The 57671-nt window shown below is 60.9% G+C and carries 44 protein-coding genes, 4 tRNA genes and 9 pseudogenes (1 of these 57 cut by a window edge); 48 read left to right on the top strand and 9 right to left on the bottom strand.

From position 1 onward, the window contains the following. Window positions 1-275: 275 nt before the first annotated feature. A protein-coding gene (locus IPP03_00535) for an IS5 family transposase (GenBank protein MBL0351265.1) occupies window positions 276-1062 on the bottom strand; the annotation gives its coding sequence in 2 pieces (ribosomal slippage) (window positions 276-654 and window positions 653-1062; 789 coding nt in all). 126 nt (window positions 1063-1188) lie between these two features. Here IPP03_00535 and IPP03_00540 point away from each other — a divergent pair. The 7 genes and pseudogenes from IPP03_00540 (at window position 1189) to IPP03_00570 (ending at window position 11697) form a co-directional block, all read left to right on the top strand. After that, window positions 1189-2687, top strand: a pseudogene (locus IPP03_00540) (IS3 family transposase). 385 nt (window positions 2688-3072) lie between these two features. Beyond that, window positions 3073-3429: a transposase zinc-binding domain-containing protein gene (locus tag IPP03_00545; protein ID MBL0351266.1), complete on the top strand. Its 357-nt coding sequence runs from the start codon at window positions 3073-3075 to the stop codon at window positions 3427-3429. Between the two features lie 3 nt (window positions 3430-3432). Next, on the top strand, window positions 3433-3693 hold the full coding sequence (locus IPP03_00550) for a hypothetical protein (protein ID MBL0351267.1): 261 nt from the start codon (window positions 3433-3435) through the stop codon (window positions 3691-3693). 50 nt (window positions 3694-3743) lie between these two features. Further along, window positions 3744-5007, top strand: a pseudogene (locus IPP03_00555) (IS701 family transposase). A 717-nt stretch (window positions 5008-5724) separates the two neighbouring features. Then, window positions 5725-7275: an SIR2 family protein gene (locus IPP03_00560; GenBank protein ID MBL0351268.1), complete on the top strand. Its 1551-nt coding sequence runs from the start codon at window positions 5725-5727 to the stop codon at window positions 7273-7275. Then, a complete protein-coding gene (locus tag IPP03_00565; protein MBL0351269.1) occupies window positions 7272-10724 on the top strand; it encodes a WD40 repeat domain-containing protein in 3453 nt (1150 codons plus the stop codon). The genes IPP03_00560 and IPP03_00565 overlap by 4 nt, the downstream gene beginning before the upstream one ends. A 42-nt stretch (window positions 10725-10766) precedes the next feature. Beyond that, window positions 10767-11697, top strand: a pseudogene (locus IPP03_00570) (DUF3616 domain-containing protein). Between the two features lie 112 nt (window positions 11698-11809). Here IPP03_00570 and IPP03_00575 read toward each other — a convergent pair. After that, the gene (locus IPP03_00575; GenBank protein MBL0351270.1) at window positions 11810-13018 is read right to left on the bottom strand and encodes an aspartate/tyrosine/aromatic aminotransferase; all 1209 of its coding nucleotides are present in this window, start codon (window positions 13016-13018) and stop codon (window positions 11810-11812) included. 75 nt (window positions 13019-13093) lie between these two features. Here IPP03_00575 and uvrB point away from each other — a divergent pair, with 75 nt between their 5' ends. Continuing rightward, on the top strand, window positions 13094-15166 hold the full coding sequence (gene uvrB / locus IPP03_00580; GenBank protein ID MBL0351271.1) for an excinuclease ABC subunit UvrB: 2073 nt from the start codon (window positions 13094-13096) through the stop codon (window positions 15164-15166). After that, on the top strand, window positions 15163-15645 hold the full coding sequence (locus IPP03_00585; protein MBL0351272.1) for a low molecular weight phosphotyrosine protein phosphatase: 483 nt from the start codon (window positions 15163-15165) through the stop codon (window positions 15643-15645). The genes uvrB and IPP03_00585 overlap by 4 nt, the downstream gene beginning before the upstream one ends. A 65-nt stretch (window positions 15646-15710) precedes the next feature. Here IPP03_00585 and IPP03_00590 read toward each other — a convergent pair whose 3' ends face one another. Beyond that, complete coding sequence (locus tag IPP03_00590; GenBank protein ID MBL0351273.1) at window positions 15711-18383, bottom strand: Rne/Rng family ribonuclease; 2673 nt, start codon at window positions 18381-18383, stop codon at window positions 15711-15713. 397 nt (window positions 18384-18780) lie between these two features. Here IPP03_00590 and IPP03_00595 point away from each other — a divergent pair, with 397 nt between their 5' ends. Together IPP03_00595 and IPP03_00600 are read left to right on the top strand one after the other, a co-directional pair. Next, entirely contained in the window at window positions 18781-19797 is a 1017-nt protein-coding gene (locus IPP03_00595) for an RluA family pseudouridine synthase (GenBank protein MBL0351274.1), read from the top strand. After that, window positions 19794-20444, top strand: coding sequence for an HAD-IA family hydrolase (locus IPP03_00600; protein MBL0351275.1), 651 nt, complete (start codon window positions 19794-19796; stop codon window positions 20442-20444). Before IPP03_00595 ends, IPP03_00600 begins: the two co-directional genes overlap by 4 nt. A gap of 187 nt (window positions 20445-20631) precedes the next feature. Here IPP03_00600 and IPP03_00605 read toward each other — a convergent pair whose 3' ends face one another. Then, a complete protein-coding gene (locus IPP03_00605; GenBank protein ID MBL0351276.1) occupies window positions 20632-20778 on the bottom strand; it encodes a hypothetical protein in 147 nt (48 codons plus the stop codon). Between IPP03_00605 and IPP03_00610 the strand changes: the two genes are divergently transcribed. Further along, window positions 20777-21739: a S49 family peptidase gene (locus IPP03_00610; protein ID MBL0351277.1), complete on the top strand. Its 963-nt coding sequence runs from the start codon at window positions 20777-20779 to the stop codon at window positions 21737-21739. The genes IPP03_00605 and IPP03_00610 overlap by 2 nt on opposite strands. Before the next feature lie 6 nt (window positions 21740-21745). On the opposite strand, the gene IPP03_00615 is transcribed toward IPP03_00610, so the two are convergent. Both IPP03_00615 and maf read right to left on the bottom strand, forming a co-directional pair. Continuing rightward, window positions 21746-22453 carry an SAM-dependent methyltransferase gene (locus IPP03_00615; protein ID MBL0351278.1) on the bottom strand — a complete coding sequence of 236 codons (708 nt, stop codon included), beginning with the start codon at window positions 22451-22453 and terminating at the stop codon, window positions 21746-21748. Then, the gene (gene maf, locus IPP03_00620) at window positions 22453-23034 is read right to left on the bottom strand and encodes a septum formation inhibitor Maf (GenBank protein ID MBL0351279.1); all 582 of its coding nucleotides are present in this window, start codon (window positions 23032-23034) and stop codon (window positions 22453-22455) included. The genes IPP03_00615 and maf overlap by 1 nt, the downstream gene beginning before the upstream one ends. A gap of 123 nt (window positions 23035-23157) precedes the next feature. On the opposite strand from maf, the gene IPP03_00625 reads away from it, so the two are divergent. The 9 genes from IPP03_00625 (at window position 23158) to IPP03_00665 (ending at window position 29666) form a co-directional block, all read left to right on the top strand. Continuing rightward, window positions 23158-23634 (top strand): DUF177 domain-containing protein, encoded by a 477-nt coding sequence (locus tag IPP03_00625; GenBank protein ID MBL0351280.1) that lies wholly within the window; start codon window positions 23158-23160, stop codon window positions 23632-23634. Between the two features lie 18 nt (window positions 23635-23652). Next, window positions 23653-23832, top strand: a complete 180-nt coding sequence (gene rpmF, locus IPP03_00630; GenBank protein ID MBL0351281.1) for a 50S ribosomal protein L32 — start codon at window positions 23653-23655, stop codon at window positions 23830-23832. 54 nt (window positions 23833-23886) lie between these two features. Continuing rightward, window positions 23887-24918 carry a phosphate acyltransferase PlsX gene (gene plsX / locus IPP03_00635; protein ID MBL0351282.1) on the top strand — a complete coding sequence of 344 codons (1032 nt, stop codon included), beginning with the start codon at window positions 23887-23889 and terminating at the stop codon, window positions 24916-24918. Further along, complete coding sequence (locus IPP03_00640; GenBank protein MBL0351283.1) at window positions 24919-25881, top strand: ketoacyl-ACP synthase III; 963 nt, start codon at window positions 24919-24921, stop codon at window positions 25879-25881. A 17-nt stretch (window positions 25882-25898) separates the two neighbouring features. Beyond that, on the top strand, window positions 25899-26825 hold the full coding sequence (gene fabD, locus IPP03_00645; GenBank protein MBL0351284.1) for an ACP S-malonyltransferase: 927 nt from the start codon (window positions 25899-25901) through the stop codon (window positions 26823-26825). Between the two features lie 6 nt (window positions 26826-26831). Beyond that, window positions 26832-27572, top strand: a complete 741-nt coding sequence (fabG, locus tag IPP03_00650) for a 3-oxoacyl-ACP reductase FabG (protein MBL0351285.1) — start codon at window positions 26832-26834, stop codon at window positions 27570-27572. Window positions 27573-27646: 74 nt separating this feature from the next. Next, a complete protein-coding gene (acpP, locus tag IPP03_00655; protein ID MBL0351286.1) occupies window positions 27647-27883 on the top strand; it encodes an acyl carrier protein in 237 nt (78 codons plus the stop codon). A gap of 72 nt (window positions 27884-27955) precedes the next feature. Beyond that, window positions 27956-29197 carry a beta-ketoacyl-ACP synthase II gene (gene fabF, locus IPP03_00660; protein ID MBL0351287.1) on the top strand — a complete coding sequence of 414 codons (1242 nt, stop codon included), beginning with the start codon at window positions 27956-27958 and terminating at the stop codon, window positions 29195-29197. Window positions 29198-29231: 34 nt separating this feature from the next. After that, window positions 29232-29666 (top strand): hypothetical protein, encoded by a 435-nt coding sequence (locus IPP03_00665; GenBank protein MBL0351288.1) that lies wholly within the window; start codon window positions 29232-29234, stop codon window positions 29664-29666. Here IPP03_00665 and nadB read toward each other — a convergent pair. Further along, window positions 29641-31218, bottom strand: coding sequence for an L-aspartate oxidase (gene nadB, locus IPP03_00670; GenBank protein ID MBL0351289.1), 1578 nt, complete (start codon window positions 31216-31218; stop codon window positions 29641-29643). The genes IPP03_00665 and nadB overlap by 26 nt on opposite strands. 173 nt (window positions 31219-31391) lie before the next feature. Here nadB and rpoE point away from each other — a divergent pair, with 173 nt between their 5' ends. The 14 genes and pseudogenes from rpoE (at window position 31392) to nagZ (ending at window position 42458) form a co-directional block, all read left to right on the top strand. Beyond that, window positions 31392-31991 carry an RNA polymerase sigma factor RpoE gene (rpoE, locus tag IPP03_00675; protein MBL0351290.1) on the top strand — a complete coding sequence of 200 codons (600 nt, stop codon included), beginning with the start codon at window positions 31392-31394 and terminating at the stop codon, window positions 31989-31991. 3 nt (window positions 31992-31994) lie between these two features. Beyond that, window positions 31995-32435 carry a SoxR reducing system RseC family protein gene (locus IPP03_00680; GenBank protein ID MBL0351291.1) on the top strand — a complete coding sequence of 147 codons (441 nt, stop codon included), beginning with the start codon at window positions 31995-31997 and terminating at the stop codon, window positions 32433-32435. Window positions 32436-32457: 22 nt separating this feature from the next. Beyond that, window positions 32458-33876: a DegQ family serine endoprotease gene (locus IPP03_00685; GenBank protein ID MBL0351292.1), complete on the top strand. Its 1419-nt coding sequence runs from the start codon at window positions 32458-32460 to the stop codon at window positions 33874-33876. Beyond that, window positions 33866-34111: a glutaredoxin family protein gene (locus IPP03_00690; GenBank protein ID MBL0351293.1), complete on the top strand. Its 246-nt coding sequence runs from the start codon at window positions 33866-33868 to the stop codon at window positions 34109-34111. The genes IPP03_00685 and IPP03_00690 overlap by 11 nt, the downstream gene beginning before the upstream one ends. A gap of 60 nt (window positions 34112-34171) precedes the next feature. After that, window positions 34172-35960 (top strand): annotated as a pseudogene (lepA, locus tag IPP03_00695) (elongation factor 4). Window positions 35961-36052: 92 nt separating this feature from the next. After that, a pseudogene (locus IPP03_00700) lies at window positions 36053-36859 on the top strand (AAA family ATPase). Between the two features lie 42 nt (window positions 36860-36901). After that, on the top strand, window positions 36902-37675 hold the full coding sequence (gene lepB, locus IPP03_00705) for a signal peptidase I (GenBank protein MBL0351294.1): 774 nt from the start codon (window positions 36902-36904) through the stop codon (window positions 37673-37675). Window positions 37676-37683: 8 nt separating this feature from the next. Continuing rightward, the gene (locus IPP03_00710; protein ID MBL0351295.1) at window positions 37684-38034 is read left to right on the top strand and encodes a DUF4845 domain-containing protein; all 351 of its coding nucleotides are present in this window, start codon (window positions 37684-37686) and stop codon (window positions 38032-38034) included. Window positions 38035-38044: 10 nt separating this feature from the next. Then, entirely contained in the window at window positions 38045-38713 is a 669-nt protein-coding gene (gene rnc / locus IPP03_00715; protein ID MBL0351296.1) for a ribonuclease III, read from the top strand. Beyond that, window positions 38710-39594 (top strand): GTPase Era, encoded by an 885-nt coding sequence (gene era / locus IPP03_00720; GenBank protein ID MBL0351297.1) that lies wholly within the window; start codon window positions 38710-38712, stop codon window positions 39592-39594. The genes rnc and era overlap by 4 nt, the downstream gene beginning before the upstream one ends. Then, the gene (gene recO / locus IPP03_00725; GenBank protein MBL0351298.1) at window positions 39591-40319 is read left to right on the top strand and encodes a DNA repair protein RecO; all 729 of its coding nucleotides are present in this window, start codon (window positions 39591-39593) and stop codon (window positions 40317-40319) included. The genes era and recO overlap by 4 nt, the downstream gene beginning before the upstream one ends. Next, complete coding sequence (locus tag IPP03_00730) at window positions 40316-41071, top strand: pyridoxine 5'-phosphate synthase (protein ID MBL0351299.1); 756 nt, start codon at window positions 40316-40318, stop codon at window positions 41069-41071. Before recO ends, IPP03_00730 begins: the two co-directional genes overlap by 4 nt. Beyond that, window positions 41068-41445 carry a holo-ACP synthase gene (locus IPP03_00735; protein ID MBL0351300.1) on the top strand — a complete coding sequence of 126 codons (378 nt, stop codon included), beginning with the start codon at window positions 41068-41070 and terminating at the stop codon, window positions 41443-41445. Before IPP03_00730 ends, IPP03_00735 begins: the two co-directional genes overlap by 4 nt. Next, on the top strand, window positions 41442-42458 hold the full coding sequence (nagZ, locus tag IPP03_00740) for a beta-N-acetylhexosaminidase (protein ID MBL0351301.1): 1017 nt from the start codon (window positions 41442-41444) through the stop codon (window positions 42456-42458). The genes IPP03_00735 and nagZ overlap by 4 nt, the downstream gene beginning before the upstream one ends. A gap of 94 nt (window positions 42459-42552) precedes the next feature. Here nagZ and efp read toward each other — a convergent pair whose 3' ends face one another. Beyond that, window positions 42553-43110 carry an elongation factor P gene (gene efp, locus IPP03_00745; GenBank protein ID MBL0351302.1) on the bottom strand — a complete coding sequence of 186 codons (558 nt, stop codon included), beginning with the start codon at window positions 43108-43110 and terminating at the stop codon, window positions 42553-42555. 37 nt (window positions 43111-43147) lie between these two features. Then, window positions 43148-44239 carry an elongation factor P maturation arginine rhamnosyltransferase EarP gene (gene earP, locus IPP03_00750; GenBank protein MBL0351303.1) on the bottom strand — a complete coding sequence of 364 codons (1092 nt, stop codon included), beginning with the start codon at window positions 44237-44239 and terminating at the stop codon, window positions 43148-43150. A gap of 15 nt (window positions 44240-44254) precedes the next feature. Here earP and IPP03_00755 point away from each other — a divergent pair, with 15 nt between their 5' ends. The 13 genes and pseudogenes from IPP03_00755 to IPP03_00815 form a co-directional block, all read left to right on the top strand. Then, window positions 44255-44902, top strand: coding sequence for a uracil-DNA glycosylase (locus IPP03_00755; GenBank protein ID MBL0351304.1), 648 nt, complete (start codon window positions 44255-44257; stop codon window positions 44900-44902). Window positions 44903-44914: 12 nt separating this feature from the next. Beyond that, window positions 44915-46725 (top strand): annotated as a pseudogene (gene uvrC, locus IPP03_00760) (excinuclease ABC subunit UvrC). A gap of 4 nt (window positions 46726-46729) precedes the next feature. Then, complete coding sequence (pgsA, locus tag IPP03_00765) at window positions 46730-47308, top strand: CDP-diacylglycerol--glycerol-3-phosphate 3-phosphatidyltransferase (GenBank protein MBL0351305.1); 579 nt, start codon at window positions 46730-46732, stop codon at window positions 47306-47308. An 82-nt stretch (window positions 47309-47390) separates the two neighbouring features. Then, window positions 47391-47466, top strand: a tRNA-Gly gene (locus IPP03_00770). A gap of 60 nt (window positions 47467-47526) precedes the next feature. Further along, window positions 47527-47600, top strand: a tRNA-Cys gene (locus IPP03_00775). Between the two features lie 7 nt (window positions 47601-47607). Then, window positions 47608-47683 (top strand) — tRNA-Gly (locus IPP03_00780). A 77-nt stretch (window positions 47684-47760) separates the two neighbouring features. Further along, window positions 47761-47846: transfer RNA gene (locus IPP03_00785), tRNA-Leu, on the top strand. Window positions 47847-48108: 262 nt separating this feature from the next. Beyond that, window positions 48109-51839, top strand: a pseudogene (locus tag IPP03_00790) (DUF3883 domain-containing protein). Continuing rightward, window positions 51836-52042, top strand: a complete 207-nt coding sequence (locus tag IPP03_00795; GenBank protein MBL0351306.1) for a DUF2281 domain-containing protein — start codon at window positions 51836-51838, stop codon at window positions 52040-52042. Before IPP03_00790 ends, IPP03_00795 begins: the two are co-directional and overlap by 4 nt. A 100-nt stretch (window positions 52043-52142) precedes the next feature. Beyond that, window positions 52143-55035 (top strand): annotated as a pseudogene (locus tag IPP03_00800) (DUF1156 domain-containing protein). A gap of 30 nt (window positions 55036-55065) precedes the next feature. Next, window positions 55066-55248 (top strand): hypothetical protein, encoded by a 183-nt coding sequence (locus tag IPP03_00805; GenBank protein MBL0351307.1) that lies wholly within the window; start codon window positions 55066-55068, stop codon window positions 55246-55248. Then, a complete protein-coding gene (locus IPP03_00810; protein ID MBL0351308.1) occupies window positions 55245-55862 on the top strand; it encodes a zeta toxin family protein in 618 nt (205 codons plus the stop codon). The genes IPP03_00805 and IPP03_00810 overlap by 4 nt, the downstream gene beginning before the upstream one ends. Window positions 55863-55876: 14 nt before the next feature. Beyond that, a pseudogene (locus IPP03_00815) lies at window positions 55877-57671 on the top strand (DUF499 domain-containing protein) (it continues 1545 nt past the right edge of the window).

The following is a 57671-nucleotide window of genomic DNA, read 5'->3' on the forward strand; positions in this document are numbered from 1 at the left end:
GTCAGGCTTCTATCGTAATACCTGTTTGGTTCCGGCTCGTCCGGCTTAGGTTTAACGTATAAATGTCTGTCGCGATCTATTGCGATCTATCGTTGGGATACACCTCAATCTGATGGTAAAAAGTTCGCGTTGAGTGCCCGGCAGAAATTCACCGTCAGGTCGATTCCCAGGTCGACGCACCGGTGCGTCGCGCTACTTGAAACTGTGCTGACCAAGGAAACGTAAGAACAGGGGACGAGACAAGTTGCCTGTCGTTGATATATAGAACTTAGAGCTTATCCGTAAATAATATTCACTTTCAGTTTGATTTTTCTGAACGCCATGATTGATGCGGCCAGGTGGTTGAGCGCCAAGAAACTGCGCTCAAGCTTCTCGTATCGCACCAACTTGAGTTCGCCGGCCTCTTGCCCACGCCCTTTGACATGGGGGATGTAGCCGTGCTTCGTGATGATCGCCAATGCGGGCGCGCCGGTGTAGCCGGCGTCAGCGCAAAGGTGTTTGCTTCGCCGCTTGGGTGGCGACGCTCGCTTGACGACAATGGCCTCAAGCACAGCCGCCAACTGAGAGACGTCGTGCCGATTGGCGCCGGTCACGACGAGCGACAACGGGACGCCACGACCGTCCACCAGCAAATGACGCTTGCTCCCATTTTTTTCCCCGGTCCGTTGGATTGGGTCCAACGCTTGATTGCGCCATCGGGGCCTTCATCATCGCGCCGTCAAGGCTTTGCCAGCGCCAGGCGATACCTTCAAGGTCGTCGTATTCGGCAAGCCCGCGCTTCCATAGGGCTTCAAACACCCCGGCCTTCTCCCACGCCAGAAATCGGGCATGAATCGCACTGGAACTGCCAAAGCGCTCCGCCGGGAGTGCCTTCCACTGGCAACCTGTGCGCAGCACATAAATAATCGCCTCGAAGACCAGCCTCGGTTCTTTGGGCTTGCGCCCCCCGCCAGCCTTGCGGACGTAACTCCGATCCGCCAGTCGCTGGCGTATCGGAATCAGTGGCTCAACGCGCTTCCAGAATTCCTCGGTCACTTCCCATGACTTCACTTTTGCCATCATCTCCCCCCCCTGCGTCAGGATAGTTGTCTCTTTGATCTGATTTAGACTTCAGACCAGGACAGCAGGGGCGAGGAAGAGGACGACGTGAGATATCCGAAGGAACTGAAGCAGAAAGTATTGTCGCGAATGATGGCGCCGGGGAATGAGACGGTGTCGGTGTTGGCGCGGGCGTTCAACGTAACAGAAGCGACACTGTATGCGTGGCGGCGGGTTGCCCTGGAAGCCGGGGTTGCGGTGCCGGGTGACGGGCGCAACGCCGAGCAGTGGGCCGGGCCTGCAAAGTTTGCGGTGGTGCTGGAAACGGCACCGCTAGCGGAAGCGGAGTTGGGCGAATACTGCCGTGCGCGGGGTTTGTTTGTGGCGCAGGTACGGGAGTGGCGGGAGGTGTGCGAGTCTGCCTTTATGCCGCCTGCAGGCGGCATAAAGGCAGACTCGGCGAAGGCAGACCGGCTGCGCATTCGTGAGTTGGAGCGTGATCTGGGTCGCAAGGACCGGGCCTTGGCGGAAACGGCGGCGCTATTGATTCTGAGAAAAAAAGCCGCGGCGATCTGGGGGGAAGAGGACGAATGATCGGCACCCAAGATCGCCGCGACGCGGTAACGCTGATCGACGAAGCGGTAGCGAGTGGCGCTCGGCTGTTTCGGGCCTGTGCCGAACTGAATCTGAGCTCCCGCACCTACCGGCGCTGGACAGAAGTCCAGGGTGAGGTGAAGGCTGACCAGCGCCCTGACGCCGCCCGTCCGACGCCGGCCAATGCGCTGAGCAAGGACGAGCGGCAGCACTTGGTGGCGGTGTCCTGCCAGCCCGAGTTTGCCAGCCTGCCGCCCTCGCAGATCGTGCCCATGCTGGCGGACCAAGGCCTCTACCTGGCCAGCGAATCCACCTTCTACCGGGTCCTCAAGGCCCATGACCTCCAACATCACCGAGGCCGCGCCGCCGCGCCAAGTCATAGCGAACCCAAGCGCCATCAGGCCAGTGCCGCGAACCAGGTATGGGTGTGGGATATCACCTGGTTGCCGGGGCCGCTTGCGGGCACCTACTTCTACCTCTACCTGATGCTCGACCTGTTCTCGCGCAAGGTAGTGGGTTGGGAAGTGTATGAGGAAGAGACCGCCGAACGGGCGTCTGGGGTCATCCGTAAAGCCAGTCTGGCTAAAGGCCGGGGGATGACACCGCTGGTGCTGCACGCTGACAACGGCAGTCCCATGAAGGGTGCCACAATGCTGACAACCTTGCAGAAGCTCGGCATCGCACCGTCCTTCAGCCGTCCCGGCGTATCCGATGATAATGCCCAGGCGGAAGCCTTCTTCCGCACCCTCAAGTACCGACCCGGCTATCCAGGCAAGGGATTCAAGACCCTTGATGAAGTGCGCCACTGGGTGATGAAATTCGTGCGCTGGTACAACACCACGCACCGGCACTCGGCACTCAAATTCGTCACCCCGGCCCAACGACACCAGGGCACCGATATTGCCGTCCTGCAAGCGCGCGAAGCGCTCTACGCTGAGGCCAAAGCCGCCAAGCCGGAGCGCTGGCGCGGCCCTATCCGAAACTGGGATCGCCCCGCAATCGTGTACCTCAACCCAATACGACAACAGGATAACAAACTAAAAAAGGCCGCTTAAGTAACGTGACAACTATCTTGACAAACAACGTCCCCCAAACGCAATTCTCGCGCATGGGCAGTGATTATCCACTATTTACGGACAAGTTCTAAATCATCAACAGCAGCATGTCCGCCCATCGATCTACCCGTGGCGACCGTCGGCAACGGCTGACCTTGGCGACTATTCCTTCTCAGCCAGAAAAGGACCGTCACTGGGCTCAGCGCGAACGTCGGGAACCCCGCAGTGACCAGCCGTTCGCCCAGCGTGGTTGGCCGGCTGGACCCGGCCAGGATCAGTCATCGACAGCCAGCGGAAGTGCTTCTCTGAACGGCAGGTCTCGGATCACGAAGCCGCCCTTTGCAACCTGCAGTCGTGATTGTCTCGATAGCTGGATGGGCATAAAGTGTTGCGTCTCGATCACCCGATCCGGACTGCCGTGCCTGCCACCTCCGCCTGCGCCCGGAAGGAAGTACCCTTGGGGTGCGCCTCACCGCGCAGTGCGGTCTACCGCCGTCGCCGCCCCGAAGGCACGCTGCGCTATCGCACCGTACAGACGCATCTTGCCACCTGGCTGGCGCTTCAGGATGACGGCACCGGGGAGACTGCACCGGCGGTAACCGAGAGGGAATTTTGCCGTTACCTCGACTGCGGCATCCACGCTCACGGTTTCGCCCGTGCCCGTTGCGCCGACTGCGGGTACGACTTTCTGGTTGCATACTCCGGCACGGGGCGTGGCGTCTGTCCGTCCTCCAACACCTGACGCATGGTCGAGACCGCCGCGTATCTGGCCGATCACGTCATCCTGCGCCTGCCGGTGCGCCAGTGGGTATTTGCCGTACCCAAGTGGCTGCGCTATTACCTGGAGCGTGACCCTGCCATCCAGAACGCGGCGCTGCGCATCCTCCTGAATGCGATCCAGAAAACCCTGCGGCGGTGCAGTTCAGGCGCCAGTGCCGCGTCGCATATCGGCGTGGTGGATTTCATCCACCGCTTTGGCGCGCCGCTAATTTCACTGTGTCATTAACCCCAACTTACGCCGATAATCCAGACCTCTTCCTTGGCGAGGGTAGCGTCATGAGAATCGACGAAGAATTGGAGCGGTATCTTGAGCAGTTGGCGGGTGTGCTGGGTCACGCTGATCGGCGCGCTGTTTTGCTGGATTACTGCCGAGGTTTGATGCTGCCGATCAAACGCAAGAGCGTGGAGCCGCTGGCGGCGCACCTTGATCCGCTGCACATGCAAGCCAAGTACCAGTCGCTGCATCATTTCGTGGCCAAGTCGGCCTGGTCGGATGGCGCCGTGCTGCGGGAAGTCCGGGCCGTTGTTGAGCCGGCACTGGAACTGGATCGCGGGTGCTACTGGATCATTGACGATACCGGCCTGCCCAAACAAGGTACGCACTCGGTCGGGGTGACGCGACAATACTGCGGCCAGTTGGGGCAAGACCGAGAATTGCCAGGTCGCGGTCAGCCTGTCCCTGGCCGGCGACAGCGGGAGCCTGCCGATCCAGTGGCGCATTTACTTGCCGAAGGAATGGGTGGAGGATCAGCCCCGCCGTGCCACGGTGGGCATACCGGAAGGGATCAGGTTCAAGAGCAAGCTTGAGATTGCCTTGGCGCAGGTGAAACAAGCCCGGGACGATGGTGTGCCAGCCGGGATCGTGCTGGCCGATCCGGCGTATGGCGACAGCGCGGCCTTCCGGGACAAACTGCTTGAGATGGGTTTGCGCTACGCGGTGGGCATCCGGTCGAGCACCCACGTATGGGCACCGGGCGTGGCGCCCTTGCCACCCGAGCCCACGGTTGGCGCCAGACATCCGAGCAAGAACCTGCGCCGGGCACCGGGTCATGCGCCGGCGTCGGTCAAGGCACTGGCGCTGGCGTTACCGCTTGATGCCTACCTGAGGGTCGCCTAGCGCAAAGGCAGCCATGAAACGCTCTCTTCGCGCTTTGCCGCCGTGCGTATCCGTAGCGCTCACCGCGATTATTGGCGCAGTACCCAACGTCCGGAGGAGTGGTTGTTGATCGAGTGGCCGGAAGGCGATGCCGAACCGCTGAAGTACTTCCTCTCGATCCTGCACGTCGATACTGCGATTGAACGCTTGGTGCATGTCACCAAGATGCGCTGGCGCATCGAACGCGACTACCGGGAATTGAAACAGGAGTTCGGCCTGGGTCACAATGAAGGGCGAAACTGGCGCGGGCTGCATCACCATGCAACCTTGTGCATTGCCGCTTATGCCTTCCTGCTTCATCATCGCCTCAGCCATGGCAGTAAAAAAAACCCCGCTCGACCACAAACGCCTGCATTACCCGAAGATTACCGACCTCGTGGCAGCGGGAAGGGCCCAGCGCCATGTGCCAGATTCGATCGCTACGCTTCGCGTTCTCATCGCCACACGCATCGCCAAGCAGCTTCGACAATACCCGTGCTGCGGAGCAGTTAGGCGTGATTTATGACACAGTTAAATTAACGCTGTTTGGCCGATGAGAGCCCAGTACCCTGACGCTGGGCGGCCGCCCGACGCGCTACTTTGGCTTCAGGCCGACGACCGTACAGGCTGTTTCCAGCCGCGATTACCAGCGGCGACGGCCATACCCGTAGTCATATCCGTAGCCGTATCCGCGTGGAGGCGGAGCATAGTACGGGCCAGGACCCCTGTAATAGGGCGCCGGACCGACAGTCACGATCCCGATGCTGGGGCCGGTGTAGGCAATCTGGGGTGGTATCACCGTGCACGCGGTCAAGCTTGAAAGCGCGATGAGTGAGGCGGCAATTTTCAGAAGCCTTGACATGACGTTTCCTGGTTGATGTTCATGAACTGAATAACGCCTCCGCCAGGCCGCCTGCCGACAGCAATTCTGTATGGAGATGTTTCCGGATGTAAGCCGGGCGATTCCGCCGCACCAGGCATGTTTGGGCGGTTCGGAGTTCGCTTTGACTGGGCCTGCCGGGCTTTTCCGGTATCGTGCGGATTGTGGCGATCCTCCTTTGTAAATCTCACGCTTCGGTGCTACAGTCAATTTGGGCCACAGGGCATGGAGATCAACCGCAAATGCACCTCCGCTGTTTCATTTCCTCGCCGGGAGACGTTGCCAGGGAAAGAACCTTGGCGCAGGAAGTGGTCGAGCAGGAGATCCCGAAGGATCCTCTTCTGCGCGGACAGGTGACATGCGAAGCGGTGCGTTGGGACGACTCGGCGGCACCGGCGGCCATGCCGGCAACCCTGACGCCCCAGGAAGCGGTGAATCGGGGGCTGCCCAAGCCGTCGCAATGCGATGTGGTCATCGTCATCCTGTGGTCGCGCATGGGAACCCAGCTGCCGGATACGTTCCGCAGGAAGGATGGTTCGGCCTATCTCTCGGGTAGCGAGTGGGAGTACGAGGATGCCCTGCAAGGCAATCCACCGGCACCGCCACCGCATGTTCTCGTCTATCGATGCACCAGTGCGGTTTCCATCGATCCAGACCAGCCAGACGCGGCCGCCAGGCTCGAACAGCGCGGGCGCGTGCGGCAGTTCTTCAACCGTTTCAGGAATCCGGACGGATCGCTGCGCGGAGGATTCGCCGAGTACGACTCGCCCGAAGCCTTTCGCGACCATCTGCGCAACGATCTGCGCGCCTATGTTCAGCAGCGGCTTGCCGATCAGGCACAGGAGCAAACGCGTTCATCCGAAAAAGCGCCGCCGCCGTTTGGCGAAATCGCCCGCGCTCTCTGGAAGGGGCGCGTGGTGCTTTTCATCGGCGATCGGGCGACGTCGACGGAGCGCTCCCCCGACGCGGTTCCCGGCAGTGCGCAGGCGCGCTACCTTCCGAGTGGTGTTGAACTGTCGCACGTTCTCGCGGAAGACATGGCGTTGCACGCGGACGATGACGATCTTGCGCAGGTTTCGTCCTACTACGAGACTTTCCAGGGTCGCCCGGCGCTGCGGGAGCGCTTGCGCCAGATCCTGGTCCCGCAGGCGGATGCTGGAATCTGCGTTCCTCCGCTGTACGGTCTTCTCGCGGAGGTGCCTGTTCCGCTTCTGATTCTGAGCACCGGCTTTGACACCCAGATCGAACAGGCATTCCGCGCGGTCGGGAAGCCTTACGATCTGGTAATCTATCCCGCCGACCGCAAGGATCTCGCCAGCGCCGTTCTCTGGTGGCCTCACGGCGACACTCAGCCGCGGACCCCGTCTCCGAACGAGCTGGACATCGATCTGGCGACGACGACGGTGATCTTCAAGATGCACGGCTCGGTACGCCCGGAAAATGACGAGTGGGATGGGTTCGTGATCACCGAGGACGACCACGTGGAGTTCCTCTCGCGGGTGGCGGCCAAGTCGGCGATTCCATCGCTGTTCTTTGCATATCTCCGTGACCGCAGCCTGCTCTTCGTTGGCTGCCGCCTGCACGACTGGAACCTGCGTGTTGCCATACGCAGTCTGAGTCGGTACTTCGCCCGGCGCACGACGGCGGAAGCGGATGAAGAAATTCCGTCGTGGGCTGTCGATGAACAGATATCGGAACTCGAAGTAAAACTCTGGCAGCGGCGCGGGGTGTATCCCTTCCAGATCGTGATCGACAAGTTCGTCGCAAAATTGCGGGAGAGGGCGCCAAAATGACCGCAGCGCGCGACCTTGAGACTTGTCCGTACGTCGGTCTCCAGCCATTTCTCGAGGAGCACCGCGAATATTTCTTCGGGCGTCAAAAGGATCAACGCATCATCATCGCCAACGTACTGGCCTCGCCGCTAACAGTTTTCTATGGATCCAGCGGCGTCGGCAAGAGTTCGGTGCTAATGGCGGGCGTGGTTCCGCAACTTCATCGCGACCGGCCCCGGATTCCCGTCGTCGTTTTCCGTGAGTGGGTCGGAGAAGACTTCCAGCAACGGCTGGCCCGGGCCTGCATCGCGGCGGTGAGGAATTGCGTCGGGGACGCGAATCTGCCGGCGGAAGACTTGCCGCTGGATGAACTGTTGCGCGCCTGTTGCGAGTGCGCGCGCGAAACCGTTCTGGTCATCCTCGATCAGTTCGAGGAGTACTTTCTTTACCACGAGAAAGGGAACGCGCCGACCTCCTTCGAGGCGCAGCTTGCACGCGCGATCAACCGGGAGGACGTGGATGTCGGCTTCCTCATCGCGATGCGCGAAGACAGTCTGGCCAAACTAGACCGCTTTCAGGAGCGTATCCCCAACCTGCTGAGCAACCGCTTGCGCCTCAAACACCTCGACGCCGACGGCGCGGCGGAGGCCATCCGTTGCCCACTGGAAGTCTGGAACCGCAAAAACGCCTCCATGCTACCGGTTTCCGCCGAGGACGCCCTGGTGTCGGCGTTGATCGAACAGGTCCGAGCCGGGCGCGTCTCAGTGGGCCACCAGTCCGGCGGCGCGCCATTGAGGAATGAGGACGGGCTAGTCGAGGCGCCCTTCCTGCAACTGGTGCTGACCCGCTTGTGGTCGCAGGAGATGGCGGGGCAGTCCCGGGTGCTGCGCCGGGTGACGTTCGATCGCCTCGGCGGGGCGCAGGAGATCGTGCGCAGCCATCTGGGGGCAGTGATGTCGCAGCTAGACGAGACGAGCCAGGCCGTATGCGCAACCTTCTTCGATCGCCTCGTCACGCCGAGCGGAGGCAAGGTCGCCTGCGCTCGCGACGACCTTTTGGGCTGGGCCGGCCCGCTCAGGGAGTACGTTCCACAGGTTCTGCACGCCTTGTCGGAACAGCGCATCCTGCGCACGACGGCGTCGGCGATCGACCAGCCGGAGGCAACGTATTACGAGATCTATCATGACGTGCTCGCCGCGGCGCTGGTCGAATGGCGGCACCGTTACGTCGAGAAACAGGAGCGCGAAGCCGCCAGCAGGCAACAGCAGGAGGAGGCTCGCCGCCGCAGGCAGCGGCGCCTGCTAATCGTTGCCTCGGCTTTTGCGCTGATTACGGTTCCTGGCTGGCTGTATTCCTTCATCCAGCATCACCGTGCCGAGGCAAACGCGAGCGCCGCCCGAGTCGCCGTGATCGCGCAGACGGACCCGGTGCGAGCCCTGGATGTCGCCATCGCGGCGGCCGACGAGACGCGCCAATTCCTTCTGCCCGCAACCCCCGAGGCCGAGGATGCGCTGCGTCAGGCGATACGTGCCACGGGCTATGAGCCGAGGACGGCAGATTTCGGCGACTGGGTATGGGGTGTGGGTTTCAGCCCGAACGGCGACAAGGTTGCGGTCGGCACCAGGGGCCGCAAGGCGACAGTCTGGAGCTTGAACCTCGACTGGCCGGACGCGTCGGCACCAAGTCTGAGTTTCGATCAGGATGTGCGAACAGTCTCCTTTCTCGGCAACGATGGCCGATTGCTGGTGACCGCGGGCAAGGTCGCCTACGTCTGGGATCTCGCCCGGCCGGAGATTGCGACGGCATTCGAACACGGAAGCCTCATCTACGACGCGGTCGCCATCAGCGCCGATGGCAAGCGCCTTGCCACGGCGGGCCAAGGCGTGGACGGAAAGGAGCGCCTGATCAAGGTGTGGGATCTGCAGTCGCCGACTAGCCAACCACTGGCCGTGATCGACCTGAGCGGGGCGTGGGTGATGGGTCTGGCCTTCAGCCCTGACGGATGTTGCCTGGCGACGGTCAGTGTAGAAAAAGGTGCGGCTGACAGAACCCATACGGAAATTTGGGGCATCGCCACCCGGAAGCGTCTGCTAAGCCTGCCGAATCGACAACCGGGCGACGCCGTGCAGTTCACGCCGGACGGCAAGAAGATTGTCGTCGCCGGTCGGGACAACCGCATTCGTATCTTCGAGCCGGCGAAGGGCGAACTGGACGAGATCCTCGCTGCAGATGCTCCTTCCGGACGGGAGCGACTTGATGTCCCGTGGGACATCGATGTTCTTGCGGGCCACACCGATCGCGTTCGCGACATCGCCATCAGCCCCGACGGATCGCGCATCGCGAGCGCCAGCGGCGACCAGACGGTGAGAATCTGGGACAGCGCCACCGGTGAGAGTCTGCTGGTGCTCAAGGGGCACCGCGGCTGGGTCGAGGCGGTGGCATTCAGCGCTGACGGTCGACGCGTGGCGAGCGGCGGACGGGACAACTTGGTCAAGGTGTGGGACATCAGCCGCCACACGTCGCCGCTGCATGGCGTCGCCTTCAGCCCCGACGGCAGGGTGTTGGCGACGGCGGCGGCCGATGGCATCGTCAAGATCTGGGATGTTTCCGGCGACCTACCGGCGCTGCGCTTTACCCTGGCCGGGCACAAGGGCGAGGTTTATCGCGTCGCATTTGACCCAACCGGCAGGCGCCTGGCCACGGCGAGCTTCGATAACACAGCTCGCCTGTGGGATGTCGCGACGGGACAGCCCATGGAGTTTGTCGCCAAGCATGACGACCAGTTGCGGGATGTCGCCTTCAGCCCGGATGGTTCGTATCTGGCCACGGCCAGCGCCGATGGCCACGCGCGTCTCTACCGATGGAACGAACCCGGTGCTGAATCAAATCCTGTGCTCCTTCCCAAGGTGCGCGCGCAAAAGTATTCACAGATTATGGCTGTCGCGTTTCATCCGGGTGACGCAACGCTGGTCACTGTAAGCAGCGAGGGATTGCTCAAGCGCTGGAGCCGCGCTGGCGAGGAACTCGGGCAAATCTCATTGAACGGGGTTCGCCTCGGCGACGTCGCCATCAGCACTGACGGAAGCAGGCTGGCGGCCCTGGCGCCGAGAGCGTTGTACATGTGGGCTTACGCGGATCTGGCCAAGTCGACGGCGGATTCGCAGAAATTGATCGGGTTGCCGCGAAACACGTACTGCTATTCAGTCGCGTTCAGCGCTGACGGCAAGCAGGTCGCGGTGGCCTGCGAGGATTCGGCGGTGCGCCTGTACGACGCGCAATCCGGCGAACTGGTCAAGACGATGACCATACACAACGGGCCCGTTGGCGAGATTGCCTTCAGCCCGGATGGCAAACGGATTGCGACCGCAAGCGCCGATCGGACATTCGCCGTTCTGCCCGGCGCGGGCGAAGACGTCTATCGACTGGCCACGCGTATCCGGCAGTGTTCGCCAACCGGCGGCGGCGACTGAACGCGCCGCAGGCGCCGGCAATCTTGATTGGAGACGGCTGTAGTGGCACAGAATGACATACCCAGCTTTCAACCCCTGACCGGCGTCTACGAGTCATCCGGCATCCAGCAGCTCGCCGACGGCCGCTTCATCGTCATCGAAGACGAAGAGAAGCATGCGCTCTGCGCTCAGCTTGCTGAGCATCGATGCCGACCGCATCAGGTGCACGGCCCTGGAGGCACCATTCTGGTCGTGGGGCGATGGCGACTTCTGGAAGCTTGACGACCTCGAGGGTGTTACCGCCGACCGGACCGGCAACATCTACGCCATCACCTCGCATTCCCGAGACAGCAATGGCGACGAGCGGAAATCCAGGGAAAGACTGGTGCGCTTTCGCATCGAGGGCGAAAGCGTCGTCGATCCCAGGGTGATCGGCAGCCTGAAGGTTGCCCTGGCGGCAGCGCACCCGGAACTTGCCGCCTCCGCCGGGATACGCCAAGTCAAGAGCGAAGGTGGGTTGAACATTGAGGCGCTGGAGATGAGCGCCGACCAGAGGCGCCTGCTGATCGGATTTCGCAGTCCGCTGCTCGGAGAGTGGGCGATCATCGCCAGCATCGAGAATCCCGACGCCATCTTCGACGGCGATGAGCAGCCGCGGATCGGCGCTACTTTGACGACACTCGATCTCGGGAGCAACGGCATTCGCGGCATGGCTTGGGTGACCTCTTTGGCCGGCTATTTGCTGATCGGTGGACCGATGGCCCGTGAACAGCTCGAATTCGATCTATGGTTCTGGGCTGGCGGCGATGAAAATCGACCGCGCCGGGTCAGCGTTGCGGGACTGTCCGGCTTCGAGCACGCCGAAGGGATCAGCGAAGCGGTGATCGACGGTCGCCAGTGTATCATCGTCGTCAGCAACGATGGTAGCCGGGAGGAGGGTCGTTTCGCCCGTTTCCTGATTATCGAACCGGAGCAGCTGAGAATCGAGGATTGAGCCACGAACGCCAGGTGAGCAGAGGAGTTCCACCTCCAAGTGAGTGCTCAGCCGGGCGCACGAAAAAAGGCGAGGGAGCCACCTCGCCTGGGTTGCTTGCTGTCCGCCCGGATCAGTCGTTGGTCACCGTGGCGATAGCCTTGGCAACATAATCGACGTTCTTCGAGTTCAGTGCAGCCAGACAGATGCGGCCTGTCGACACGGCATAGATGCCGAAGTCCTCCTTCATGCGCTCCACTTGCGCAGCCGTCAGTCCGGTGTACGAGAACATCCCGCGCTGCTGGACGATGAAAGAAAAGTCCCGCGCCACGCCCTGCGCCTTGATTGCATCGACCAGACTGATGCGCATGCCACGGATGCGATCACGCATCCCGGCCAACTCCGTTTCCCACATCTGGTGTAATTCAGGGGATGCAAGCACACCGGCAACCAAGGCCCCACCATGGATCGGCGGATTGGAGTAGTTGGTGCGGATGACGCGCTTGACCTGCGACATGACACGCGCCGATTCTTCCTTGCTCGCGGTAATGATGGTGAGCGCACCGACACGCTCACCATAGAGCGAGAAGCTCTTCGAGAAGGAGCTGGCGATAAAGAACTGGAGGCCGGAGGACGAAAGTGTGCATACAGCGACTGCGTCGGCGTCGATCCCGTCGGCAAAACCCTGGTAAGCCATGTCGAGAAAAGGTACCAGGTTCTTTTCCTTGCAAATTCCGACCACTTCCTCCCATTGAGCTTGTGAGAGGTCGGCGCCGGTCGGATTGTGGCAGCAGGCATGCAGAACAATGATAGAACCGGCTGCCACGTCATTCAGGGATGCCTTCATCCCGGCAAAGTTGACGCCGCGCGTGGCAGCGTCGTAGTAAGCGTAATTCTCGACGACAAAACCGGCAGATTCGAAGAGGGCGCGGTGATTTTCCCACGAGGGATCGCTGAGATATACCTTGGCATCGGGGTTGAGGCGCTTCAGATAGTCGGCACCGACCTTCAGCGCACCGGTACCGCCGAGTGCCTGGGCGGTGATCACCTGACCGTTGGCGAGCAGCGAGGAATCCTTTCCGAAAAGCAGGTTCTGCACGGCCTGGTTATAGGCGGGCGCGCCTTCGATCGGCTGATAGCCACGTGGTGGCGCTGCCTTCAGGCGAGTTTCCTCAGCAATCCTGACTGCGCCGAGCAGTGGAAGCTTGCCGTTGTCGTCAAAGTACACGCCGACGCCGAGATTGACCTTGGTGTCACGGGGATCGGTGTTGAAGGCTTCATTCAGTCCGAGAATGGGGTCGCGCGGGGCCAATTCCACCGCAGCAAAGATTGAAGAGGGCATAGGAACTCCATGAAATAATAGAAACACTGTCCGCGCAGCAGTGTTGCAGTGCGAGCAAAACCATGGAATTCTAGCATGAGTGAAACCAAGACCGACACTCCGGTTGTCTCCTTTAACGGCAGTCCCTACCGGCTGCACCAGCCATTCCTCCCAGCGGGCGACCAGCCCGAGGCAATCCGCCTTCTGGTCGCGGGACTGGCGGATGGATTGTCCTACCAGACGCTGCTCGGGGTCACCGGATCGGGCAAGACCTACACAATGGCGAACGTGATCGCCCAGACCGGTAGGCCGGCGCTTGTGCTGGCGCCCAACAAGACGCTGGCTGCCCAGTTGTACTCGGAGTTCAAGGAATTCTTCCCGGAAAACGCTGTTGAGTACTTCGTTTCGTACTACGACTATTACCAGCCAGAGGCTTACGTACCCTCGCGCGACCTGTATATCGAGAAAGACAGTTCGATCAACGACCACATCGAGCAGATGCGGCTATCGGCCACGAAAAGCCTGATTGAGCGGCGCGACGTGGTGATCGTGGCCACCGTTTCCTGCATTTACGGCATCGGCGATCGAGACGAGTATCACAACATGATCCTGACCATGCGGGTCGGCGATCGCCTGGACCAGCGTGCAATCGTCAGGCGCCTGAGCGAGATGCAGTACGAGCGCAATGACATGGATTTTCACCGCGGGATCTTCCGCGTGCGCGGCGACGTGATCGACATTTTTCCCGCGGAGCATGCCGAGCACGCGATCCGTGTCTCATTGTTTGACGATGAAATAGACGGCTTGCAGTTTTTCGACCCACTGACAGGCCACCTGTTGCACAAGGCGCTGCGCTTCACGGTCTTTCCGGCTTCGCATTACGTGACGCCCCGTGGAACGGTGCTGCGTGCCATCGAGGCGATCAAGGAAGAACTTCTCGAGCGCGTTGATTTCTTCTCCCGGAACAACAAGCTGGTCGAAGCCCAGCGCATCGAACAGCGCACCCGTTTCGATCTCGAACTCCTCGACCAGATCGGCTTCTGCAAGGGAATCGAGAATTACTCGCGCCATTTCTCGGGCCGCCAAGCGGGCGAACCGCCACCGACCTTGATCGACTACCTGCCGTCCGATGCATTGATATTCATCGATGAGTCGCACGTCACCATCGGCCAGGTTGGTGGCATGTACAAGGGTGATCGCTCGCGCAAGGAAAACCTTGTCGGTTATGGCTTTCGCCTGCCTTCAGCGCTGGATAACAGACCCTTGCAGTTCAATGAGTTCGAGGCTCACCTGCGGCAGACGATCTTTGTCTCGGCAACGCCGGCAGACTATGAAAACCGGCGCACCGGACAGGTGGTCGAGCAACTAGTGCGGCCAACCGGACTGATCGACCCCAAGGTGATCGTGCGACCCGCGTCCACTCAGGTCGATGACCTGCTATCGGAAATCCGGCAACGGGCGAATGCCGCGGAACGGGTGCTGGTCACCACGCTGACCAAGCGCATGGCGGAGGACCTCACCGATTTCCTGGCAGACAACGGGGTCAGGGTGCGTTATCTGCACTCCGACATCGACACGGTCGAGCGGGTCGAGATCATTCGTGACCTGCGTCTAGGCATGTTCGACGTATTGGTCGGCATCAATCTGCTGCGTGAGGGGCTCGATATTCCCGAGGTTTCCTTGGTCACGATTCTTGATGCTGACAAGGAGGGATTCCTGCGCTCCGAGCGTTCGCTGATCCAGACAATGGGCCGTGCGGCTCGCCATATCAATGGCACAGCGATCCTCTATGCTGATACGATTACACAGTCGATGCAGCGGGCCATCGGTGAAACCGAACGGCGTCGCGCGAAGCAGATTCTCTTCAATACGGAACACGGGATCACACCGCGTGGCGTATCAAAGACGATCAAGGACATGATCGACGGTGTCTATGACGCGGAGTCCGCCCAAAGTGAACTGAAGGCGGCGCAACAGCAGGTGGCCTACGAGGCCATGGGTGAGAAGACAGTGGCAAGGGAAATCCGGCGCCTGGAAAAAGTGATGCTCGAGTCGGCGCGAAATCTGGAATTCGAAAAAGCGGCAACCGCTCGCGATGAATTGTTCCGCCTGCGGGAACGGGTATTCGGTGCGGCGCCGCATGACCGCGATGGAGATGAGGTGATATGAGCTATCGAGTGTTGCTGGTCTGCATGGGCAATATCTGCCGTTCTCCAACGGCCGAAGGAGTCTTGCGAAAATATATACGAACCAATATGTTGGAAGAGTTTGTTGAAGTTGATTCTGCTGGAACGCATGGTTACCATGTCGGAGAGGCGCCGGATTCCAGGACGCAGCGTGCTGCGGCGGCAAGAGGTTATAACCTTTCTCAGTTGCGGGCCCGCAAGGTTGCGGCACAGGATCTCGAATACTTCGACCTGATCCTGGCAATGGACAAGAGTAATCTCGACAACCTGCGCCGTATGGCTCCACCAGAGAGTCATGAGCGCCTCAAACTGTTCATGGAATACGCCAGAAACTTCGACGATGACGAAGTCCCTGATCCTTACTATGGTCTGGGGCATGGGTTTGACCTCGTCCTCGACATGATTGAGGACGGTGCCCAGGGGTTGGTCGACGAACTCAGGCGGCGCGTCGACGAGGCTTGAACCGAGGGCGGAGAAAAGACGAAGGGGCGCCCGTGAGCGCCCCTTCGTTTTCCTGTATCGCCCGCCTATTTGGCGGTTTCAACCATGACCAGCGGCGCTTCACCGGCCGGTGTTCGCGGCTGCTGCTTGCGGGGCCGGCCAAGGTGGGGTTCCGGTTCGTTTGGAACGACTGCGGCAGGCGCCGTCGTCTGAACAAGGATCAGCCCGCTCTCGGTCAGTGCCTTTTCCAGCGCGACCTCCTGCGTGACGGCGGCGGGTATCGGCAACGAGGTAGTTTCGCTGCTTTTTGCAATGTCGACCGTAACCGCTTCAGGCGCGGAGATCTCACTGGCCAGCAAAGCTGGAACGGTCTCGCTAGCCAACAGGGCGGCCTCCGAGACAACCGGCAATGCGTCGACTGGCGCCGATACCGTGGAAATCTCCTCTACAACCCCGGTCTCACCCTCGATTGGAGGAATCACGACCACCACCGGTTCCTTGCTGAATGGCGCGATGGAGTCGAGTGCTGCTTCCGTGACGTCCGTGGCAACGGCGCCGTCAGCGTCATTACGCCTTTCGCCGCGACTGCGACCACCCCTGCGACCCCGGCGGCGACTGGCCTGATCTTCGCTGGTGCCAACTCCTTCTTGGGCTGCGTTTGTGTCGGGCGGGAGGCTGTTTGGCACGACCTCGCCGGTCGTGACAGGCTGGATAAGCCTGTTTTCGACGGCTTGAGGTTGCTGGCGCGGCGGGCGTTCCTTGCGCTCGCCGCGCGGACGACGTTCCTGACGCTCGCCAACGGTTGCGTTCGCTTCTTCGCGCGAGATATTTTCGGCATTGCGCTCGCCGCGGACGGTGGAACGTTCCTGGCGTTCGCCGGTGCGCTCGCCGGGTTCCTCGCTGCGGCGACTGCTGGTGTTCCTGCCGCCGCGACGGCTGTCACGGACCGGCCCGCGCTCGCTGCGGCCTACGCTGCGGGCTTCGCCCGCCGCCTTGAGTGGTTCGGAAGCCGGTGGCGGTGCAGCAGGCGCCGGCGCCTTGCGGAACAGAGCGATGATCCTTGAAAAAACACCTTGTCCTGAATCCACTGGAGGCGTTGCAGGTGCTTCAACCGGCGCAGTGATTACTTTTTGGGATAGATTCGGCGCAGGTTGCTCCGGGGAAACGCCCTTGATGACGGCTTCCTGGCGGGGCTTGGCGACTTCCTGCTGGGTGGCCTGCTTTATTGCTTCCTCAAGCGGCACATCAACCATCTTGTAGGAAGGTTCGCGCGGGTCCTCGTTGTTCAGGTCATCATGGCGCAGCCGGGTAATCGTGTGGGCGGGCGTCTCGAGATGGAGGTTTGGGATGAGCAGCATGGTCACCTTGTGCCGCAACTCAATGGCCTGGATGTCGGGGCGCTTCTCGTTGAGCAGGAAGGTGGCGACATCGACGGGAACCTGGACATGCACGGCCCCCGTGTTCTCTTTCATTGCTTCTTCTTCCAGGATACGCAGGATGTGCAGCGCGGCGGATTCAGTGGAGCGGATATGGCCGGTGCCGGTGCAGCGCGGGCACGAGATGTAGCTGGTTTCAGCCAGGGCCGGACGCAGCCGCTGGCGCGACAGTTCCATCAGGCCGAAACGGCTGATCTTGCCCATCTGCACGCGGGCACGGTCGAATCGCAGCGCATCGCGCAGGCGGTTCTCAACTTCGCGCTGGTTGCGCTGGTTCTCCATGTCGATGAAGTCGATGACGATCAGGCCGCCCAGGTCGCGCAGACGCAACTGGCGAGCCAGTTCTTCAGCAGCTTCGAGGTTGGTTTTGTAGGCGGTTTCCTCAATGTCGGCTCCCCTGGTGGCGCGACCCGAGTTGACGTCGACGGCGACCAGTGCCTCGGTGTGATCGATGACGACAGCTCCTCCGGAGGGCAGATTGACCTGACGGACAAAGGCTGTTTCGATCTGGTGCTCGATCTGGAAACGCGAGAACAGCGGCACGTCATCGCGGTAACGCTTGACGCGGTTTACGTTGGCCGGCATGACGGTGCCCATGAAGGCGCGCGCCTGTTCGTAGACCTCGTCGGTATCGATAAGGATTTCGCCGATTTCCGGCTGGAAGTAATCACGGATGGCACGGATGACCAGGCTGCCTTCGAGGTAGATCAGGAAAGCGCCGCTCTGTTGCCGGGCGGCGCCTTCGATGGCGTTCCAGAGTTGCAGCAGATAGTTCAGATCCCACTGCAGTTCTTCAGCCTGGCGTCCGATGGCTGCCGTGCGGGCGATCAGGCTCATGCCGTTGGGCACCTCGAGTTCATCCATCGTGTCGCGCAGTTCGGTCCGCTCGTCGCCATCAACGCGGCGCGAGACGCCACCGCCACGCGGGTTGTTCGGCATCAGGACGAGGTAGCGGCCGGCAAGCGAAACATACGTGGTCAGGGCCGCACCCTTGTTTCCGCGCTCGTCCTTGTCGACCTGAACGATCAGTTCCTGGCCTTCCTTCAGCGCCTCGTTGATCTTGGCGCGGCTGACCTCGACGCCGGGCTGGAAATAGGCGCGGGAAATTTCTTTGAAGGGCAGAAAGCCGTGCCTCTCGGCACCGTAGTCGATGAAGCAGGCTTCAAGGCTGGGTTCGATACGGGTGATGACGCCCTTGTAGATGTTGCTCTTGCGTTGTTCCTTGGAGGCCGATTCAATGTCGAGGTCAATCAGTTTCTGGCCATCGACAATGGCGACACGGAGTTCTTCGGCCTGTGTCGCATTGAAAAGCATGCGTTTCATGATTTGGGGGCTCCAGCGCACCAAGGCACGCTGCAACGGAGTCCCGAGCAGGCAGCGACAGTTTCAGTTATCGGGTTGCGTCATGTGTAAGAGGGCAAAAGCGACGATGAAAGTGCTGATCAAGACATGGCCGCGAGATATTTTGTTGAAAGGCGCGACCTGAAAATTCCTGCAACGGGCGATCCGTGCGTGCTTACGGTGGGCATATCCATTACTATCACTACTTTTGGTGAGTGAACTTAACCGGTCGCTTCACGTTGGTCTGGCTTTTGCAACTGGCCAAGGGAGACTTTGGAGCCTGCCGCGTGACGGTCGCGCCTAGGGCGCGAAGCTAGCGGTCTGACGGTTCAGGATCTCCTGCAAACTGGGACATGAAGCGTGGGCAGTATATTGCAAAATGAATGGCGCTGGTAACAAATCAGTCACCCATCTGGTGATCGGCGCGGACGATCCGGGCCAGCGCCTCGACAACTTCCTGATTCGCATCTGCAAGGGTGTGCCCAGGAGCCATCTTTATCGCATTCTGCGCAGCGGTGAGGTCCGGGTGAATAGCCGTCGGGTCGACGCCGGTTATCGGCTGTGCGCGGGGGACTTGCTGCGTTTGCCGCCGCTGCGGACCGCCGAAAGGCCCCAACGCGAGGTAGACGAGGCTGCCAAGCAGCGCGTCGATCTGCCGATAGTCTACGAGGACGAAGCCATGCTGGTCATCGACAAGCCCAGCGGCATCGCAGTGCACGGTGGCAGCGGTGTCAGTTTTGGCGTCATTGAGGCACTTCGCCGGCAGCGCCCCGAGGCCCGCTTTCTCGAGTTGGCCCACCGTCTTGACCGCGAAACCTCGGGCATCCTGCTGATCGGCAAGAAGCGGTCAGCCTTGACGGCCCTGCACGACATGTTCCGCGAACACGGCGCGGGGGCCGACAAGCGTTATCTGGTGTTGGTCAAGGGGCGCTGGATGAACATTTTGCAGCACGTCAAACTGCCGCTGTACAAATATCTGACGGAAGGCGGCGAGCGGCGGGTATCGGTCAATCCGGAAGGCAAGGCGGCGCATACGGTGTTCCGGCTGCTGGCGCGCTGGCCGGAGATGAGCCTGCTCGAGGCCCAACTGAAAACCGGGAGAACCCATCAGATTCGGGTGCATCTCGCGCATCTGGGCTTTGCGATTCTTGGTGACGAGAAATACGGTGACTTTGCGCTGAACCGCGATCTCAAGCGCGCCGGACTCAAGCGCATGGCCCTGCATGCCTGGCGCATTGGGTTGCGGCACCCGCTCAGCGGAGCGCCTATGGAATGCAGCGCTCCACTGCCGGATGCCATCGCCAGCCACATTGCCGCGGTCGACGGCGAAAGTGCGCGTGAATTCAGTGCCGACAGTCTGGAACAAATCATCGGCCAACGGCTCTCAACTCCATGAAATACGATCTTGTGGTTTTTGACTGGGATGGCACGCTGCTCGATTCGGCGGGAGCGATTGTCCAGGCGATCCAGGCTGCGTGTCGCGACGTCGGACATCCCCCGCCGAGCGACGACCAGGCCCGGCATGTAATCGGACTTGGTCTAGCGGATGCGATGCGCCATGCGGTGCCGGATCTGCCGCTGGAGCGCTATCAGGCGATGGTTGATCGCTACCGTTTTCACTATCTCGGCGCCGATCATCGACTGACCTTGTTCGAGGGAATCCCCGAAATGCTTGCTGAATTGCATGCAGCTGGCCACATTTTGGCGATTGCCACCGGCAAGAGCCGCCTGGGGCTGGAACGGGCGCTCGATCATTCGGGGTTGCGCGCGCTGTTTCGGGCGTCGCGCTGTGCCGACGAATGCCATTCTAAGCCGCATCCGCAGATGCTTGACGAACTGATTGCGGAATTCGGCGTCGTGGGCGAAGCGACACTGATGATCGGCGATACCTCGCACGATCTCCTGATGGCGCACAATGCGGGTGTCGATGGTCTTGCCGTCACCTACGGCGCGCACCCTCACGATCATCTGCTCGAACACCATCCCTTGGCTTGTCTGCATACCGTCGCAGAACTGGGAACTTGGCTCCGGACAAACGCCTGATCTGCGACAGCACCGATCTTGTGGAGGCAGGCAAAAGGGCTTCCGATTCACGCACAACCAGCGGCAGAGCGAGGCGGATGCCTTTGCCGTTCGCTCTCGTTGGAAGGTCCTCGGCTACATCAACGAATGCGGCCACATTCCCGCAGAACTTGATTGGCTGCTGGGGGAGTTCTTCGATAATTCCAAGTTATACTTGATCTGCTCGGTTAATGGCGTGCTTTATGCTCTGGACTCGGGTCGGTGCCTTGGCGGGCGCTGTCAAGGCAAGGTCCTGGCGGCGCTTGCGGTCGACGAGGCTGATGGTCAGCTCTTTTTGGTACACGAAAGCGTTCATGGATAATCTCCAAGCCCCGAACAATTCCCCAGACTGGGAGCGGAAAACGCTCGAGAAGCTGTTGTTCGCGACACTTCAAGAACAGAGGAACCGGCGGCGTTGGGGAATCTTCTTCAAGTTCCTCGGTTTCGGCTATCTTGCTCTGGTTCTCGTTGTGCTGGTCGACTGGGGAACCGAGGCAACGCATCAGGAGCGCCATACCGCATTGATCAACGTGACCGGCATGATCGAATCGAAAGGCGCGTCCAATGCCGAACAGATGATCGAATCGCTGCAAAGCGCGTTCAAGGAAAAGAACGTTGCCGGGGTGATCCTGCGCATCAACAGTCCGGGTGGCAGCCCCGTTCAGGCCGGTATCATTAATGACGAGATTCGCCGGCTTCGCGCGAAACACCCCGAGACACCGCTCTACGCAGTTGTTGAGGATGTCTGCGCCTCAGGCGGTTACTACGTGGCTGCGGCGGCTGACAGGATCTATGTCAACAAAGCCAGCATCGTCGGATCAATCGGCGTCCTGATGGACGGCTTCGGCTTTACCGGAACGATGGAAAAAGTGGGTGTAGATCGGCGCCTGCTGACGGCGGGCAACAACAAAGGATTTCTTGACCCGTTCTCGCCACAGAATCCGAATCAGACAGCGCACGCACAGGTTATGCTCGATGACATCCACCAGCAGTTCATCGACGTGGTCAAGACCGGCCGTGGTGCGCGTCTCAAGGAAACCCCGGAAATGTTCTCGGGGCTGATGTGGACCGGTGACCAGAGCGTCAAGCTCGGTCTGGCCGATGATTTCGGCAGCGTCGATTCGGTCGCGCGCGACGTGATCAAGGCCGAGAAGGTGCTCGATTATTCGGTCAAGGACAATATCGCCGAGCGCTTTGCCAGGCGCCTCGGGGCTGGCGCCGTCAACAGCCTGTGGAAAGGGTTTGCCGAGACCTCGGCTGGCGTCAGCCTGCGCTGAAGCCGCTTAGGCCAGCAGCAGGAACACCGTTGGACGCCGCTCGATATCGGGCAGCGTTTGACTTTTCCATTGCTGTATCGTCCGTGTCACGACCGATTCACCCGGCAGCGTGAGATCTGTGGCCAGGGTCAGGCGGGTTGCCGGATCGCAGACCTGCAGGGCGGTTGCGAGAAACTGCCGGTTTCGGTAGGGTGTCTCGATGCAGATTTGCGTTTGCTGCCGTCGTCGCGACTCGCTCTCGAGGTTCCGCAATGCTTTTGCGCGCTCGCTTTCCCTTGTCGGAAGATATCCGTTGAAGGCGAAACTCTGTCCGTTCAGGCCGGAAGCCATCAGCGCCAGCAGCAGCGACGAAGGGCCGATCAGCGGGACGACGCGGATATTTTCCTGCTGGGCGAGCGCCACCAGGTTGGCCCCGGGGTCAGCCACTGCCGGGCAGCCCGCTTCCGAGAGCAGGCCGACGTCATGGCCAGCGCGCAATGGAAGCAGCAGGCGCTCCAGAGCTTCCGGCTGGGTGTGCTCGTTGAGATCGGCAAGCTGCAATTCCTGCAACGGCACGTCGGTGGCGACCGCCTTCAGGAAGGCACGGGCACTCTTCGGCTGTTCCACGATGAAGTGGGCGAGTGGACGCACGGCAGACAGCACGCTCGCCGGTAGAGATTCCTCAAGAGGTGCTGGGCCGAGCGGCACAGGTATCAGATAGAGCGTTCCGGCCATCAGGGAAGTGCCACGCCATGATTTCGCAGCAAGGTGCAAAGCGCGATGAGGGGCAGGCCGATCAGCGCACTCGGATCATCACCGGCGATACGGCTCAGGAGCGCGATCCCGAGACCTTCCGACCTGGCTGATCCGGCGCAATCATAGGCCGACTCGCGGCGCAGGTAACGTTCGATCTCTTCCTCCGTCAGGTCGCGGAAGGTGACCAGGGTTGGGACACCACAAACCTCGACGACGCCGGTGCGGGCGTTGTAGAGGCAGAGACCGGTATAGAAATTGACCGTCTTTCCCGAGAGGGTGCGCAATTGCTCGGCTGCGCGCTTGTGGCTTCCCGGCTTGCCGTAGATTAGGCCGTCGACCGTGGCCACCTGGTCACTGCCTATGATCAGGGCGTCGGGATGGGCGCTGGCGACGGCCTGGGCCTTGGCTTCGGCAAGGCGCAATGCCATTGCTTGAGGACTCTCGCCGAGGATACGACTTTCGTCGGTTTGCGGGCTGGCGACTTCGAACGGCAAGCCGAGGCGGTCCAACAATTCGCGGCGATATGGGGACGTCGATGCAAGAATCAGGGTCTGTGACATAAAAGCTCCAATACAACAAGGTGTTGCCGCAGTTTCTTGAAGTAGCACTTTGTTTTGACTTGACGGGCGAGAAATAATATCATTGCGCGTTTTAGTCGCAACAGTTTGAGATTGAAAAGGATTTTGGACGCATTCGCGTTTTCCCGGGAAGGCCGTGTTCTTGAAGGAACGCTGGCGCTGTCCAGCCTTGAACGCCTGCATGACCTGCTGGCGGAGATGGCTGGAGAAGTGAGCTTTTGCATCAGCGGGCTGATTGGGGAACGGGGAGAGTCGATGCTGCATCTGGAGGTTTCGGGGTCGCTCCCGCTGGCCTGTCAGCGCTGTCTCGAGGCCGTTCCTTTCGAGCTCGATGTCGACATTCTTCTGGAACTACTTCCTGAAGGTGCCGAGATGTCGCAGGACGAGCTGGAAGACGACACCCGTGATTTCCTGCCGGTGGCGGGCAAACTGGATGTGGCTGAATTGGTCGAGGACGAAATCCTCCTCGTCCTGCCGGTTGCACCAAGGCATGAAAGATGTGGTTTGCCGGGCACGGCCGATGCAGGCGAGCGGATTCATCCGTTCGCACAGTTGGCCGGACTCGGACGCAAGCCGAACTGATTTTTTTGGAGTAATGAAATGGCTGTTCAACAGAACAAGAAATCCCCTTCCAAGCGTGGCATGCATCGCGCTCACGACTTTCTGTCTAATCCGCCGCTGGCCGTCGAGCCAACCACCGGCGAAGTGCATCTGCGCCACCATATTTCGCCGAACGGCGTTTATCGCGGCAAGAAGGTTCTCAAGGCCAAGGGCGAGTGATCGTTCAATGAAGGGCAGGGGGTCCGTCCCGGGTCGCCTGCCTTTTATTTTGCCATGACAGCCCGCATCGCCATCGATTGCATGGGAGGAGACCACGGACCGTCGGTGACGGTGCCGGCGTCCCTGCGTTTTCTCGAAGGCCATCCAGCCGCCAGCCTGATTCTCGTCGGCCGCGAGGAGGTGCTGCAACCGCTGTTGGGCAAATGGGCCACGAATTCCCGCCTGCGCGTCGTCCACGCTTCGGAAGTTGTGGAGATGCACGAATCGCCAGCGCTTGCATTGCGCAACAAGAAGGATTCGTCGATGCGGGTGGCAATCAACCTCGTCAAGAATGGCGAGGTCGATGCCTGCGTGTCGGCGGGCAACACCGGCGCGCTGATGGCGATTTCCCGGTTTGTCTTGAAGATGATGCCGGGAATCGAGCGACCGGCAATCTGTGCCGCCGTGCCAACAGCCAAAGGGCATACCCACATGCTCGACCTCGGCGCCAACGTCGATTGTGGACCGCAGCATCTGCTCCAGTTTGGCATCATGGGCGCCATGCTCGTCGCCGCGATGGAGCACAGCGATCGCCCGACGGTCGGCATCCTCAATATCGGCGAGGAAGAAATCAAGGGCAACGAGGCGGTCAAGGCCGCCGCCGAGCTTCTTCGCGCGTCGGATCTCAATTTTATCGGCAACGTCGAAGGCGACGGCATCTACAAGGGCAATGCCGATGTCGTCGTCTGCGACGGCTTTGTCGGCAACGTTGCCCTGAAGGCGTCTGAGGGCCTGGCGCAGATGCTGGGTTCCTCGCTGCGCGGCGAGTTCAAGCGCAACTGGCTGACCAAGCTGGCGGCCGTCATCGCCATGTCCGTTCTCAACAACTTCAAGCAACGCTTCGACCATCGCCGTTACAACGGGGCCATCCTGCTGGGCCTGCGTGGCATTTCGGTCAAGAGCCACGGTTCGGCCGATGCCTTCGCCTTTGGCTACGCGATTGCCCGTGCCTACGACGCTGCCGAGAACCGCGTCCTCGAGCGGATCGCCGCGCGCATCGCGTTAACTGCTGATGCGCGGGTTACCAGAGCCGAGGAGATCGCCTGAATGTATGCGCGACTGACAGGCACCGGCAGTTGCCTTCCCGGCAATCCAGTCAGCAACGATGAACTCGTGGCGCGCGGGATTGATAGCAATGATGAATGGATCGTTTCGCGTACCGGCATTCGCAGTCGGTACCTGGCGACGCCAGGAACGACCTCGAGCGAGTTGGGCCTGGTCGCCGCGCAACAGGCGCTGGAAATGGCCGGCATTGCGGCCAGTGACATTGACCTGATCATCGTCGCCACATCGACTCCGGATTTCATCTTTCCCAGTACCGCCTGCCTGATCCAGGACAGGCTGGGCAGCAGCAGGGGCGCTGCCGCGTTCGACGTCCAGGCTGTTTGCAGTGGCTTTGTCTACGCTCTGGGGATCGCCGAGAAGTTTATCCGCTCGGGCAGCCACAGCAAGGCGCTGGTTATCGGTGCCGAAGTATTTTCGCGGATTCTCGACTGGAAAGATCGCGGTACCTGCGTGCTTTTCGGCGACGGCGCCGGCGCGGTGGTCCTCGTGGCTGCGGAGATGCCCGGGATCCTTGCCACAGCGATGCATGCCGATGGCAGTCAAAATGGCATCCTGAACGTTCCGGGTCAGGTTTGTGGGGGCCAGGTGACTGGCGACCCATTCCTGCGCATGGACGGTCCGGCGGTGTTCAAGTTCGCCGTGCGAGTTCTGGCCGAGGTCGCCGAAGAAGTGTGTCTGGGGGCGGGTATCCACACCAGCGCGGTAGACTGGCTGATTCCGCATCAGGCAAATATTCGTATCATGGACGCCACGGCCAGGAAACTCGGTGTTGACCGCGGCAGGGTGATTGTCACCGTCGATCGGCATGGCAACACTTCCGCCGCTTCGGTTCCGCTGGCGCTTGACGAAGCGGTCCGTGACGGACGCATCCGGACGGGGCAACGGGTGCTGCTGGAAGGCGTCGGCGGTGGCTTCACTTGGGGTGCTGCCCTGCTCGAATTCTGATCCGGGAGAGGGAAAGGATGTCATTCGCTATCGTGTTTCCAGGCCAGGGCTCCCAGAGCGTTGGCATGATGGCTGCCTACGGCGATTCCGCCGTGGTGCGCGCAACCTTCGATGACGCTTCCAGCGCCCTCGGCGATGACTTGTGGACAATGGTCGCCGACGGTCCGGCGGAAGTCCTTGCCCAGACGGTGAATACGCAGCCGGTCATGCTGACCGCCGGCATCGCTGCCTGGCGGCTTTGGCGGGAGAGGGGCGGTCGCATGCCCGCTGTCGTTGCCGGTCATAGTCTCGGCGAGTATTCGGCGCTGGTTGCCGCCAATGTCATCGAACTCAAGGATGCTGTGCCTCTCGTTCGGCTACGCGCGGCCGCCATGCAGGAGGCCGTTCCGGTCGGAACGGGTGCGATGGCCGCCATCCTTGGCCTCGATGATGCAGGCGTCGCTGCCGCCTGTGTCGAAGCCGCCCAGGGCGAGGTTGTCGAGCCGGTCAATTTCAATGCCAGCGGTCAGACGGTCATTGCGGGGCACAAGAATGCCGTCGAGCGCGCCATGGAATCCTGCAAGGCGCGTGGCGCCAGGATGGCCAAGGCGCTGCCGGTTTCCGCACCCTTTCATTCGTCGCTGATCCGTCCGGCAGCCGACAAGCTGGCGGCGCGTCTGGCCGAACTGGATTTCCGAAGGCCGGTTGTTCCGCTGATCAATAATGTCGATGTCGCCATCGAGAGTGATCCGGCGCGCATCAAGGATGCGCTGGTCCGTCAGACCTACAACCCAGTACGCTGGGTCGAGACCATCCGGAAAATGGCGAACTGTGGCGTGTCGACCGTAGCCGAGTGTGGTCCGGGCAAGGTGCTGGCCGGCCTGACCAAGCGCTGCGCCGATGGCGTTGCCGGTATAGCGCTGGTGGATGCCGCTTCCATCGAAGCCAACCTTGGTCTGGAGTAGACCATCATGCTGAACGACAAGATCGCTTTCGTTACCGGCGCCACGCGCGGCATCGGTCGGGCCATTGCGCTGGAACTTGGCAAGCGGGGCGCGACCGTGATCGGCACGGCGACCAGCGAAGACGGTGCCGCCAGGATTTCCGCCTATCTCGCCGAAGCTGGCGTCAGGGGCAAGGGAGTCACGCTTGACGTCACCGATGCCGCCCGGATCGATGGTGTTCTGGCCGATGTCGCCAAGGAATTCGGGGCCATCACCATTCTTGTCAACAATGCCGGGATCACCCGTGACAACCTGGCGATGCGCATGGGTGACGACGAGTGGGACGCCGTGATCGATACCAACCTGAAGGCGGTCTTCCGTGTAACGCGCGGTGTCACGCGCGGAATGATAAAGGCGCGCTTCGGACGCGTGGTCAATATCACTTCGGTTGTCGGCCATTCCGGCAATCCGGGCCAGGCCAACTATTGCGCCGCGAAGGCTGGCGTAGCTGGCTTGACTCGTTCGCTGGCACGGGAGCTTGGCAGCCGCAACATCACGGTGAACTGCGTCGCGCCGGGCTTCATCGCGACCGACATGACGCATGCCTTGACCGAAGAGCAGAAGCAGGCCATGCTGGCTGCCATTCCGCTTGGTCGTGCCGGCACCCCTGACGATATTGCCGGCGCCGTGAGTTTTCTTGCATCGCCCGCAGCCGCCTATGTTACGGGCACAACAGTGCATGTCAATGGTGGCATGTTCATGGATTGATTTCGCTAAGCTCGGGCTTTTGATAAACTAGCAACGTTTTTTTACGCACCCCCAAGAGGGAAGGAGTTTTTCTAATGGATAACATCGTAGAGCGCGTCAAGAAGATTGTCGCCGAGCAACTGGGCGTCAATGAAGCGGACATCAAGAACGAGTCCTCGTTCGTTGACGATCTCGGGGCGGATTCGCTGGACACCGTCGAACTGGTCATGGCGCTTGAAGAGGAATTCGAGTGCGAAATACCTGATGAACAGGCTGAAAAGATCACCACGGTCCAGCAGGCGGTCGACTATATCCTGGCCAACAAGGCCTGATTCATATCGCCTGATTCAGCGACAAGGCCGGCCCCATGGCCGGCCTTGCCGCATTTGCATTCGGAGTTTACCTTGACACGTCGCAGAGTCGTCATCACCGGTCTGGGTCTGATTAGCCCGGTCGGAAACACTGTCGAAGAGGCTTGGCAGAACATTCTGGCTGGCCGTTCCGGCATTGCCCATGTCACCAAGTTCGATACCACCACCTTCCCGGTTCGGATTGCCGGCGAGGTCAGGAACTTTGACATCACCACCTATATTTCGGCCAAGGACGCGCGCCGGATGGATACTTTCATCCATTTTGGCATGGCGGCGGGGATTCAGGCGGTACGTGACGCCGGTCTTGACCAGGAAGGTTCCGCCGACCCGGAGCGTATTGGAGTTTCGATCGGTTCCGGCATCGGCGGCCTGCCTCTGATCGAGGTGACCAAGGACGATTACAATGCCGGCGGCGTCCGCAAGGTATCGCCCTTCTTTGTCCCCGGCTCGATCATTAACATGATCTCCGGCAATCTGTCGATCCTGTACGGCTTCAAAGGTCCGAACATTTCCTTGGTGACCGCGTGCTCGACAGGCACCCATTCAGTCGGCGAAGCCTCCCGTATCATCGAATATGGCGACGCCGACATTATGGTCGCCGGCGGCGCCGAATCGACCGTGTCACCGCTTGGCATGGGCGGATTCTGCTCTGCCCGCGCGTTGTCAACCCGTAACGATGACCCGACGACGGCCAGTCGGCCGTGGGACAAGGATCGTGACGGCTTCGTGCTCGGCGAAGGCGCTGGCTGCATGGTGCTAGAGGAGTACGAACACGCCCGGGCGCGTGGTGCCAGAATTTACGCCGAAGTTGCCGGTTATGGCATGAGCGCCGATGCCTACCACATGACACAGCCGGCCGAGAGCGGTGATGGTGCCCGGCGCTGCATGCTGGCAGCGCTCAAGAATGCCGGGCTGTCTCCTTCTGACATCCAGTATGTCAATGCCCACGGCACCTCGACACCGCTTGGCGACGTCGCCGAGACGATGGCGGTCAAGGCGGCTTTTGGCGATGCCGTCAAGAACGTGGTGGTCAATTCGACCAAGTCGATGACTGGCCACCTGCTCGGCGCAGCCGGCGGCATCGAGGCGGTCTTTACCACGCTGGCTATCCACAACCAGATCTCGCCGCCGACCATCAACATCTTCAACCAGGACGAGCGCTGCGACCTCGACTATTGCGCGAACAAGGCCCGCCCGATGAAAATCGATGCCGCGCTTTCGAACTCGTTCGGCTTTGGCGGTACCAACGGCACGGTTGCACTCAAGCGCATCTGATCTGACGGAAGGCGATGGCAGCCGGCGGGGAACCGTGCAGTTTCCGATAGTCGTCGGCCTGCGCCGTTCTCGTATCGTCGACGGCATCCTGCTTGTTTCGACCGTGATCGGCCTGCTTACGCTGGTATTTACAAACTGGTCTCTAGTCACTTCCTGCCTGCTCGCGGTCGCGACCACGATTGTGGCGTTCTTTGCGGCGCGGGCAATGAGCCCACAATTCCGGACCTTGCGCATCGATGAAAACGGACATATCAGTTGTCTGCCCTTCGGTGCCTCGGAATTTGCCCCTGTTCGCCTGTTGCCCGGTGCTACGGCGCATCCCTGGCTGACGGTCATGCGTCTTGCTCAGGTGGAGGGAACGTGGCTCATGGTAGTGGCACCTGATTCCGTCGCGCCCGAGGAATTCCGACGTCTGCGGGTCTGGTTGCGCTGGCATGGGCCAGTTAGCGACGGCTCCGACGATTTCTGAGAATCGTGCTTTTCGCATGCGGTAGCGTTTCCGGATAATCGCGTGAAAAGTGCAGGCCACGACTTTCCTTGCGCCGCATCGCGCAACGGATGATCAGGTCGGCGGTGACGACCAGATTGCGCAGTTCGATCAGGTCATGACTGACCCGGAAGTTGGCGTAGAACTCCTCGATTTCCCACTTCAGCAAGCGGATGCGATTCTGAGCGCGCTTGAGCCGTTTGGTGGTGCGGACGATGCCGACGTAGTCCCACATGAAGCGGCGCAACTCGTCCCAGTTGTGGGAAATGACCACTTCCTCGTCGGCATTGGTGACCCGGCTTTCATCCCAATGGGGTAACCGGGGAGGGCGGGCGGTCTTGCGGCTCAGGATATCGTTGACCGCAGCTTCGGCGAGAACCAGACATTCGAGCAGTGAGTTCGAGGCCAGTCGATTGGCCCCATGGAGACCGGTACATGAGGCTTCGCCGACGACATACAGGCTCTTGACGTCAGTGCGCCCGCGCAGGTCGCTGATAATGCCGCCGCAGGTGTAGTGGGCTGCGGGAACCACGGGAATCGGCTCACTGGCGATATCGATACCCAGTTCGAGGCAACGGGAATGGATATTCGGGAAATGCGCCCGGATGAATTCCGCGCCCTTGTGGGTAATGTCCAGATAGACGCAGTCCAGGCCGCGCTTCTTCATTTCGAAGTCGATGGCGCGGGCGACGATGTCACGCGGCGCGAGTTCGGCGCGTTCGTCATGGCTGGGCATGAAGCGGGTGCCGTCGGGCAGGCGGAGCAGGCCTCCTTCGCCGCGCACCGCTTCGGAAATCAGAAAGGACTTGGCCTGCGGGTGAAACAGGCATGTCGGGTGGAACTGGATGAATTCCATGTTGGCAACGCGGCAGCCGGCCCGCCAGGCCATGGCAATTCCGTCGCCGGTGGAGGTATCGGGGTTTGTCGGGTACAGGTAGACCTTGCCGGCGCCTCCGGTCGCGATCAGGGTATTGGAAGCGCTGATGGTGATGACATTTCCGTCATGATTATCGAGAACGTGCGCTCCGAAACAGCGGTTCTCGCCAGTACCCAGTTTTGTGCCGGTAATCAGGTCGATCGCGATATGATTTTCAAGGACCTTGATGTTGGGGGTGGCGCGGACTTGGCGCGTCAGCGTTCCCTGCACCGCCGATCCGGTTGCATCGGCAACGTGAATCACCCGACGCGCGCTGTGCCCCCCTTCGCGGGTCAGGTGGTATCCCGATTCATCCTCGGTGAAGGGAACGCCCTGGGCAATCAGCCATTCGATCGCACGGCGCCCGTTTTCGACGACGAACCGGGTCGCCTTCTCATCATTGAGCCAGGCGCCGGCGACCAGTGTGTCCCGGACATGCGCGTCGATCGAATCTTGACTATCGAGAACTGCTGCGATTCCGCCTTGCGCCCAGCCGGATGCAGAATCCTCGAGTCCGCGCTTGCTGACCAGCACTACCTGGCAATGCCTCGCCAGTCGGAGCGCGGCTGATTGTCCGGCCAGACCACTGCCGATGATTAGGACATCAAAATTGTGCAACGCTCTTCTCTGGCGAAATTGCTCGAAGCCAAATATAGCATGGCGAAAAAGATTCTTGCCGTTACAGATGGTCACAATTAATGGCAATTACGTATCCGCCTGAGTAATTTGGCTGGGATATACTCCATCTAACAAAGAGACCGGTGAAAACCTGACAGAGCATGCAAGAGCTTATGAGCGAGCGCGAAGTCGACCAGATACTGGTCCAGCGGGCGCAAGCTGGCGATCAAAGCGCCTTCGATCAGTTGGTGAGCAAGTATCAGCGCAAACTGGGACGCCTGCTTTCGCGATTCATTCGCGACTCCGCAGAAGTCGAGGATGTGACGCAGGAGGCCTTCATCAAGGCCTATCGTGCCTTGCCGTCATTTCGCGGCGACAGTGCGTTCTACACTTGGCTGTACCGAATCGGCATCAACACGGCCAAGAACTACCTGGTTGCCCAAGGCCGGCGCGCGCCAACGTCGACCCAGTTCGACAGCGAGGAAGCCGAGACCTTCGAGTCCGCTGATCAATTGCGCGACATCAATACCCCGGAAAGTCTTCTGATGTCGAAACAGATCGGCGAAACCGTCAACGCCGCCATCGATGCACTGCCCGAAGAGTTGCGCAGGGCGATCGTCTTGCGTGAAATTGACGGGCTGTCCTACGAGGAGATCGCCGAAATGATGGATTGTCCAATCGGCACCGTCCGCTCGCGAATCTTCCGCGCCCGTGAGGCGGTGGCGCTCAAATTGCGGCCCCTCCTCGATGTCGCGCCGGATCGCCGCTGGTAATCGATGAATTCCGAACTTAGCACGGTCCGTGCCGTCGTCCGTGAGGTCAATCAAGCCGGTACCCTGGTCGAGGTACAAGAGCAGAGAGGCTGCGGGCGCTGCCATGAACCGGGTGGCTGCGGCGGTCAGCAGTTGACCCAGATATTCTGTTCCACGCCGAAAACCTATCGCGTCGCCAACGCAATCGGAGCCGTGCTCGGTGATCGTGTGACAATAGCGATATCGGCGGGCAGCGTCCGGCGGAGCGCGAATTTGGCCTATGTTCTGCCGTTGACCGCAACCATCGCCGGCGCCATGCTCGGGATGCTTCTCGGAGACGATCCGGGCGCGATGCTTGGTGGCCTGGCCGGGTTGCTTGTCGCGTTTCTTCATGTTCGTCACCGTGCGGCAGCGGGCACTGGTTTTCCCGCAAATCATCCCCATATCGTTGCCCGTTCGTCTTAAACAATTCAGGAGGCACCCGCCAATGAAACGTTTTCTGGCTCTCTTGTCATTCGTTCTTGTTTCTTCAGTGGCGCTTGCGCAGACCCGCGGTCTGCCCGACTTCACCGATCTGGCCGAGAAACAGGGACCGGCCGTCGTCAATATCAGCACGACACAAGTAATGCGCGGCAACCAGGGGACGCCTTTTCCGTTCGACGAGAGCGACCCTGCTTTCGAGTTCTTCAAGCGCTTCATTCCCCGCGGACCGGGAGGCAGCACGCCGCGTGAGTTCGAAAACAAGTCGCTTGGGTCAGGCTTCATCGTGAGCCAGGACGGCTATATCCTGACCAATGCCCATGTCGTCGACGGCGCGGATGAAGTGACGGTTCGCCTGACCGACAAGCGCGAATTCAAGGCACGGACCATCGGTGCCGACAAACGCAGCGATGTCGCACTGATCAAGATCGAGGCGGCCGGGCTTCCCGCCGTAAGACTGGGCGACCCGGCACAATTGAAAGTGGGCGAATGGGTGGTTGCCATTGGTTCGCCGTTCGGTTTCGACAATTCGGTGACGGCGGGTATCGTTTCGGCCAAGGGCCGTTCATTGCCGCAGGAAAACTACGTCCCCTTCATTCAGACGGATGTCGCGATCAACCCCGGAAATTCCGGCGGCCCGTTGTTCAACATGCGCGGCGAGGTGGTCGGCATCAATTCACAGATTTACAGTCGCAGCGGCGGCTACATGGGCGTTTCGTTCGCCATTCCGATTGATGTGGCGATGGAAATTCAGAACCAGTTGCGTGTTTCGGGCAAAGTCAGCCGCGGTCGCCTCGGTGTCGTGATTCAGGAAGTCAGCAAGGAACTGGCGGAGTCACTCGCGCTGAGCAAGCCGATGGGCGCCGTCGTCAATGCGGTCGAAAAGGGCGGGCCGGCCGACAAGGCGGGACTTGAGCCGGGTGACGTCATCCTCAAGTTCGATGGCAAGCCGATCAATGCTTCCGCCGACCTCCCACGCATGGTGGGTGCAACCAAGCCGGGAACCCGATCGACGGTTCAGGTCTGGCGTAAAGGCGCAACCCGCGACATTACCGTAACCGTGGGCGAGATGAGCGACGAGAAGGTGGCTTCCAGTCGCCCTTCCCGTGGTGGCAAGCCCGCGGAACAGCAGGCCAATCGCCTCGGACTGGTGGTGACCGAACTGACCACGGAGCAAAAGCGCGACCTCAAGATGTCCTCAGGCCTGCTGATCCAGGATGTTCGCGGCGCCAACGCGCGGGCCGATCTGCGTGCCGGCGATATCATCATCGCGCTGATCAGCAAGGGGGCAACGACCGAAGTCACGACAGTCCAGCAATTCAACAAGCTGCTGGCGCAGTTCGAAAAGGGCAGCAACATCACGCTCCTGGTCCGCCGTGGCGAGATGCAGACTTTCGTGACCATCAAGGGTCTCAATGGCAATTGACCTGACGCTTCTCAGCCGGAGTTACTGCCACCTTTGTCAAGAGATGGAGGTGGCTTTGCGACCGCTGGCAGAAGAATTTGGCGCTTCGGTGACGGTTCTCGATGTCGATTCCGATCCCCAGCTCGAAGCCAGCTATGATGAGCTGGTACCCGTTCTGCTGCATGGTGAAAGCGAAATCTGCCATTACTTTCTGGACGAGGCCAAAACCCGTGAATATTTGGCTGGAATCCGCTAGAATCCGAGGTCTTCTGAACAAGGAAGGGCGCCGCAAAAGCGCCCTTTTTTAATCGCATCAATGGATCACATCCGCAATTTTTCCATAATCGCCCATATCGACCACGGCAAGTCGACGCTTGCCGATCGCATCATTCATCTCTGTGGCGGGCTATCGGACCGCGAGATGGAGGCCCAGGTGCTCGATTCGATGGATATCGAACGCGAGCGAGGCATCACCATCAAGGCCCAGACCGCGGCACTGCAATATAAGGCGCGTGACGGCAAGGTCACAATCTGAACCTGATCGATACGCCGGGGCACGTTGACTTCTCGTATGAGGTCTCGCGTTCATTGTCTGCCTGCGAAGGTGCTCTTCTGGTTGTCGACGCGTCGCAAGGTGTCGAGGCGCAGACCGTGGCCAACTGTTACACGGCGCTTGAACTCGACGTCGAGGTCATACCGGTGCTGAACAAGATCGACCTTCCCTCCGCGGACCCCGATAACGCGCGACAGGAGATCGAGGATGTGATCGGCATCGACGCAACCGACGCCGTCCTCGCGTCGGCCAAGACGGGCCGGGGGGTTGACGACATCCTCGAAGCGGTGATTGCCCGCATTCCGCCGCCCAGGGGCGATCCGGAAGGGCCGCTCAAGGCCTTGATAATCGACTCTTGGTTCGACAACTATGTCGGCGTCGTCATGCTGGTGCGTATGGTTGACGGCATTATGCGCCCGAAGGACAAGCTTCTTTTCATGGCGAGCGGCGCCCAGCAGCTATGTGAACAGGTCGGCGTATTTTCCCCGAAGTCGGTTTCGCGCGAGGCGCTGCGTGCCGGCGAAGTCGGGTTCGTCATTGCCGGGATCAAGGAATTGCAGGCGGCCAAGGTCGGCGACACGATCACCCGGGTTGACCGCAAGGCGAGCAAACCCTTGCCGGGGTTCAAGGAAATCAAGCCGCAGGTGTTCGCCGGGCTCTACCCGGTCGAGTCCAATCAGTACGACTCCCTGCGCGAATCACTGGAAAAGCTGAAACTTAATGATGCTTCGCTGCACTACGAACCCGAAGTCTCGCAGGCGCTCGGCTTCGGTTTCCGCTGCGGATTTCTGGGCCTGCTGCACATGGAAATCGTGCAGGAGCGCCTGGAGCGCGAATTCGATCAGGATCTGATCACCACCGCGCCGACGGTCGTCACGAGGTGGTCATGCACGACGGCTCGGTCGTCCAGGTCGAAAATCCGGCCAAGCTGCCGGAACTGAACAAGGTCGAGGAGGTGCGCGAGCCGATCATCACCGCCACGATCTTCGTGCCTCAGGATTATCTGGGTAACGTCATCACGCTGTGCAACCAGAAGCGTGGCAATCAGATCGACATGCATTACCACGGTCGACAGGTAAAGCTGGTTTACGAAATCCCGATGGCCGAAGTTGTGATGGACTTCTTCGACCGCCTGAAGTCGTGCTCGAAGGGCTACGCGTCGCTCGACTACGAGTTCAGGGAATACCGCGCGGCGGATGTGGTCAAGCTGGATATTCTCATCAACAACGAGAAGGTGGACGCCCTGTCGCTGATCGTGCATCGCGCCAACTCGCAATATCGCGGCCGTGAACTGGCGTCCAAGATGCGCGAACTGATTCCCCGTCAGATGTACGACGTGGCGATTCAGGCTGCGATCGGATCGCATATCGTTGCCCGCGAGAACGTCAAGGCGATGCGCAAGGACGTGCTGGCCAAGTGCTATGGCGGTGACATCACACGCAAGAGAAAACTTCTGGAAAAACAGAAGGCCGGCAAGAAACGCATGAAGCAGGTCGGCAGCGTGGAAATTCCGCAGGAGGCCTTCCTCGCCATCCTGCGTGTCGATAGCTGAGATTTCAACGAATGAATTTTGCCCTTATCCTCTTCGTGCTGACGGTCGTGACCGGTGTGCTCTATGCGGTCGACGTGCTGAAATTCCGGAAATTGCGTGAGCGGAAGTACGCGTCCTTTTATGGCTTGACCAGCAAGCCCTTCCTGGCAAACCCCGATGCGAAGTTCTATTTCGCCAGTGAGGCACATCTGCGCGCCACGGCGTATCTCGAGTACGGCATGCAGCAGAATGAAGGCTTTGTCGTCATTACCGGGGAATTGGGCACGGGCAAGACGACGATCATTCGCAGGATGCTCGATAGTCTCGATCCGGACAAGGTAATCGCGGCGCATCTCGTGAGTGCCCGGGGCGATGCCGACAACACCTTGCGTCTTGTCGGCGCCGCGTTCGGAATTCACACCAAGGGTGTCGAGAAATCCGACGTCCTGCAGTCCCTTGAAGCTTTCCTGATCGGCCTGACAAGTAAGGGCAAGTGCTGCCTGCTGATCGTAGACGAGGCGCAGAATCTGACTGTCAAGGCCGTCGAGGAATTGCGCACGCTTTCCAACTTTCAGTTCGGCAACCAGCCCCTGCTGCGTAGTTTTCTCGTCGCGCAACCCGAATTCCGTGAACTCCTGCAAAGTCCCCAATTGACGCAGTTCAGGCAGCGGATCATTGCCTCCTTCCACATCGAGCCGATGAGCGAGGCGGAGATGCGCGGCTACATCGAGCACCGGCTCAATAGCGCTGGCGCCAAAGGGTGTCCCACCTTCACTCCGGACAGTTTTGCGGCACTATTCAAGGCCACGAGCGGGATTCCCCGGCGTATCAATTCTCTTTGCGATCATTTGCTGCTGTTTGGCTATCTCAACAACAAGAAGGAATTCAGCGCCAGGGACGTCGAGGAGGTTGCCCGAAAAGCCACGGATACTCGAGGTTCATCATCGGGCAGGGCACAGAGCATAGAAAGCCGAACCTCCGGATCGGGATCGAAGCCGGCCCCGGCCGATCGGGATCTGGATGCGCAAGATGAGCACAGTCAAGCCAAGGAGCCGCTGTGGGTGGAATGGGGCGCCAGTTTCTTCCCGGTCATCCTGATTGTCTTCTTTCTGCGCTCCTTTCTTTTCGAGCCGTTCAAGATCCCCTCGGGATCCATGATTCCGACCTTGCAGATCGGAGACTTCATTCTCGTCAACAAGTTCATCTACGGCATCCGGCTGCCGGTGATCAACACGAAGATAATCGACATCAGTTCGCCGCAGCGGGGCGACGTGATGGTTTTCCGCTACCCGGAAGACCCGTCGCTCGACTACATCAAGCGCGTCATCGGGCTGCCGGGCGATACGGTTGCCTATCAGAACAAGCGTCTGAGCATCAACGGTGAGGCCGTCGAAACGACCAAGGTTCTCGACTACCATCATCCGGAACGCCTCTACTACTCGGAACAATATGTCGTTAGAATGGGCGATCTTGAGTACAGGTACCTGAACGACAGTGATGCGCCGGTGTTCATCCCCGATGCGAGCCGATTTCCGTATAGGGACAATTGCACCTACAACGCGGCCGGTGTCATCTGCAAGGTGCCCGCCGGGCATTACTTCATGATGGGCGATAACCGTGACAACAGCCGTGACAGTCGATTCTGGGGTTTTGTCCCAGAGCAGAACATTGTGGGCAAGGCATTCTTTATCTGGTTGAACCTGAGCAGTCCCAGCCGGATTGGTTCCTTCAAGTAGGAGAAAAAATGAAATATCAACGTGGGGTGGCTCTTTCGGGGCTCATTTTCTGGGGCATCGTGATAATGCTGGTGGCCGTGCTGGGGATGAAGGTAGTGCCGACAACGATCGAGTATTACAAGATTCTCAAGGATATCAAGGCAACGGTTAACAAGGTGGGTCCTGACGCGACGGTTGCCGACGTCAGAAAGACTTTCGACAATTTCGCCAATATCGATCAGCTCGACTTCACGCCGGAACAACTTGATATTTCCAAGGATCAAGGCAAGATCGTGGTCTCGTTCGACTACGACAAGCGTATCCCGTTGTTCGGCAACGTCAGTCTGATGATCAACTACAAAGGTTCGACTGCCGACTGAGCGCCAGGTGATTGACTTGTCGACGCTGGCGTCGTCGTTGCGGCATGTCTTCGCCGATCGCGAGTTGCTGCAGACTGCTGTGACACATCGCAGCTTCGGTAACCACAACAACGAGCGGCTCGAATTCATTGGTGACGGCGTTCTCAACTGCGTGATCGCCGTTGCACTCTTCAGGCGCTATCCGGATCTGGCTGAGGGCGAACTTTCGCGGTTGCGTGCGACCCTGGTTTGTCAGGATGCGCTGCACAGGCTGGCCGTCACGCTGAATCTCGGCGGTTACCTGCGTCTGGGCGAGGGCGAACTGAAAAGTGGCGGCAACCAACGGCCATCAATACTTGCGGATACGCTGGAGGCGCTGATCGGAGCCGTCTATCTCGATGGTGGTTTCGAAGCGGCGCAAGCGGTCATCGCTCGCCTTTACGTCCCGTTGTTTGACGAACTGACGCCGGGGCAACCGAACAAGGATGCCAAGACATGCCTGCAGGAATGGTTGCAGGGGCGGAAAAAGCCGCTTCCACGCTATCAACTCATTGCAACCAGCGGCGCGGCTCATGAACAACGCTTCGAGGTCGCCTGCGAAATTGCAAATCCCGCCATGCGCACCATCGGACAGGGTGGCAGCCGCCGTCTGGCCGAGCAGGCCGCTGCCGACAACGCACTGAAAGCACTCAAGGCATGAAGAAGATCCGTTCCGGGTACATTGCCATCGTTGGCCGTCCCAACGTCGGCAAGTCAACGCTGCTCAACCATCTTGTCGGTGAGAAGATCAGTATCGTCTCGCGCAAGGCGCAAACCACCCGGCACCGAATCACCGGGATCGTCACCAACGACGATGCGCAATACGTTTTCGTCGATACGCCTGGCTTCCAGACCAGGTTTGCCAATGCCCTGAACCGGACAATGAATCGCGGCGTGACGCAGACACTGAGCGACGTCGATCTGGTGCTCTTCGTCATCGAGGCCGGCCGCTATGACGCCAAGGATCAGGCGGTGGTCAGGTTGTTGCCCAAGGACCGGCCGGTCATTCTGGTCATCAACAAGACCGACCAGTTGAAGGATCGAACAGCACTGCTGCCATTCATCGCTCAGGTCTCCGCGGAGCACGATTACGCTGCGGTGGTGCCGATCAGCGCGACCCGGGGTCGCCAGACCGCGGAACTGCTTGCCGAAGCACGCAAGCATCTGCCCAACGAAGGGTTGATGTTCCCGGAGGACGATCTGACCGACAAGAGCGAGCGCTTTCTTGCCGCCGAATACGTCCGGGAAAAGGTTTTCCGCCTCGTCGGCGACGAACTGCCCTATGCGACGACGGTCGAGATCGAGAAATTTGAAATCGAAGGCAATCTGCGGCGGATTTTCGCTGCAATCGTCGTCGACCGCGACAGCCACAAGGCGATCATTATCGGCAAGGGCGGCGAATCGCTCAAGCGGATCGCCAGTGAGGCCCGTCAGGACATGGAGCGCCTGTTCGGCGGCAAGGTCTATCTCGAGGTGTGGGTCAAGGTCAAATCCGGCTGGAACGACGACGAGCGCCTGCTGAAGAGCCTTGGTTACGAATGAATCTGCGCGGCAAAGTCGATGGCCAGCCAGCCTACGTCTTGCATGCATACCCGTTCCGGGAAACCAGTCTCATCGTCGAAGTGTTCTCCCGTGACTTCGGCCGCATGGCGCTGCTGGCACGCGGGGCGCGCCGCCCACGCTCGGCGATTCGCGGCCTGTTGATGGCGTTTCAGCCTCTTGAACTGGGCTGGGCCGGCAAGGGCGAAGTTCTCACCCTGATGAAGGCCGAATGGCAGGGCGGCCAACCCTTGCTGGCTGGCGCAGCCCTATTCTGTGGGTATTACCTCAACGAATTGCTGATGCACCTGCTGCCGCGCGAGGATGCCCACGAAAATCTCTTCGAGCGCTACACGGAAATGGTTTCGCGCCTGGCCGAGGATGCTGGCACCGGGGAGCGCGAGGCCGATCTGCGCCGCTTCGAGAAAGCGCTGTTGCAGGAACTTGGCTACGGACTGACCCTGAATCATGACAGCAGCGGCAAGGAAATCATTCCCGCAGCCCATTATACGTACCGCATGGAACAGGGCCCGGTCCGGCTGGAACATGCGGGTGCCGCCACCCAGGTGGTCAGCGGCAAGACCTTGCTCGATCTTGCGGCCGAGGATTTCTCGGATCCGCGATCGCGCGGCGAGGCCAAGCAACTGATGCGCACGCTGATGGCTTATTATCTTGGCGGCAAGGAGCTGGAAACGCGCAGGATATTCAAGGAGTTGCAGGAGTCATGATCGAACTCGGGGTCAATATCGACCATATCGCCACGCTGCGTCAGGCGCGCCGCACTTACGAACCTGACCCTGTCTGGGCCGCGGTCGAGGCTCATCTCGGCGGTGCCGACGGTATTACAGTTCATCTGCGTGAGGATCGACGTCACATTCAGGATGCGGATGTCCGTCGACTGCGCGATCTGACGCAGATCAAGCTCAATCTTGAAATGGCGGCGACCGATGAAATGGTCGGCATTGCCTGCGCGCTGAAACCGGAAATGGCGATGCTGGTGCCGGAAGGCCGTCATGAGGTGACCACCGAAGGCGGGCTCGATATCCTGGGTCAGGAAGCACGGCTGACCGATGTCATTGCCCGTCTCGCTGATGTTGGCATCATGACCAGCGTCTTCATCGATGCCGAGATTCCACAGATCGAGGCGGCGGCACGCATCGGTGCCCGCGTCTGTGAAATCCACACCGGACCCTACGCCCATGCCTTCCACGCCATGGGCCGCGACTTCGAAGCCCCGGCCGTCGTCGCCGAACTGGGCAAGATCCGTCAAGCAGGTCAGCGCGTTGGCAAGCTTGGCATGCGCTTCAATGCCGGCCATGCGCTCAATTACTACAACGTCCAGGCGGTCGCCCGGCTGGCCGGGGTGCGCGAACTGCACATTGGCCACGCCATCGTCAGCCGTGCCGTTTTTGTCGGGTTGCGCGAAGCGGTGCGTGAAATGAAGCAGTTGATGCGCGAAGCCGCCGAGCGCGGCGAATGATCCACGGCATCGGCACCGACATCGTTGCGGTGAAGCGCCTGCAAGGGATGTGGGAGCGGCATGGCGAAAGAGTGCTGGAAAAGCTGCTCGCGCCGCAAGAACTCGCGGAGTTCGCGGAGGCCGCCGCCAAGGCACGTTTTCTCGCCAAGCGCTTTGCGGCCAAGGAGGCGTTCTGCAAGGCGCTGGGCACCGGCGTGCGCCCGCCGGCTGTCCTGCCGGCCATTGCCGTCGCTCACGACAAACTTGGCAAGCCCATCCTCGCCTTCCGCGGTCAACTGGCTGAAATGATCGAAAACCAGGGACTTTCGGTTCACCTTTCGCTGAGCGATGAGGCGGAATACGCCATCGCCTATGTCATCGTGGAACGCCGATGAAACAACTCGCTTTCGGTCCGCTGATGATCGACATCGCCGGTACCCGACTCGCCGACCTCGATCGTGAGCGCCTCTGCCACCCGCTGGTTGGCGGGATCATCCTGTTCTCCCGGAACTACGAGAATCCCGAGCAACTGGAAGCACTGACCAGTGAAATCCACGCGCTGCGCAGCCCGTTCCTGATCGCTGTCGATCATGAAGGGGGCAGGGTGCAGCGCTTTCGCGATGGATTCACCAGGCTGCCAGCGATGGCTACCCTCGGACAACTGTGGGATCGACAACCCGAAGCCGCACGCGACGCAGCCCGCCATGTGGGCTATGTCCTCGCCGCCGAACTGCGCTCGCGCGGCGTCGATTACTCGTTTACGCCGGTCCTCGACCTCGACTACGGACCGTCGCGGGTCATCGGCGATCGCGCCTTGCATCGCCAGCCGGGTGCCGTCATCGCGCTGGCCCGAGCGCTGACCGCCGGCCTGCGTGAGGGCGGGATGGGCAACTGCGGCAAGCATTTCCCCGGACATGGTTACGTCATTCCCGACTCGCACGTTGAGCTTCCGGTTGATGACCGCAGCCTCGAGGCAATGCAGGACGACCTGCTTCCTTATCGCGAAGTCAACCTCGACGCGGTAATGGCCGCACACGTAATCTACAACTGTATGGATTGTAATACGGCTGTTTTTTCAAATAGATGGATAGAATATCTAAGAAACAACATTAAATTTAACGGCGTCGTTTTCACGGACGATCTCTCGATGCAAGGCGCCGGAGTGGTCGGTGGCATGCGCGATCGGGTCGATATGGCTTATCGTGCCGGTTGCGACATGTTGCTCGTGTGCAATTCCCCGGATGCGGTGGGCGAGGTCCTGGCTGACTGGCATCCGGAAGTCGATCCGACCAGAGGCAGGCGGGTCGAAGCCTTGTTGCCGAAGTTGCCAGCAATGGACTGGCAGGCGCTTCAGTCGGACCCGCGCTATCGCGCGGCGCGGGATGCCATTGGGCGATTGATGACCTGATCCACGAGGGATGTGCCGTCACCGGCAGATCCGGTGCTATAAATAAAAACGGGCAGCCGAAGCCGCCCGATCCACGCAACTCAAAGGTCGCTGATTACTTGGCGCGGCTCTTGTACTCGTCGGTCCGGGTATCGATCTCGATCTTGTCACCGATGCTGATGAAGGCCGGAACCGGCAATTCGAAGCCAGTGGTCAGGCGCGCTGGCTTCAATACCTTTCCAGAGGTGTCGCCCTTGACCGCGGGTTCGGTGTAAACGACTTCGCGGACCACGCTGTTCGGCAGTTCGACGGAAATCGCCTTACCGTCGTAGAAGACCACTTCGCAGGCCAGACCGTCCTCAAGATATTTGAGCGCGTCGACCATGTTTTCCGCTTCAACCTCGAACGGGTTGTACTCGGCGTCCATGAATACGTACATCGGATCGGCGAAGTAGGAATAAGTTACTTCCTTTTTCTCGAGGACGACCACCTCGAACTTGTCGTCGGCCCTGTAGACCGCTTCCGAAGCGGCGCCGCTCAAGAGGTTCTTGAGCTTCATCTTGACCACCGACGCATTTCGGCCGGATTTGCTGTACTCGGTCTTCTGAACGACAAGCGGGTTGGAACCAACCATGATGACGTTTCCTGAGCGGAGTTCCTGTGCGGTTTTCATTCGAAATTTCCAAATGCCGAAAAAAGTAAACTCAGAATTATACCTTGGTGGCACAGAACTTGACGAGGTCTGTGCACAGGTCGGGGCGCTCGGCAAGACCCTGGCTCCAGCGGCGGGTGTGTGCGGTGATTTCCATCCTCGCCGCGAGAAAATCCGCCCAGGCGCGACGAAGGTTGTCGGCTGAATTCCATGCCTTGAACAGGTTGACCGCGGCAGTCGCCGCGAGATGGTTCATCCCGGCGGTGTAGCGCCCGAGAAAGGCATCCAGCTTGACCAGATGGGCGCCGGCTTCCTGGACGTAAGGCTGCCAAACAAACGCCTTGCCGGCCCATTGCGCACGGATGAATGAATCTTCGCCGCGAACGAAATTGATGTCGCAGCGCCACAGCAATTTATCGTACTCATCGAGCGGCAGAGGGTCGAACGGAATCACGCGCAACTCGCCGAACTGCCACGGGCCGTTTCCACCGCAATGCGCCTGGACGGCGGTCAGCGGCTTGCCCGACGCGACATGGACGCGAACCGGACTCGGTGAGCCAGTCATTACCTCCAGCAGTTCGCCCACCGGGGCGTTGTCGTAACAGAACAGACTGATATCGATGCCCTCGCGAGGAGGGCGGCACTTGGCGGCGGCATCGCGTCTCGCGAGCAGGTCGTTCTCGCGCAACAGCCCCCCCGTGGCAGCCGAAAAACCCGGAAAGTAGAAATATTTGGTCAGCGGGAGGGTGGGGTGGGGTGAAGCCATGCCGTGGCAGCCTTCGATCCACGATTCGGCGGAAAGGTATTCGAGATTGATCCAGCAAGGCCCGGTCGCCGCCTGCGCCATCGCCCGCAGGTAGCCTTCCGGAAGCTTGCAGCCGAAACCCTCGATAATCACCTCGCCGACGCGGTCGACCGCAACATTCCCGGCCCAGCGATGAATTTCGACACCCTGGCAAAGCTGTCTGTCCTTTGCGACATCGACGGCAGGGCACAGCGGCCGCAGGCTGTCCACGTCGTCGAGCCACAGTCTCACCTGCTTGCCATGTTCCGCAGCCAGTTGCCGGGCGAGCCGCCAGCAGACGCCGATATCGCCGTGATTGTCGACAACGTGGCAGAAGATGTCCCAATGAAGCTGCATGGGCGGCATGCTACCATCGCCGTCATGTCGTCATTCCGCGATCCGCAGGACTGTATCGCCTGCCCGCGTCTGGCAGAGCACCTCGCCACCATCCGCCGGCGCGATCCGGACTGGCACGCGCTGCCGGTCCCGGCCTTCGGCCCGCTGGACGCAGAACTGCTCGTGGTCGGGCTCGGTCCGGGCGAAAAGGGAGCCAACCGTACCGGTCGTCCCTTTACGGGTGACGTCGCCGGTGAATTGCTCTATCCGGCGCTGCACCGCTTCGGCTTCGCCACTGACCCCGCGCCGCTCGGGCCGGACAAACGGGCCAATCCGGCGATGCGGCTGGTCAACTCCAGGATCACCAATGCCGTGCGCTGCCTGCCACCTGCCAACAAGCCGACGACCGCCGAGATCCACGAATGCAATGGCCACCTCAAGGCAGAGCTGGCCGCCATGCCGTGCCTTAAGGTCATCGTCGCCCTCGGTACCATTGCCCATCAGGCGGTACTTCGCGCCTACGGCCTCAAGCCGGCAAACTACCGGTTTGCTCACAATCTCGACCATGTCTTGCCGGATGGCCGCCTGCTGGTCGATAGCTACCACTGCAGCGGCTACAACTGGCGTACGGGGCGCCTGTCGCGAGACAGCTTTGAAGCCGTCTTCGCCGGTGTCAAGGCGCGACTCGGGTAATCCGGAAGCGGCATGAGTTTCGACGCCCGCGAGTTCCTCGCCTCGCTGACCGAGTTGCCCGGGGTCTACCGGATGCTCGATGCCGGTGGCGCCGTACTCTACGTTGGCAAGGCGAAGAATCTCAAGAAGCGGGTTTCATCCTACTTTCGGGAAAACCTGTCGAGTCCGCGCATCGCGCACATGGTCAGTCAGATCGCAGCCATCGAAACCACGTCGACGCGCACCGAGGCGGAAGCGCTGCTGCTCGAGAACAACCTGATCAAGTCGTTGTCGCCACGCTACAACATCCTGTTTCGCGACGACAAGTCCTATCCCTACATCGTGCTCACCAGGGACGAGTTTCCCCGGCTCGGCTTCTTTCGCGGTAATCCGGATCGCAGGGCAGACTATTTCGGTCCCTATCCTTCCTCATGGGCCATCCGCGACAGCATCCATCTGTTGCAGAAAATGTTCCGGCTGCGGACCTGCGAGGATTCGGTGTTCGCCAATCGCTCACGCCCCTGTCTGCTCTACCAGATCAAGCGCTGCAGCGGGCCGTGCGTCAGGCACGTCAACCCCGAAGACTATGCGGCGGACGTTCAATTGGCGTCGATGTTCCTTCTCGGCCGCCAACAGGAGGTCACCGGGCGCCTGACAAAAGCGATGGAGGCGGCATCGGCGAGGCTCGCGTTCGAGCAGGCGGCGGTCTACGGGATCAAATCCAGTCCCTGCGCCAAATTCAGGAAAAGCAATATGTTTCCAGCAGCAAGGGCGAGGACATCGACATCATTGTTGCCCAGCGCGAAAGCGGGCAGCTTTGCGTCAATCTGGCCATGGTCAGGGGGGGCAGGCATCTGGGCGACCGCCCCCAATTTCCGGTCAATGCCGGCGACTGCTCAACGGCCGAGGCCGTCGCGGCATTCATCCGGCAGCACTATGCCGCCCACCCGGCACCCGCCAGAATAATCGCGCTGCCGTTGCCGGAAAAGAGGAGGAGGGAGCGATGTCGGTCAACTGCTTGCCGAACTGGCCGGGCGGGCGGTGCCCGTCATCGAGGCACGTTCGGTGCTGCACCGGGCGTGGGCCGACATGGCGGTGCAGAACGCCCGGCTGGCGATCATCGCCCGGAATCAGGCGTCGGCCCAGCAGGAAGGACGCATGCTGGCCCTGCGGCAGGTTCTGGCGTTGCCGGACGCGATCCAGCGCATTGAATGTTTTGACATCAGCCATACGCAGGGAGAGGCCACCGTTGCGTCCTGCGTGGTCTACCAGGGAAACACCATGAAAAAGGCAGACTACCGGCGCTTCAACATCCGCAACATCGAGCCCGGCGACGATTATGCCGCCATGCGCCAGGCCGTCAGCCGGCGTTACGAACGCGTGGCTGGTGGCGAAGGAATGGCGCCGGACCTGATCCTGATCGACGGTGGCAAGGGGCAGGTCGCTTGTGCGCATGCTGCGCTCGCGGAACTTGGACTGGGAGAACTGGCGATGATCGGGTCGCCAAGGGCGAGGGGAGAAAGCCCGGACTGGAAACGCTGGTTTTCCCGGATGCCCGCGAACCGTTACAATTGCCGCCGGAACACCCGGCACTGCACCTGATCCAGGAGATCCGCGACGAAGCTCACCGCTTTGCCATCACCGGCCATCGGGCACGGCGCGGCAAGGCCAGAAAGAGTTCGCGGCTGGAGGATCTCCCGGGTATCGGCCCAGCCCGTCGCAAGGCACTCGTTGCGCGTTTTGGCGGCCTGGCCGGGGTACTCGCAGCAACGCCGGATCAACTGGCCGAAGTAACCGGGATCAGCCGGGAACAAGCCGAAAAGATTTACGCAGCCTTACACTGAGCCAATGCCTTTCAATCTGCCCATCCTGCTGACCTGGCTGCGCATCGTCGCGATACCGCTGCTGATAGCGGTCTACTATCTGCCCGACGGCTGGGTTGCGGCCCATGAGCGCGATGTGGTGACGACCTCCCTGTTCATTGCCGCGGCCATTACCGACTGGGCCGACGGGTTCCTGGCGCGCAGGTTGAACCAGACTTCGGCGTTCGGGGCTTTTCTTGACCCGGTCGCCGACAAGTTGATGGTCGCGGCAGCCCTGATCATCCTGGTTCAGTTGGGGCGCGCAGATGCGATCGTCGCCGCAATCATCATCGGGCGCGAGATCACCATCTCGGCGCTACGCGAATGGATGGCCAGGATTGGCGCCGCCAGGAGCGTAGCGGTATCGATGCTGGGAAAGATCAAGACCGCGGCGCAGATGGTCGCGATTCCGATGCTGCTCTACTATGATGAATTCCTGGGCATCGACAGCCGGCTTCTGGGAAACTGGCTGATCTGGATCGCCGCGCTGCTGACGTTGTGGTCCATGGGCTACTACCTGCGGATGGCCTGGCCGGAAATCGCGGCGCACAGTGAAGATAAATAGCCGTCTGCAAATGGCCATCTCGAATGAGCGCCTCAGCGTTGACAATTCGTTGGCAGCACCTATAATGCCCGCTCGGTTTAGCGCGGCAGTAGCTCAGTTGGTAGAGCGATACCTTGCCAAGGTATAGGTCGAGAGTTCGAGACTCTTCTGCCGCTCCAGTTTTTTGAGGGAAAGCGCGGCTTTCTCTTTTTAGTTACGAAGACATCGGTTTCAAGCGGGGCGCGATAGCAAAGCGGTTATGCACCGGATTGCAAATCCGTGTAGGTCAGTTCGACTCCGGCTCGCGCCTCCATGAATTTGCGGCAGTAGCTCAGTTGGTAGAGCGATACCTTGCCAAGGTATAGGTCGAGAGTTCGAGACTCTTCTGCCGCTCCACAAGAAAATCAAGAAAGAGGGAGAGCGACCGTCGCTTTCCCTTTTTTGCGTCCGTCACTCGCTATAATCGGCAAGCGGCCCGGGTGGTGAAATTGGTAGACACAAGAGACTTAAAATCTCTCGGCCTTTGGCTGTACGGGTTCGACCCCCGTCCCGGGCACCATCCAGTAGTCTTGCGAAGTCCACCTAACCCGCCCGAGTGCGGGTTTTTTGTCGGCTTTCTCTTTAACAAAGATGCCGGTGACTGTCTCCTGGCGTTCAAGGGCAACCATCGGAAACCGGCGGAAAGGCTGGTTACTCTGGAGGCCCCTTGAGTCTTTACTTGCATTCACATGAACTGTGCATGAATTCTTTGCTCTTGGCCGGCCAGTGCCTGACAATACAGAATCTGCCTCGACGCGAAGAAGAAAGACAAAAACTCACCGATGATGACGCTCGAACAACTCCAGCCGAACGCCGCCGTGCGCGGCATCGTCCCCGATGCGCTGGTCACGGTCGTCAGCGTCCAGTGGTTTGGCTCCGCGGCGCTGACCCTGATCTACCGTACCGCCGCCGGTCAATTGGCTGACCGGGTGCTCTATCGCGACGACGAGCCGCATCTCGAAATTGTCGAACAGGGCAGGCCGTGGAGTTTCGACGGCGACGGGGCGCTGTTCCGCCTGGTCTCCGAAGCCCAGCGCATCCGCCTCGCGCACCTGTTCGATCCGGTGCTGGCGGTGCATACCTCCATCGTCGATCCGCTGCCGCACCAGATCACCGCCGTCTATGAGCAGATGCTGCCGCGCCAGCCGCTGCGTTTTCTACTCGCCGACGATCCCGGCGCCGGCAAGACCATCATGGCCGGGCTACTCATCAAGGAACTGATTGCGCGCGGCGACCTGCAACGCTGCCTGATCGTCTGCCCCGGCAGCCTCGCCGAACAGTGGCAGGACGAACTCGACCAACGCTTCCATCTGCCCTTCGAGATTCTGACCAACGACAAGCTGGAGGCGGCGCGCACCGGCAACTGGTTTCTCGAGACCAATCTCGTCATCGCCCGCCTCGACAAGCTCTCGCGCAACGAGGAAGTGCAGCAGAAACTGCAAGCCCCCGATTGCCGCTGGGATCTGGTGGTCTGCGACGAAGCCCACAAGATGTCGGCCACCGTGTTTGGCGGTGAGGTCAAATACACCAAGCGCTACCGGCTGGGCCAACTGCTGTCGACGCTGACCAGACACTTCCTGCTCATGTCGGCTACGCCGCACAACGGCAAGGAAGAAGACTTCCAGCTTTTCATGGCGCTGCTCGATGGCGACCGCTTCGAGGGCAGGTTCCGCGACGGCGTGCATACGGCCGACGTTTCCGATCTGATGCGCCGCATGGTCAAGGAAAGCCTGCTCAAGTTCGACGGCACGCCGCTGTTTCCCGAGCGCATCGCCTACACCGTGCCCTACAAGCTCTCGCTGGCTGAAGCCGTGCTTTACAAGGCCGTGACCGACTACGTGCGCGACGAATTCAACCGCGCCGAGGCGCTGGCGAACGACAAGCGCGCCGGCACCGTCGGCTTTGCCCTCACCATCCTGCAACGCCGTCTGGCCTCATCGCCCGAAGCCATTTACCAATCGCTGCGCCGCCGCCGCGAACGCTTGGAAAGCCGGCTGCGCGAACTGGAAGTGCTCCAGCGCGGTGGCCAGGCCGCACCCATCCTCGCAGCCTCGTTGCCTGTCCTCGATGCCGAAGACGTAGAAGACCTCGACGAAGCCCCCGACAACGAAGTCGAAGCCGTCGAAGAGGAAATTCTCGATCAGGCTACTGCCGCGCGTTCCATTGCCGAGTTGCACATGGAAATCGAAACGCTCAAGGGTCTCGAATCCAGCGCCCTGAGCGTCCGCCGTAGCGGCAACGATACCAAATGGATGCAACTCTCCAGCCTGCTCGGTGAAATTTTCACCGCCGCCCATCGTGTCGCCGAGCCCGCCGCCCCCTACGGCGCCGGCAAGATTCCGCCGCACACCCCATCGCCGCACCAGAAACTCGTCATCTTCACCGAGCACCGCGACACCCTCAACTATCTGCAAGACCGCATCACCAGCTTCCTCGGGCGTGCGGAGGCTGTCGTCATCATTCATGGCGGGGTCGGGCGCGAAGAGCGGCTCAAGGTTCAGGAATCCTTCAAGCACGACCCCGAGGTGCAGGTGCTGCTCGCCACCGATGCCGCCGGCGAAGGCATCAACCTCCAGCGCGCCCACCTGATGGTCAATTACGACCTGCCGTGGAACCCCAACCGGATCGAGCAACGTTTCGGCCGCATCCACCGCATCGGCCAGACCGAAGTCTGTCACCTGTGGAACCTGGTCGCCGAAGAAACCCGCGAGGGCGATGTCTACCGCAGGCTGCTGGAAAAGCTCGAACAGGCGCGCCAGGCGCTGGGCGGGCAGGTCTTCGACGTGCTCGGCAAACTCCAGTTCGAGGGCAAGTCCCTGCGCGAACTGCTGATCGAAGCCATCCGCCACGGCGAAAAACCGGAAGTCATGGCCTTCCTCACCACCGTGCTCGACACCACGCTCGACCGCGAGCACCTGCAAAACCTGCTCGAAGAGCGGGTTCTGGCGCACGACGCCATGGACGCCAGCAGAGTGCAGCGTATCCGCGCCGACATGGAACGTGCCGACGCCCGCCGCCTGCAACCGCATTACATCGAATCCTTCTTCCCCGAAGCCTTCAAGCGCCTCGGTGGCGCCGCCAAACAGCGCGAAACCCGGCGCTATGAAGTCACCCATGTGCCGGCCCCGGTGCGCAACCGCGACCGCCTTATCGGCATCGGCAAACCGGTGCTGCCACGCTACGAGCGCATCGCCTTCGAGAAATCATTGGTCGCCCCGCAGGCCAGCCGCTCGCCGCTTTCGTCTGCCCCGGCCACCCCCTGCTCGATTCCGTCATCGACCTGACACTCGAGCGCAACCGTGATCTGCTCAAGCGCGGCACCGCGCTGGTCGACGAGCGCGACCCCGGCACCGCCCCGCGCGTCGTGTTCTACCTGGAACACACCATTCAGGACGCCGGCCTGACCCGCGTCGGCGAGCGCCGCGTCGTCTCCAAGCGCATGTTGCACGTGGAAATGGACGCCGCCGGCACGGCCCGCCATATTCACTACGCCCCCTATCTCGACTACCGTCCGCTGGCCGCTGGCGAACCGGGCATCGACGCACTGCTCGACCGCCCCGAATGCCAGTGGATCAGCCGCGAACTGGAGCACAAGGCGCAGGGCTACGCCATCGCCCATGTCGTCCCTGAGCACCTGGCCGAAGTCAAAGGCCACAAACTCGGCCTCATCGCCAAGACCGAAGCCGCGGTCAAGGACCGGCTGACCAAGGAAATCACCTACTGGGACCACCGTGCCGAAGAAATCAAGCTGCAGGAAGCCGCCGGCAAGCCCAATGCCCGGCTCAATTCGGGCGAAGCGCGCAAGCGTGCCGACCTCCTGCAAGGCCGGCTGCAAAAGCGCCTCGAAGGCCTCAAGCTGGAGGCGCAGATTTCACCGCTGCCGCCGGTCATCCTCGGTGGCCTGCTGGTCGTGCCCATCGGCCTGATTCGAGCCATGACCGGGCAGTCGACCGCACCCATCGACACCCAGGCCAGTGCCGCCCGCGCCCGCGCCGTCATCATGGACATCGAGCGCGGCCTTGGCTTCGAGCCGATCGACCGCGAGTTCGAAAAGCTCGGCTACGACATCGAAAGCCGCATCTCCGGCAGTGGCAGGCTGCGCTTCATCGAAGTCAAGGGTCGCGTCTCCGGCGCGCCGACCATCACCGTCACCAGGAACGAGATTCTCTATTCGCTCAACAAGCCCGACGACTTCATCCTCGCCATTGTCGAATTTTTCGACGCCGACACCCACAAGGTGCATTACCTGCGCCAACCATTCAACCGCGAGCCGGATTTTGGCGTCACCAGCGTCAATTACGATTTTGCCGGACTGCTGGCGCGTGCCGAGGGCACCGCGATGAACGTAAAGACAGAGGTCGCCGATGAAGCCACCGCATTCGCTACAGAATATTTGCATGGCCTCGAATCGACATTGACAGAATGGACCGATTTGCACGACGAGACGGCATACTGCGCCCTGGCTGAAGATATCGCCGACGAGGAACCCCTCGCTACAGAAGAAAACTCATGACCCACGCCGAAGTGGTCTATCAACACCTCAAGCAACTGCCCGAATCGGTCGCTGCCGAAGTCTTTGCTTTCGTGCAGTTTCTCGAACAAAGACTCGATCCCGCTGAATCCGGGCTGCCGCGGCAGCCCGGTAGCGCCAAAGGACTGGTCTGGATGGCCGACGCCTTTGATGCAGCGCTTGGCGGCTTCAAGGGCTATCAATGAAACTGCTGCTCGATACCCATGCTTTTCTCTGGTGGATCGGCTACACGCTGATCAGCGTTGATCAGGCATTTCAACACTACCCCGTCAAGCGAATCTGGTCATGACCAAGAAGAAACTCATCGAAGTCGCCTTGCCGCTCGAAGCCATCAACAAGGCGGCGGCGCGCGAGAAGTCGATCCGTCACGGCCATCCCAGCACCTTGCATCTGTGGTGGGCGCGGCGGCCTCTGGCGGCGGCGCGTGCGGTGATCTTTGCGCAGATGGTCGATGACCCGTCGGCGCATCCCGACCTCTTTCCCACCGCGAAGAAGCAGGAGCAGGAGCGCCAGCGGCTGTTCCGCATCATCGAGCAACTCGTGCTGTGGGAGAACACCACCAACGAAACCGTGTTGCAGGCGGCGCGCGACGAAATCTGGCAGAGCTGGCGCTATACCTGCGCCGAAAATGCCGATCATCCGCGCGCCAGGGAACTGTTCGACCGCCATGTGCTGCCCGCCTTCCACGACCCGTTCGCCGGCGGTGGCGCGCTGCCGCTGGAAGCACAGCGCCTGGGGCTGGAAAGTTACGCCAGCGACCTCAACCCGGTCGCGGTGCTGATCAACAAGGCGATGATCGAGATACCGCCGCGCTTCGCCGGCAAAGCTGCGGTCAACCCGGAAAATGGGCAAAAAAATGACCTCGCCGGCCGCGAGTGGCGGGGCGCGCAGGGCCTCGCCGAGGACGTGCGCCACTACGGCCAATGGATGCGTAACGAAGCGGAAAAACGCATCGGCCACCTTTACCCCAAGGTCGACGTCACCGCCGAAATGGCCGAGGAGCGGCCCGACCTCAAGCAGTACGTCGGCCGGCAACTTACCGTCATCGCCTGGCTGTGGGCGCGCACCGTCAAAAGCCCCAATCCGGCGTTTGCTGCGGTCGACGTGCCTTTGGCCTCGACTTTCATGCTGTCGACCAAGCCGGGCAAGGAAGCGTATGTCGAGCCGGTGATCGAAGGCGGCAGTTATCGCTTCACGGTGCAGGTGGGCAAGCCGGACGATGCGGAAGGGGCGAAGAGCGGAACCAAGTTGGCGCGCGGAGCGAATTTCAAGTGCCTGATGTCGGACGCGCCGATTGCCTCCGATCACATCTACGGCGAAGCCAACGCCGGACGGATGGGGGCCCGGCTGATGGCGGTGGTCGCCGAAGGCACCCGCGGGCGGGTCTATCTCGCGCCGACCCCGGAACACGAAGCGGCCGCGCTCAAGGCGCAACCAGAGTGGAAGCCGGAAGTTGCCATGCCCGAGAACCCGCGCTGGTTCTCGCCACCACTCTATGGACTGAAAACCTACGGCGACCTCTTCACCCCCCGCCAACTTGTGGCGCTGACGACCTTCTCCGACTTGGTGGCCGAGGCGCGCGAGCGGGTCAAGCGCGACGCCCTTGCCGCCGGCCTGCCCGACGACAACCAGCCCCTCGCAAAATTCGGCGCTGGCGCAACGGCGTATGCGGAGGCGGTGGGGGTGTATTTGGCGTTTGCGATCTCGAAACTAGCCGATCGAGGCTCGACCATTTGCACATGGTTCACCAGGCGAGATTCAACACGCAATACATTCGCACGGCAGAGCATCCCAATGACTTGGGACTTTGCGGAACCAAACATGCTCCTAAGTGGAACAGGCAGCTTTCGTGGCGCGGTTGAATGGACAGCGGAGAGCATTGATGGCGTAGCGTCCGGCTACAGGTCAGACCTTGGTACGAGTCGCCAGTTGGACGCGACAACCCAGTCTATTAGCGAAGGCAAAGTCGTCTCCACCGACCCTCCGTATTACGACAACATCGGCTATGCCGACCTCTCAGACTTCTTCTACGTCTGGCTGCGCCGCTCGTTGCGCCCGGTATTTCCCGAATTGTTCACCACCATGGCCGTACCCAAGGCAGAGGAACTGGTTGCCACGCCCTACCGTCACGGCAGCAAGCAAAAGGCCGAAACTTTCTTCCTCGACGGCATGACGCAGGCGATGCACCGTCTGGCCGAGCAGGCGCATCCCGCCTTTCCGGTCACCATCTACTACGCCTTCAAGCAAGCCGAAAGCGACGGCGGCGACGGCACGACCAATACCGGCTGGGACACCTTTCTCGCCGCCGTCATCGAGGCCGGTTTCGCCATCAGCGGCACCTGGCCGATGCGCACGGAACTCAGCAATCGCATGATCGGCTCGGGCACCAACGCGCTCGCTTCCAGCATCGTCCTCGTCTGCCGCCCGCGTTCCGCCAGCGCGCCGACCGCCACCCGCCGCGATTTCCTCGCCGCGCTCAAGGCCGAACTCCCCGCCGCGCTCGCTCACCTGCAAGCCGGCAACATCGCGCCGGTCGATCTGGCGCAGGCGGCCATCGGCCCCGGCATGGCGGTGTATACCCGCTATGCCAAAGTCCTTGATGCCGAAGGCCAGCCGCTGTCGGTGCGCGCCGCGCTGGCGCTGATCAACCAGACGCTCGACGAGGCACTGGCCGAGCAGGAAGGTGACTTCGATGCCGACACCCGCTGGGCGCTGGCGTGGTTTGAGCAGATGGCGTTCAACGAGGGCGAGTACGGCGTCGCCGAGCAACTCTCGAAAGCCAAGAACACGGCGGTGAGCGGGCTGGTCGAGGCCGGTATCATCGCTTCGGGCAAAGGCAAGGTGCGCCTGCTCAAACCCGCCGAACTCCCCGCCGACTGGGACCCGACCACCGACACCCGCCTCACCGTCTGGGAAATGGTGCATCACCTGATCCGCGTCCTCGAAGCCGGCGGTGAATCCGCCGCCGCCACGCTGGTCGCCAAACTCGGCAGCCAGGCCGAAACCGCACGCGAACTCTGCTACCGCTTGCACGCTGTGCGAGCGCAAGAAGCGCGCGAATGAAGCGATGGCCTACAACGGCCTGGTGCAAAGCTGGCCGGAAATCACCCGCCTGGCCCGTGAGAAGCCACGCGTCGCGACGCCGGGCAGCGGCGATCTGTTCGCTGAGTCCGTGTGACAATCAAGCCCATGACTGAAGGAGAACATTATGCAGACCGAACGCTTTGACCTGAACGACATCGAGCACGAACCGAGTGACGAGCAACTGGAATCCTTGATGATTGCCGTGGCGACCGAAGCAAGGCGGCGTTCTGAATCCGCCCGGCAGGAACTCATGCGCCGCTTGCGTGCCGATATTGCGCGGGCAAACCATCGTCCGGTGGTGACATGACCGATCAGATCAAGCCGCGCTTGATTGTTGTGGCAGGGCCGAACGGGGCGGGCAAGACCTCGATCACCGAACAACTGTTGCGCCACGAATGGATGGGTGGTTGCGAGTACGTTAATCCTGATTACATCGCCCGTGACGAGTTTGGCGACTGGAATGCACCCGATGCCGTGGGCAAGGCCGCCGTGCGTGCCGCAGAAATGCGCGAGCGTTGTCTGCGCGAGGGCTGCAGCTTGGCATTCGAGACGGTATTGTCAATGCCGGACAAAATCGACTTCATCCGGCGCGCGAAACAGGCGGGCTTTTTCGTACGCCTGTTTTTTGTTGGCACCGATGATCCGTCGATCAATGCCAAGCGTGTTGCGCTGCGCGTGATGGAAGGCGGACACGACGTGCCGATCAGCAAGATTATTGGCCGCTATACGCGCTCACTGGCCAATTGCTCGGTTGTTGCGCGCAGTGTGGACCGCGCCTATCTCTACGACAACTCTGTGGACAATGCTTCCGCACGGCTCCTTTTTCGTTTGCGCGACGGCGAGTTGCTCAAGCGCTACGGCGAAATCAATGCCTGGGCCGGTGAAATTCTGCATGAAATAGACCCGCAATTCACTCGCTGAGAAATCAGGAAAACATGGCCATCACCAACTTTGAGCGCGTCGGCAAGACGCTGGAGCTTCTGAAATCCGGGCTGGCGCCGTTTGTCGAGCGCGAGATCAAGGCGGCCATCGCGGCCAATTCCCTGTCGATGCAAAAGGTTCGTGCTTTTGTCGATGACCCGATTCTCGCCAACAAGACCATGGGCGAGTGGGATGTGGCGGCGCTGCTCAAGCTGATGTGGGAAACCTGGAACGAGGTTTTTCGGCGGACGCTGGGCTTTGCCGACCGCAGCCTGGTCTCGGAAATTCGCGACTGGCGCAACAAGTGGGCGCATCAGGAACCGTTCTCCAGCGACGACGCCTACCGCGCGCTCGATTCCATCGGGCGCCTGCTGGCTTCCGTTTCTGCCCCCCAGGCCGACGATGTCGAAAAAATGAAAATGGAACTGCTGCGCGTGCGCTTCGACGAGCAGGCACGCGGCGAGAAGCGCAAGTCATCGAGCATCGCCATCGAGAGCGGCGTGACAAGTAGCCTCAAGCCGTGGCGCGAGGTGGTGATGCCGCACGAGGACGTGGCCAGCGGGCGTTACCAGCAGGCCGAGTTTGCCGCCGATCTGTGGCAGGTGCATCTGGGCGAGGGAACGCCGGAATACCGCGATCCGGTCGAATTTTTCCGCCGTACCTACCTGACGGCGAGCCTGAAAGAGATGTTGACCGGCGCCGTGCGCCGCCTGACGGTGGGTGGCGGCGACCCGGTGGTGCAGTTGCAGACCAACTTCGGCGGCGGCAAGACGCACTCGATGCTGGCGCTCTATCACCTGTTTTCCGGCATTGCGCCGACCGAACTGGCGGGCATCGACACCGTCATGGCTGGCGCCGGGGCGAGCACGGTGCCGGGCGCGCGGCGCGTGGTGCTGGTGGGCAACAAAATTTCGCCGGGCAACCCGTCCATCAAGGCCGATGGTACGGTCGTGCATACGCTGTGGGGCGAACTGGCCTGGCAGTTGGGTGGCAGGAAGGCTTACGCACGGGTGCAGAACGACGACGAGCGCGCCACCAGCCCCGGCGACGTGCTGCGCGAACTGTTCAACGAATACGGCCCGTGCCTGATCCTGATCGACGAGTGGGTGGCCTATGCCCGCCAGTTGCACGACCAGAGCGACTTGCCTGCCGGTGGCTTCGAGACGCAATTCACCTTCGCCCAAGTGCTGACCGAATCGGCCAAGCTGGCCAGGAACTGCCTGCTGGTCATCAGCTTGCCGGCATCCGATACGTCCGGCTCGCCACACACGCAAGCCGACGATGTCGAGGTCGGCGGCACGCGCGGGCGCGAGGCGCTCGACCGGCTGCGCAACGTGGTGGGCCGGGTGGAATCCTCGTGGCGGCCGGCGACGGCGGAGGAGGGCTTCGAGATCGTCCGCCGGCGGCTCTTTCAGCCACTCTCCGACCCGGCGCAGTTCAAGGACCGCGATGTCGTGGCGCGCGCCTTTGCCGAGTTTTACCGCAACCAGCAGGCCGAGTTTCCGCCTGAATGCCGTGAATCCGACTATGAGCAGCGGATCAAGGCGGCCTACCCGATTCACCCGGAAATTTTCGACCGGCTTTATACCGACTGGTCCACGCTGGTGAAATTCCAGCGCACGCGCGGTGTGCTGCGCCTGATGGCGGCGGTAATTCACAGCCTGTGGGAGAAGGGCGACCGCAACCCGCTGATCCTGCCGGCCAACGTGGCGATCGACGACCCGCGCGTGCAGTCGGAACTGACGCGCTACCTTTCGGATAACTGGGTGCCAGTCATCGAGAAGGATGTCGATGGACCGAATTCGCTGC

This window comes from Candidatus Dechloromonas phosphoritropha (genome assembly GCA_016722705.1).
Lineage (GTDB): Bacteria > Pseudomonadota > Gammaproteobacteria > Burkholderiales > Rhodocyclaceae > Azonexus > Azonexus phosphoritrophus.

Coding starts and splice junctions, on each gene's coding strand:
- IPP03_00550 (MBL0351267.1), top strand. CDS start 3,433: ATGGTCGAGACCGCCGCGTATCTGGCCGATCACGTCATCCTGCGCCTG.
- IPP03_00560 (MBL0351268.1), top strand. CDS start 5,725: ATGCACCTCCGCTGTTTCATTTCCTCGCCGGGAGACGTTGCCAGGGAA.
- IPP03_00565 (MBL0351269.1), top strand. CDS start 7,272: ATGACCGCAGCGCGCGACCTTGAGACTTGTCCGTACGTCGGTCTCCAG.
- IPP03_00575 (MBL0351270.1), bottom strand. CDS start 13,018: ATGCCCTCTTCAATCTTTGCTGCGGTGGAATTGGCCCCGCGCGACCCC.
- uvrB (MBL0351271.1), top strand. CDS start 13,094: ATGAGTGAAACCAAGACCGACACTCCGGTTGTCTCCTTTAACGGCAGT.
- IPP03_00585 (MBL0351272.1), top strand. CDS start 15,163: ATGAGCTATCGAGTGTTGCTGGTCTGCATGGGCAATATCTGCCGTTCT.
- IPP03_00590 (MBL0351273.1), bottom strand. CDS start 18,383: ATGAAACGCATGCTTTTCAATGCGACACAGGCCGAAGAACTCCGTGTC.
- IPP03_00595 (MBL0351274.1), top strand. CDS start 18,781: ATGAATGGCGCTGGTAACAAATCAGTCACCCATCTGGTGATCGGCGCG.
- IPP03_00600 (MBL0351275.1), top strand. CDS start 19,794: ATGAAATACGATCTTGTGGTTTTTGACTGGGATGGCACGCTGCTCGAT.
- IPP03_00610 (MBL0351277.1), top strand. CDS start 20,777: ATGGATAATCTCCAAGCCCCGAACAATTCCCCAGACTGGGAGCGGAAA.
- IPP03_00605 (MBL0351276.1), bottom strand. CDS start 20,778: ATGAACGCTTTCGTGTACCAAAAAGAGCTGACCATCAGCCTCGTCGAC.
- IPP03_00615 (MBL0351278.1), bottom strand. CDS start 22,453: ATGGCCGGAACGCTCTATCTGATACCTGTGCCGCTCGGCCCAGCACCT.
- maf (MBL0351279.1), bottom strand. CDS start 23,034: ATGTCACAGACCCTGATTCTTGCATCGACGTCCCCATATCGCCGCGAA.
- rpmF (MBL0351281.1), top strand. CDS start 23,653: ATGGCTGTTCAACAGAACAAGAAATCCCCTTCCAAGCGTGGCATGCAT.
- plsX (MBL0351282.1), top strand. CDS start 23,887: ATGACAGCCCGCATCGCCATCGATTGCATGGGAGGAGACCACGGACCG.
- IPP03_00640 (MBL0351283.1), top strand. CDS start 24,919: ATGTATGCGCGACTGACAGGCACCGGCAGTTGCCTTCCCGGCAATCCA.
- fabD (MBL0351284.1), top strand. CDS start 25,899: ATGTCATTCGCTATCGTGTTTCCAGGCCAGGGCTCCCAGAGCGTTGGC.
- fabG (MBL0351285.1), top strand. CDS start 26,832: ATGCTGAACGACAAGATCGCTTTCGTTACCGGCGCCACGCGCGGCATC.
- acpP (MBL0351286.1), top strand. CDS start 27,647: ATGGATAACATCGTAGAGCGCGTCAAGAAGATTGTCGCCGAGCAACTG.
- rpoE (MBL0351290.1), top strand. CDS start 31,392: ATGAGCGAGCGCGAAGTCGACCAGATACTGGTCCAGCGGGCGCAAGCT.
- IPP03_00680 (MBL0351291.1), top strand. CDS start 31,995: ATGAATTCCGAACTTAGCACGGTCCGTGCCGTCGTCCGTGAGGTCAAT.
- IPP03_00685 (MBL0351292.1), top strand. CDS start 32,458: ATGAAACGTTTTCTGGCTCTCTTGTCATTCGTTCTTGTTTCTTCAGTG.
- IPP03_00690 (MBL0351293.1), top strand. CDS start 33,866: ATGGCAATTGACCTGACGCTTCTCAGCCGGAGTTACTGCCACCTTTGT.
- IPP03_00710 (MBL0351295.1), top strand. CDS start 37,684: ATGAAATATCAACGTGGGGTGGCTCTTTCGGGGCTCATTTTCTGGGGC.
- era (MBL0351297.1), top strand. CDS start 38,710: ATGAAGAAGATCCGTTCCGGGTACATTGCCATCGTTGGCCGTCCCAAC.
- recO (MBL0351298.1), top strand. CDS start 39,591: ATGAATCTGCGCGGCAAAGTCGATGGCCAGCCAGCCTACGTCTTGCAT.
- IPP03_00730 (MBL0351299.1), top strand. CDS start 40,316: ATGATCGAACTCGGGGTCAATATCGACCATATCGCCACGCTGCGTCAG.
- IPP03_00735 (MBL0351300.1), top strand. CDS start 41,068: ATGATCCACGGCATCGGCACCGACATCGTTGCGGTGAAGCGCCTGCAA.
- nagZ (MBL0351301.1), top strand. CDS start 41,442: ATGAAACAACTCGCTTTCGGTCCGCTGATGATCGACATCGCCGGTACC.
- efp (MBL0351302.1), bottom strand. CDS start 43,110: ATGAAAACCGCACAGGAACTCCGCTCAGGAAACGTCATCATGGTTGGT.
- earP (MBL0351303.1), bottom strand. CDS start 44,239: ATGCCGCCCATGCAGCTTCATTGGGACATCTTCTGCCACGTTGTCGAC.
- IPP03_00755 (MBL0351304.1), top strand. CDS start 44,255: ATGTCGTCATTCCGCGATCCGCAGGACTGTATCGCCTGCCCGCGTCTG.
- pgsA (MBL0351305.1), top strand. CDS start 46,730: ATGCCTTTCAATCTGCCCATCCTGCTGACCTGGCTGCGCATCGTCGCG.
- IPP03_00795 (MBL0351306.1), top strand. CDS start 51,836: ATGACCCACGCCGAAGTGGTCTATCAACACCTCAAGCAACTGCCCGAA.
- IPP03_00805 (MBL0351307.1), top strand. CDS start 55,066: ATGCAGACCGAACGCTTTGACCTGAACGACATCGAGCACGAACCGAGT.
- IPP03_00810 (MBL0351308.1), top strand. CDS start 55,245: ATGACCGATCAGATCAAGCCGCGCTTGATTGTTGTGGCAGGGCCGAAC.